Consider the following 56,232-nt stretch of genomic DNA (forward strand, 5'->3'; position numbering starts at 1 on the left):
GCGTGATCGGCGTCCGGCGGACCGGACACATGCGAGTCCCCGGTCAGGGCGTGTTCGACGAGTACCACGTTGCTGCGGTCGGTGGCGAGTTCGCCCCACCGCTGCACCGCGACGGTCACCTGGGGGATTCGAGCGCCGTTCTCGAGATCGAGACCACCGATGTCGATGGTGCCCAACCGCCCGTCCGGAGACGGAAGAACCGCCTCCGGACGAACGCCTGTGTCGCAGCTGTGACTCAAGATGCCGCCGCGCTGAATCCGACCTCGAGATCGGCGATGATGTCGTCGATTCCTTCGATGCCCACGGCGAGACGCACCAGGCCGGGAGTGACGCCCGAGGCCAGCTGCTCCTCCGGAGTCAGCTGGGAATGCGTGGTGGATGCGGGATGAATGACGAGTGAGCGCACGTCTCCGATGTTAGCGACGTGGCTGTGGAGAGTGAGTGCGTTGACGAACTTCTTGCCCGCGTCCACACCACCCTTCAGCTCGAACGCGATGATCGCGCCCTGCCCCTTCGGCAACAATTCCTGCCCGCGCTGGTACCACGGCGACGACTCGAGTCCCGCGTAGTTGATCGAGACGACGTCGTCGCGACCGGCGAGGAAGGCGGCAACCTTCTGTGCGTTCGCCACGTGCCGCTCGATCCGAAGGCTCAACGTTTCCAGACCCTGGCTGATGAGGAAGGCGTTGAACGGCGAGACTGCAGCACCGATGTCACGCAACAGCTGAACGCGTGCCTTCAGTGCGAACGCGGGCGCGCCCAGATCGGCGAACACGACGCCGTGGTAGCTCGGATCCGCGGTGGTGAAATTGGGATGACGGCCCTGCGTCCAATCGAAGGTGCCGCCGTCGACGATGACGCCCGCGATGGCCGTTCCGTGTCCGCCGAGGTACTTCGTCGCGGAGTGCACCACGATGTCGGCACCGTGCTTCAACGGCTGCAGCAGGTACGGCGTCGCCACGGTGTTGTCCACGATCAGTGGAATGCCGTTCTCGTGGGCCACGGCCGAGATCCCTGGGATGTCGAGAATGTCGTTCTTCGGGTTCGAGATCGACTCGCCGTAGAACGCCTTGGTCGACGGAGTGATCGCGGCGCGCCACTGCTCGAGGTCGTCGGGATCGTCGACGAACGAGACGGTGATGCCCAGCTTGGGGAGCGTGTAGTGGAACAGGTTGTACGTGCCGCCGTAGAGCCGCGGGCTCGACACGATGTGGTCGCCCGCCTCCGCGAGGTTGAGAATTGCGAACGTCTCTGCGGCCTGACCCGATGCGAGCAGCAACGCCGCGACTCCACCTTCGAGGGCGGCGATGCGCTGCTCGACGACATCCTGGGTCGGGTTGATGATGCGGGTGTAGATATTGCCGGGCTCGGCCAGTCCGAACAGCGCGGCTGCGTGGTCGGTGTTGTCGAACGTGTACGAGGTGGTCTGGTAGATCGGCAACGCACGAGCCCTGGTGGTGCCGTCCGGGGTCTGACCCGAGTGGATCTGCTTGGTCTCGAAACTCCAGTCGGCCGCGGGATCGGTGAACGGATCCTCGGTGGGAGCTCCGGTGGCGTCGACGACGTCGGGGGTGGAATCGGTCATGGCTGGTGATACTCCGTTTTCTGAGACGAGTCTGTTCGAGACGAATCGAATGTCGAATGAAGCTCGAGAAGTCGAGCGCTACGGGGCGTATCGGTACAGCAACACATGAGAGAACCTCCTGACAGGCTTCGGCCCCTGGGGACCGAAGGTTCAGTGGGTCCGCTTCCTGCGGACCCGCGCTTGTCGATACGGCACTCGCATGCCGGATCGGCCTGGTCGTTCACCCGGGGCACCCCACCGCGGTTGGAGGGTTGCCGGCCAGCAAGCCGGGGCTCGATGCTGGCACTCATGACCTGGCGAAGATCCTAGCCGGTGATGGCCCTCCACCGGAACGAGGGCACGCGCACCGCGCTCGGTTGGAGCTCGAGCAGATGCTCGGGTGAGGACAATCACCGCTCATCGACGCGAAACGAGCTGCCTCGGGGAAGACAATTGATTGGAGCGACGTTGCCTTCTGGGTCGGACCCGGTCGGTCTCCGATCGCAGGCTCGAATCCCGGCCGCTTCTTCTGCCCCCTATTTGCACACGAAGGTTGTACTGCTGTGACTGTCACCGATTCCGCTCTTGCCCGAGTCAGCGCTGTGCGCGGCAAGGTGTCGAGTGGTCTGAGTGTCAGTCATCGACCGCACTCGACCCGCCGCAAGCTCGCGATGCTGGCACTGTCCATCGGCGGCTTCGGGATCGGCACCACGGAGTTCGCGTCGATGGGCTTGCTGCCGGACATCGCGACGACGATGGGGATCTCCGAGCCCTCGGCCGGCCACATGATCTCCGCGTATGCGCTCGGCGTTGTGGTCGGTGCGCCGACCATCGCGGCCCTGGCTGCTCGCGTCCCCCGGCGGATGTTGCTGCTGGCGCTGATGGTGGCCTTCACGCTCGGCAACCTCGGCACGGTGTTCGCGCCCAGCTTCAACGAGCTCGTCGCCTCGCGCTTCGTCGCGGGTCTGCCACACGGTGCGTACTTCGGAGTGGCCGCGCTGGTGGCTGCCCACCTCGCCGAACCGGGTAAGAGAGCCAAGGCCGTCGCGATGGTCATGATGGGACTCTCGGTCGCAAACGTCGTCGGCGTCCCGGTGGCGACGTGGATCGGGCAGGCGCTGGGATGGCGTAGTGCATTCACACTCGTGGCCGTCATCGGTGCCCTCACCGTCGCCGCCCTCGTCCTCTGGATGCCACGACTCGACGCGATGCCGACCACCAGCCCCATCACCGAACTGGGCGCACTGCGCCGCAGCCAGGTGTGGATGACCCTGTTCGTGGGCATCGTCGGATTCGGTGGCATGTTCGCGGTCTACACCTACATCGCGTCGACGCTGACCGACGTCGCCGGTCTCGCCCGCGCGCTCGTTCCGGTCGCCCTGATGATCTACGGACTCGGAATGGTCGTCGGAAACTATGCCGGCGGATGGCTCGCCGACCGCTACCAGCTCAAGGGCACCTTTGTCGGTCTGGCCGCGACGGCCGTGTTCCTTGCCGTGTTCGTCGTGGCCGCACACAATCCGATCACCGCGCTGCTCGTGGTGTTCCTCATCGGCGCGTCCGGCTCCTCGGTGGTGCCGGGCCTGCAGACGAGGTTGATGGACGTGGCCGAGGACGCCCAGACGCTCGCCGCATCGCTCAACCATGCCGCGTTCAATCTGGCCAACGCCATCGGAGCGGCAGTCGGTGGAGCCGTGATCGCCGCGGGCTTCGGCTACACGGCACCCGCCGCCGTCGGCTCGGGCCTGGCGGTGGCCGGTCTCGGTGTACTGGCCACCGCCATGTGGATGGACAAGCGTTCCGCGGCGTAGGAGCGCCCGGGATCAGCCGGTGATCGTTGCCGGCGATCCACCGAGAGCGTCGTCCAGAGCCGGAACCAGCTTGTCGATCACGTACGGCAGGCTCAGCACGCTGGTGAAGTAGATCGCGCCGGCCGTCACACCGTCGGTGAACACGAGGTTGCCGTCCTTCACCGGCTCGAGTGCGTCGTACATCGCCTCCTTCTCCAATTCCGTGCGATCGCCGGGCTCCTCGGTTCCCCAGATCAGCACGTCGGCGGCGTTGAGGACCGACAGATTCTCGAGCGGGATGCTCGCCTGCGCGCTGCCGTCGGCCGGAACGTAGGCGTCGATGTCGTCGGGAATGACGAAGCCCAATTCGGTCAGGAAGTCGGTGCTCAACCCGTCCTGGTACGCGATCGCCTTGCCCTCGTAGAACGCGTTCTGCAAGAAGATCGCCTTCGTGCCGGCAAACTCCGGGTGTGCGGCCGCAGCGTCGGCGAACTTCTGATCGACGCCGTCGATCAGGGCATCGACCTCGGTCTTCTTACCGAGCGCACGTCCGATCTTCTCCGCCTGGACGTCCCAGGGCTCGAAATAGGCGGTCGACGCGTCCGACTGGGCGAGCGTCGGGGCAATGTCACTGAGCGTGTCGTACGTGTCCGCCGTCAGGCCTGCATTGGTGGCGATGATCAGATCGGGCTCGAGTGCGGCGATCTTCTCCGTCTCGAATCCATCGTCGTTCGAGAGCACTTCGGGCTGAGCGTCGCCCAGAGCTGCCTGCGCCCAGGGCCAGGTTGCGTACGGCTGTTCGCCGTACCACTCCGTGACGCCGACGGGTATCACGCCGAGCGCCAAGACGGTGTCCTGCTCGGTGTAACCGGCCACCACGATACGAGTGGGTTCTTCGGGCACAACGGTCTCACCGAACGCGTGCTCGATCGTGACCGGGAAGGCGGCCGAATCGGAGGACGCACCGACCGTCGGTGCCGGCTCGTCGGTGGAGTTCGAGCAGGCAGTCAGCAGTCCCACGGTGGTCAGCGCAATGGCGCACACCGCCCAGGTTCGGTGAAGTGGTCGGATGTGCATCGATACACCTTTCGTAAGGGTTGGCTAACATCGGGAAGGGTAGCCGACCCTAATTTCAGCGTGTCGGTGAGTCCGTCGGTCGCCGCGCCGTGAAACGCCCGGCTCAACCTTCACCGAACCTCCACATTTCCCGACGGGCTCCTCCACGTGCGCCCTCTAGGGTCAGTTCTCATGAGCCGCACAGTTCTCGTCGTCGACGACGAGCCCACGATCTCCGAGGCCGTTGCCGCTCGGCTGCGCGGCGAAGGGTACGAGGTCGTCACTGCCGCCGACGGCCCGTCTGCCGTCGACGCGTGCGCCCGGATCGATCCCGACGTGGTGGTGCTCGATCTGATGCTGCCCGGGTTCGACGGGCTCGAAGTGTGCCGCCGTATCCAGGCGTCCCGTCCGGTCCCGGTGCTGATGTTGACGGCCAAGTCCGACGAGACGGACATGCTCGTCGGCCTGGGCGTCGGCGCAGACGACTACCTGGGAAAGCCGTTCAGCATGCGCGAGTTGGTCGCTCGCGTGCACGCCTTGGTCCGGCGTGCCGAGCGTACGGTGGCCGCCGAACCTCAGGCGGTTCGAGTCGGTGACGTACAGATCGATCACCGGGAACGGCGGGTGACCACTTCCTCCGGTGACATCCACTTGACCAGAACGGAATTCGACATCCTCGCCTATCTGGCTGCTCGGCCGCGCAGTGCCGTGTCGCGAGAGACCCTACTGTCGGAACTGTGGGGCTGGGATGATTCGGCCAGCAGCAGGACGGTCGATTCTCACGTGAAAGCGTTGCGTCGCAAACTCGGTGGCGATCTCATTCGGACCGTCCACGGCGTGGGCTATGCCGTGGAGTCGCCGCGATGACCCGCATGCTGCCGCGCCCGTTGGATCCGTTGCGGTCGTTCAAGCTCAAGGTCTCGCTCGTCGTGGGCATAGTGCTGGTGCTCGCGAGCGTCGTCTTCTGGATCGGAGCGGGCTGGCAATTCCGCTACACCCTCCTCGCAGCGCTCGTCGTGTCCTTGGCCGCAACACAATTGGTCGCCCACGGCATGACGTCACCGCTGCGCGAGATGACCTCGGCCGCCAAAGCGATGGCGCGAGGCGATTATTCGACGCGAGTGCGGGCAACATCGAAGGACGAGGTGGGCGAGCTCGCCACGGCGTTCAACACCATGGCAAGTGATCTCGAAGCCGCGGAGAAGTACCGCCGCGAACTCATCGGCAACGTTTCGCACGAGTTGAAGACGCCCATCGCTGCCCTGCGTGCCGTGCTCGAGAACATGGTCGACGGGGTGACCGACGCGAATCCCGCAACGCTGTCGGTGGCGCTGCGCCAAACCGAGAGACTCGGAGATCTGGTCAGCGAACTGCTCGATCTGTCGCGGGTGGAGGGCGGTGTGCTCACCATTGCCCCGGAGGAGTTCGAGGTCCGGCAATTCCTCGAGGACGCCACCTCCGTTCACAGAGAACGAGTGTCGATCGTCGTCTCGCCCGGCGATGCGACCGTCCTGGCCGACCGGTCGCGTATGACGCAGGTGATCACCAACCTCGTCGACAACGCCGTGCGGCATTCTCCTCATTCGAGCACCGTGACGCTACGCGCCCATCGAATCGGCGGGGCGTACGCATTCGACGTCGTCGACCAGGGACCGGGCATCGCCCCCGCCGACCGCCTTGCGGTGTTCGACCGATTCACTCGCGGCGGATCCACCGACGGCGGAACAGGTCTCGGCCTCGGCATCGCCCGTTGGGCCACCGAACTGCACGGCGGAACCATCGACGTTCTCGACAGCGAATTCGGCTGCCACATCAGAGTGGCCATCCCCGAGCACTGAATTCATCGATCCATCCGAACCGCGACTGCTCGTCCCCGGACTGCAGCCGCCGACCTGTCATGCCCGAAACACAGAAGAGGGAAGAGTCATGAGCACGATCGACATTCCGATTCATCCGAGAACGAAGCACAGGCGCTCTCCCTGGGGGCCGCGCACCTGGCCGGTGCTGCGGTATTCGCAGCCACCTCGTGCGGCGCTGCTCGGGTCCGCTGTTGCCGGACTGATCGGTGCAGTGACGTTGATGGACAACACGTTCGGTGTGCTGATCACCGCCCTGGCCTTCGTGGGTGTTGTGCTCGCAGCCCGCAGTGGCAGGCTCTCGCGGTGGGAGTGGGCCGGCGTGGCAGGAGTGCTGGCATTGGCGAGCGTGTCTGCGCTGCGCGCGGCCGAGTGGATCGTGACGATGTCGACGACGCTCGCCATCGTGGTCGGAGTGGTTGTGCTCTCCCGCGCCTGGACGTGGACGGGAATTGCACTCGGCGCTCTCCTGCCGGTGTTGCTGCCGGTGCGGGTGGCACGGTGGACTCGACGCGGAGCCGGTTCGATCGATCTGGAGGGGCCTCGGCCGGTGCGTATCGGCATGGTGGCCGTCGTGACCGTGGCGCTCTTCGTCGTGTTCGCGGCGTTGTTCGGTGCGGCCGACAAGCGTTTCTCGGATGCCCTGGGCGCGGTGACGCCCGAGTTCGATGCCGCATCGATTCTCGGACGCACCCTCGTCTTCGTGCTCACCGCAGGTGGTGCGCTCGCTGTCTGTTACGTCGCGCTGCATCCGCCTCGGTTCGATCGACTCGCGCCGTCGCCGCGTCGATCGGTGCAGTTGTGGGAGTGGATGGTTCCCCTCGGGGCGGTGGTGGCCCTGTTCGTCGTGTTCGTGGGGTTCCAGGTGCCGACGCTGTTCGGCGGGCAAGGGCACGTGGTGACCACGGAGGGTCTGACCAATGCCGAATACGCCCGGCAGGGCTTCTGGCAATTGCTCGCAGTGACGGTACTGACACTGCTCGTCATCGCGGTCACGGTCACGAAGGCTCGACGCGAGGATCGCCGTGATCGAAGTGCATTGCGGGCCCTGCTCGGTGGGCTGTGCCTGCTGTCGTTGGTGATCGTTGCGTCGGCCCTGCATCGAATGTCGTTGTACGAGCAGCAGTACGGCTACACCACCCTCAGGTTGTTCGTCACGGCCGTCGAGTGGTGGCTGGGTTCGGTCTTCGTTCTGCTTCTGGTCTCGGGCGTGCGGATGTCGGGGCGCCGGCTTCCACGAGCAGTAGGCGTCGGTGCGGTTCTGACCGTGCTCACGCTGGCGGCTCTGAACCCGGATGCGTACATCGCACGGCACAACGTCGATCGCTTCGAGCAGACCGGACGTATCGATACGTCCTACGTGGGTGGGTTGTCGGCCGACGCCGACGCCGAGCTCGAGCGACTGCCCAGCTACGTGCGTCCCTGTGTGCAGGCTCGCGGGCCGGTGTTCGTCGGCGATACCTGGCACCTGTGCACGGACCCCTCGGTATCTGTACCCTGAGCAACGACTCGAATCATCGGGTAGGCGTCGGAACGGGGAGGTGCGCGATGAGATACCAGAGCATGGTCGTCACCTCGCTGCTCCTCGTGGCGCTGTACCTGACGATGCCGACCGCAACCGCGGACGTGGCCCTGATCCTCGTCGCGGCGCTGGTAACGCTGATGCTGCTCGCACACCGTGTGGATGTGCCGGCACTGCTGCGCCTGCTGCCGAATGCCGGCCCCTCCGCAGAGGAACGCCACCTTCGAGGGTCGTTCCGGCGTCAACATCGCCCGGATGCTCCGGGCCGCCCACAGCCACGTGCACCCGGTGCACTGGTGGGGGCTCTGTAGCTCGAAAGTTCCCCCACGCCATCGCAACCCGTTGTCCGCGAGGCTGTCCCAAGGAACCGAAGATGCTCGATTCTCGAACCCCTCACCTGGCGATTCGACGCTACGCCGGGACACTGGTCGGCGTTCTCGCCGTCCTGCTGGTCGTCTTCACCGTCGTCGACGCCCAACCCGCCGCACAGATAGCGATGTTCGGTGCGTTGGTCGCGGCGTCCCTTGTCGTCCTCGGTACGCCGTCCGACCTGGCAGTGATCGCACCGCTGTCGTCGGATTCCGCAGGCGCGGACGGGCGGCGGCTTCGGGGATCGTTCCGCAGGCAACAGCAACCCGATGCGCCCGGTCGCCCCATGCCCAGAGCACCCGGTCCGGTCCGTGGACCGGACCGGTGGCTCCAGTTGATCTGAGCCACTGCGAGATCCGGTCGAGACGCCGACCGACCGACTTCTCTCACAGTGAGGTGCTCCACCATGCTCGATTTCGTCTACTATCCCGTCTCCGCGGTGCTGTGGTTCTGGCACAGAGTCTTCGGGTCCGTGCTCGGCCCCGACAACGGCTTCGCGTGGGCCTTGGCGGTGATATTCCTGGTCTTCACACTGCGTGCGCTGCTGATCAAGCCGTTCGTCGGCCAGATTCGTTCCCAGCTCGCCATGAAGAAACTGAAGCCGCAGCTCGAGGCCGTACAGAAGAAGTACTCCGGGGACCGTGCTCGGCAAGCAACCGAAATGCGGAAGTTGCAGCAGGAACATGGTTTCAACCCCTTGATGGGGTGCCTGCCCCTGCTGGCGCAGGGCCCGGTCTTCATCGGTCTGCTGCACGTGCTGCGTTCGTTCAACCGAACCGGTACCGGATTCGGTCATCTCGGTATGACGGCGCAGGAAAATGCGAACACCGCGAACTACGTCTTCAGCGCTGCCGATGTGCAGTCCTTCCTCGACGCACGACTCTTCGGTGCGCCGATCTCCGCTGCCGTCAACAGCTCTCGGGAGGTGCTCGAGGCATTCGGTCCGTTCGGGGGAGTGCCGTCGGTGTGGAGCATCGCGTTCGTTGCGGTTCCGTTGATGATCGTTGCGGCGGTGGCGACTCATCTGAACTCGCGGGCGTCCGTCGCCCGGCAGGACGCAGCGGCGCTCGCAAACCCGCAGACCGCGATCATGAACAAGCTCGTGCTCTGGGTGTTCCCGGCAGGCGTGCTCGTCGGCGGCCCGGTGTTGCCGGTCGCGGTGTTGCTGTACTGGGTGAGCAACAACATCTGGACCTACGTCCAACAGCACATCGTCTACCGACGCATCGATCGTGAACCGGTGGTGGTGCCGGAGGTGACGTCGGTGGTCACCGCGCCGAAACCCGGGGCGAAGCCGAGGCGTCGATAGCAGGCCGGGCAGGAATGAACCCAGGTAAGCAGCCCGTCCGCGCTCTGTCGGTGGGCTCCGCTACCGTCGTCGGCGTGCCGATCACTGTTTCCACTGTCAACGTCAACGGAATTCGCGCAGCTGTTCGCAAGGGCATGCTGCCGTGGCTCGAGGCCACCGATGCCGACGTCATCTGCCTGCAGGAAACCCGCGCCAACGACGGGGAGCTGACCAAGGCGCTGGCCCCGGCCCTCGATGCGGGCTGGCACCTGGCCTCGGCCGAGCCGTCCGCGAAGGGACGCAACGGGGTGGCCTTGCTGTCGAAGGCGGCTCCCGATGCGATTCGTACCGGCATCGGGGCCGTCGAGTTCGCCGATGCAGGTCGGTACATCGAGGGCGATTTCGGCGATATCACCGTCGCGAGCCTGTATCTGCCATCGGGCGAGGTGGGTACCGAGCGGCAGGACGAGAAGGAACGCTTCATGGCGGCGTTCGCGAAGTATCTGGCCAAGACGGCAAAGGCCGCTAAGTCCGACGATCGGGACGTGGTGGTGTGCGGCGATTGGAACATCGCCCATACCGAGGCCGATCTCAAGGCATGGAAGACCAACCGCAAGAACTCCGGTTTCCTGCCCGAGGAACGCGAGTGGGTGACGCGGTTGCTCGCCGAGAAGGCTCCCTGGACCGACGTCGTACGGGCACTGCACCCGGGCGTCGAAGGTCCGTACAGCTGGTGGTCGTACCGCGGCAAGGCCTTCGACAACGACGCCGGCTGGCGAATCGACTATCAGCTGGCCACGAGTGATCTGGCCGAGCGCGCCAAGGAAGCGAGCACCGAGCGGGCCGAGGCGTACGACCAGCGATGGTCCGATCACGCGCCGGTGACTGTGCGCTACCGCTAGAGCGGAGCCTGCGGAGTGACTCGTGTTCCGGTGCGGAGCCTGCGGAGTGACCCGTGTTGGCTAGGCAGGGAGTTGGCGTCGATGGGGTCGTGAAAAGATTGCGGTATGTCTTCTTCCGACTCCATCGACACTCCGCAGGGTCCGCGTCGGCGGGTGCTCTCCGGCATCCAACCGACTGCCGATTCGTTCCATCTCGGTAACTACCTGGGTGCGGTGCGGAACTGGGTGGAGTTGCAGGACGAGTTCGACGCGTTCTATTTCATCCCGGACCTGCATGCGATCACCGTTCCACAGGACCCGAAGGAACTGCGCCGCCGCACCCGAGTGGCCGCTGCGCAGTTGCTCGCGGTGGGAATCGATCCGGAGAAGTCGACGCTGTTCGTTCAGAGTCAGGTACCCGAGCATGCGCAGTTGGCGTGGGTTCTGAACTGCATCACCGGATTCGGCGAAGCGGCGCGGATGACTCAGTTCAAGGACAAGTCGGCCAAGCAGGGACGCGATCACACCAGCGTCGGACTGTTCACCTACCCGATTCTGCAGGCCGCCGATATCTTGCTCTATCGGCCGAATCTGGTTCCCGTGGGCGAGGATCAGCGGCAACACCTGGAGTTGACTCGTGATCTGGCGCAGCGTTTCAACACGCGGTTCAAGAAGACGTTCGTCGTGCCCGATGCGCACATCATCAAGGGCACCGCGAAGATCTTCGATCTGCAGGATCCCACCGCGAAGATGAGCAAGTCCTCGTCGAATCCGGCGGGCATCGTCAACATTCTCGACGATCCGAAGGTGTCGGCGAAGAAGATTCGTTCGGCAGTGACGGACAACGAACGCGACATCGTGTTCGATCCGGAGAACAAGGCGGGCGTCAGCAATCTTCTGGTGATTCAGTCCGCGCTGTCGGGCGCGAGTATCGACGATCTCGTTGCCGGCTACGCGGGTAAGGGATACGGCGACCTCAAGTCCGACACCGCCGACGTTCTGACCGAGTTCGTCGTTCCACTGCGGGAGCGGATGGACGGGTTCATGGCCGATGTGGCCGAACTCGACCGCATCCTCGCGGCCGGTGCGGATCGAGCCAGGGAAGTGGCGAGTCGAACGCTCGCTCAGGTCTACGACAGGGTGGGTTTCCTGCCGCCGGGTGCATAGCATCTACGGCACACCGAGTTTGGGCGTGCTGCATTTCGGCAAAGAGTAGTTCGAGGCGCAGCACCGTGGCGACACGATCCGACAGCAGGCGACGACAGCGAGAAGGTGAGTGCCATGCCCGATTTCAAGGCGATCCTCGACGACCGGCGCGAACGGTGGCCGTGGCTCGATCACACTGTTGTTGCTGCGCAGCGGTATCAGGGTCAGAAGGGCGACTACTACGCCGCAGGCATGACGTACTTCAGTGTGCTGGCCCTGTTCCCGCTGCTGATGGTCGCGTTCGCGATCGCCGGGTTCGTGCTGGTGAATCAGCCCGAGTGGCTTGCCGAGATCCAGTCGCAGATTGCCGAGAACGTGCCCGGCAGCTTCGGTGAGACCATCAATTCGCTGATTCAGACGGCCATCGAGTCTCGGACGAGCGTCGGCATCATCGGTCTGCTCGGTGCCCTGTATGCCGGTCTCGGTTGGATCGCGAACCTACGCGAGGCACTGACCGCCATGTGGGAGAGCCAGCACGAGCAGGGTGGTTTTCTGGCCACCAAGGCCAAGGATTTCGCCGCGCTGCTCGGGCTGGGGACCGCGCTGGTGCTGTCGTTGGCGTTGTCGGCGCTGGCCGGAGGTGACCTGATGCGCAGCATTCTGGAGTGGGCCAATCTCGATTCCATCCCAGGAGTGGGCGTCGCGCTGCGCGTCTTCTCGATTCTCCTTGCGCTTGCGGGCACCTGGGCATTGTTCACCTGGGTGATCTCGAGGCTGCCGCGCGAGCCGGTGTCGTGGCGCAGCGCAGCCAAAGGTGCGCTGCTCGCTGCCGTCGGGTTCGAGATCTTCAAGCAGCTCGGTGCCCTCTACCTGGCATCGGTGACGAGCGGGCCCGCGGGCGTGGTCTTCGGTCCCATCATCGGCCTGCTGGTGTTCGTGTTCACGACGTCACGGCTGGTGCTGTTCTCCACGTCGTTCGCTGCGACGACACGCGAAAGCTTGGCCGAAGCGCATGTTCCGGCACCGGAGCCGGCAGTGATCAACACGAGGGTCGAGGTCAGCGAAGGACCTGGCGTGACGGGCGGTCTGGCGCTGGTGGGTGCCGGTGCCCTCGCAGCTCTCGGCGTCGCGGGATTGCGCAACCGGCGTCGCTGATCAGCGGTTGCGCGAAAGCCGCCGAGCTCCCCACAGCAGCCCGATCACCACGATCGCACCGATGACACCTATCGCGATGCGAACGACGGTGTCGCCCTGTGCCTGCATCTCGGACTGGCGGGAGCTCGACCCCGACGCCGATGCGGGTGGCTGGGCGAGAGTCGGCGTGGCCTCGGGCGCACGTGTGCTCGTCACCGCGGACGTCGACTGCGGCTCCACGAGCTCGCCCACGCCGCGGCCGGAATCGAGCGCGAACCCGTAGTCCAACAGGCGAGCCGCTTGCTCCCACGGGCGGATCGGTAGCACGTCACCCTTCATGATCGTCACGACGAGACGTCGACCGCCCCGCTCTGCTCCTGCGACGAATGTCTGGCGAGCATCGTCGGTGTACCCGGTCTTGCCTCCGAGTGCGCCCTCGTAGTTGTAGAGCAGCTGATTGTCGTTGGAGAGGGTGAACCCGGGCCGGTCCTGGTCGTCCGGGATCGTGGGGTCCTTCGGGTAGCCGGGAAACTGAACGTTCTCGGTCGAAATCAGTTGTGCGAAGGTCGGATCACGCATGGCCGCGCGGTAGATCAACGCCAAGTCGTAGGCAGAGCTCGCCATGCCAGGACCGTCGAGACCCGACGGCGTGGCGGTGCGCGTATCGAGCGCACCCAGTTCTGCGGCCTTGGCATTCATCTTGTCCACGGTGGCCGCGTCGCCGCCCAACTGCCTGGACAACGCATGCGCTGCATCGTTTCCCGACGCCATCACCAGGCCCTGCATCAATTGGAGATTGGTGTAGACACCGTTCTCTCCGATGCCGACGGCACTGCCCTCTGCATCGGCGTCCTCTGCGGTCGCGGTGATCCGGTCGTTCAAGTTCAGCTCGTCGAGGGCGACGATCGCAAGCAGCACCTTGATCGTGCTCGCCGGCCGATGTCGCCCGTGCGGATCCTTGGCGGCCAGAACGGAGCCGGAGTCCATGTCGGCCACCACGAACCCGGTTGCCGAGATATCCGCAGGTAACGGGGGAGCCCCGTCCGGCAGCACCGCTCCACACTCGGCGAGCCGATCACCGCCGACGGCCTCGGCGGGAATCGGGAGTGGTTGCGGGGCAGTGCTTCCAGGTTCCGGTACCTCGGACAGGTCGATCGCCGGGGGAGGAGACGCGGCGTACGGGCAGCTGTCGGTGTCGGGCGTCGTGAACGGCGGTGTCGTCGTCACCGCCGGTGGCTCGCCGGCGGGTTGCGCCAGAGCCGGTCCACAGCCCATGCCGACGAGAACCATCGACACTGCCGACACGGCCACACACACTCGAATCCTTTTCATCGCGAATCACCATAGGCGCTCAGGGGTCGGGTGACGTGGCGACCCACCGGCGAGGGTCGCCCGAACGACCGCTCCGGATCTTGTCCCGACACCGTCACCGACAACGGCCGAATGTCGATCTCGCGTTGACGCATTCGCCCGTCGCCAGTATGAGAACTCGCTCATGTTGTGCTCCTTCGCTTCTCACGTTCGACAGCGATCGTTGAGTCATCACCGAAACGGTGGCCCACAGAACCCGGATCGAAGGAGCAGCCATGAGAATGCCAGGAAAGTTCATGATCGTCGGTGCAGCAGCCGTTGTCGTCACCCTCGGAAGCGTCGGCGCACTCGCTATCGCCGACGACGGCCCCACCCAGCAGCGGCCGTCCTCGATCTCGGTGGAACAGCCTCTGTCGGAGTCGGTTTCGGCTCCGACCCCGCCGGCAGCTCCCCAGCAGCCCGCACCGACCCAGATCCCGAATGACCGCTACGACGACGACTGGAATGATCGCAACGACGACGACCGGTACGACCGCAACGACGATCTCGACGACCGCAACGACGATCTCGACGACCGCGACGACGACTGGGACGATCTGGACGACGACTGGGACGATCTGGACGACGACAACGACGATCTGGACGACGACAACGACGATCACGACTGGGACGACTGACACTCCAGCAGTGGCGTCGGCACCGGCCGACGCCACTCATGTCTCGGCGAGTCGGTATCCCATTCCGCGGACTGTCTCGATTCGGGCGGCACCGAATTTCGCCCGAAGGTAGCGGACGTAGACGTCGACGACATTGGAGCCCGGGTCGAAGTCGTATCCCCACACCTGCGACAGGAGTTGCTCTCGCGAGAGGACCTGGCCGGGGTGGCGCATGAAGGTCTCGGCCAGGGCGAACTCTCGTGCCGACAGGTCGACGGTGCGGTCTCCCACCACAGCTCGCCGGGTACGCAGGTCGAGGGTGAGGTCGGCGACCGCGAGCTGTGTGGTGTCGACGGTTCGTTTGGTGCCCAGGCGAACTCGGATGCGCGCCAGCAGTTCCTCGAAGCGGAACGGCTTGGCCATGTAGTCGTCGGCACCGGTCTCGAGACCGGACACCACGTCCTGGACGCTGTCGCGTGCGGTCAACACGATCACCGGTATCTCGCACTGCTCTCCGCGCAGTCGCTGCAGTACCTCGAAGCCGTCCATGATCGGCAACCCGATGTCGAGTACCACCAGATCGAAGTCGCCGCTGCGCGCGTGTTCGTACGCGGATCTGCCGTCGGAGACGGTCGTCGTGCTGAAACCGCTCGCTCGCAGTCCCTTGTGCACGAACGAGGCGATGCGAGGTTCGTCTTCGGCGATCAGGATGCGGGCCATGGTCGATCCTTCTGCGGGGGAGGGGAATCGGTCAGTGGAATCGTGATGGTGAACGTGGCCCCGTGTCCCGGTGCGCTGCCGACACTGACCCGTCCACGGTGGGCCTGTGCGATGGCGGTGACGATGGACAAGCCGAGACCTGCGCCCTCGGTGCGTCTGGTTCCGTTGCGACCGCGGGCGAAGCGCTCGAAGATTCGTTCCTGTTCGTCGCGCTCGATTCCAGGGCCCGAGTCGGTAACCCAGAACCGGATGTCGCCGTCGGACAGTTGCGATCCGATGCCGACGCGACTGCCGGGCGTCGTGTGGTGAGTTGCGTTGTCCGCCAGGGCCAGCAACGCCTGAGTCAGTCGTTGTGCGTCGAGCGGTGCGTGGACGGTTGCGCTCGCCTCGAGCACCCACTCCCGGTCGGCGAGGGTGGTCACCTTGTCGAACACGCTTCGGGTGAGCGCGTCGACATCGGTGACCACAGGGGTGACGAAGCTCGTCTGGTCGGCCCGGGTGAGCAGCAACAGGTCGGCTACGAGCCGGTTCATCCGATCGAGTTCGTCGTCGACCAGCGCAACGGTATCGCGAACGTCGGCGGGGTCGTCGTGGTCGAGCACATCGAGATGACCTCGGACGATGGTGATGGGAGTGCGGAGCTCGTGGCCTGCGTCGTCGAGGAATCTGCGCTGACTGGCCGCACCCGACTCGATTCGGTCGAGCATCGAGTTCAGTGTGTCGATCAGGGCTCCGATGTCGTCGCCTCGACCCGTTGTTCTGGCATCGGTGATTCGGCCGGACAGGTCGGTCTCGGTGATCGTTCTGGCGGTGGCGGTGATGTGTCTGATCGGAGACATGATGCGGCCCGCGACCAACCACGCCCCGACCGCCGCCAGCACCGAGGTGACGCCGCCGACGACGAGCATCAGGGTCGCGGTCTCGTCGGCGGACGCGCGTTCCTGGTCGGCGAAGTAGGCGGCGACCACGACCCCGGTCACCGGGTCGCCCGCCAGGGAGACCGGCACCGCGAGGTACACCACTTCACCTGCCGCGCTCGAATACGAACCCTCGACGGGCGCGGTGACGGTACCCACCTCGGCGGTGAAGCCGTTGTCGTCGGACAGTCGCACCGGTGCCTGCTGCCTGCTCTGCACGGCGAACGCCCCGTCCACGTAGCCCAGGAACTTCTCGTTGGGGCGGGCGAGGTTGTAGGTGATCACCACGCGGAGCACGTCGTTGATGTCGTCGAACGGTGCGCCGGTTCCCGGATCGACGCCCGCGTCGGTGAGGGTGGTGAACTCGGCGATCTCGGTGCGCAGCGATTCGCGCATGCGATTGTCGGTCGCGCGAATCATGAGCAGCCAGGTGGTGACGGTGACGGCCGCCAGAGATGCCAGCACCAGCAAGAGCACCCACGAGAAGATGCGGCTCCTGGCGCTCGTCGGGCGTAGGGCGAGCAGTCGCGTCCGCATCACGTGGTCGGTCTCGCAGCAAGGTCAGTCGTCGTCATCGTCATCCCAGTCGTCGTCGAAGTCATCGTCCCAGTCGGCAGGCGGTAGCGGAGGCGGGGGCACGAATCCGTCCGGTGCCACCGGTTGTGGCGCGGGAGTGGGCGTGGGTTCACTCGGTCCAGGTGGAGGGGGAACGGGTTGTGGGGTACCCGGGGCGGATTGCACAGGTGCGGCGGGTGCAACGATGGGTGCGGGCAACGGGGTCTGCTCGCCCGTCGATCGAGTCGTCAGCAATGCCGTGACGAGCACGGCGAGCGTGAGCAGTCCCAGGGCCGAGATGATGATGGTTCGCACACGGCCGAGTCTGACGACGGTGGATTGTGGCCACGTGAATCGGAGATGAGAGTTCTCTCATGTCGTGCGAGGTTCGGTGGTGCACACCCCGGTTCTGTTGTGTGACGAATAATCGTCGAAGATGCGTGACGGGTACCAATCGTTTCTTACAGTGATCAGGTCGGCGGCTCGGATTCGTCGGTGTTCGAGAGCCGGTTGTTGGAAAGGGAAGTGCAATGAGGTTTCGGCAAAGACGCGGGCCGATCGCGGTCGGCGCGGTCTGTGCGGTCGCAGCACTGACTGTCGCGGCCTGTTCGAGCACCGGTGGGGCTCCTCGATCGTCCGACGACGGAAGCAACGCGGGAGTCGCCGACACTCCGTCGGCGACGATCGCGATGATCACGCACGAGGTTCCCGGCGACACCTTCTGGGATCTGGTTCGCAAGGGTGCCGAGGCCGCCGCGGCCAAGGACAACATCGAACTGCGCTACTCCGCAGATCCCGAGGCACCCAACCAGGCCAACCTCGTCCAGAGTGCGATCGACTCGAAGGTCGACGGAATCGCGGTCACTCTGGCCAAGCCCGACGCGATGGCCTCCGCAGTCGAGACGGCAAGCGCCGCAGGCATTCCGGTCGTCGCGTTCAATTCCGGCTACGACTCCTGGAAGGACATGGGAGTCCAGCAGTACTTCGGCCAGGACGAGACCATCGCCGGACAGGCTGCTGGAGCGCGCCTCACCGAGGACGGTGCTCGCAAGACGCTGTGCATCATCCAGGAGCAGGGCGCGGTGGCACTCGAGGCTCGCTGCGCCGGCGTCAGGCAAGGCTTCACCGGAGGCACCACCGAGATCCTCAACGTCAACAGCAAGGACATGCCGTCCGTGGAGTCGACCATCACGGCCAAGCTGCAGCAGGATCCGACGATCGACCACGTCATCGCCCTCGCCGCTCCGATCGCTCTGACTGCGGTGCAGTCCAAGACCAATGCGGGCAGCGACGCCACGATCGTCACGTTCGACACCAACGCAGCACTCGTCGATGCGATCGAGTCCGGCGACGTGGCGTGGGCCATCGATCAGCAGCCGTATCTGCAGGGTTACCTGGCCATCGACTCGTTGTGGCTCTACCTCAACAACGGCAACACGATCGGTGGAGGTACACCGGTGCTGACCGGGCCCGCGTTCATCGATTCGACCAACATCGACGCGGTCGCCGAATACGCCCGTAGCGGCACGCGCTGAGTGCGTCGCTCCGGCGCGGAAGGAAATTCATGTCCACACAGGCCGATCCGGCTCTGTCCGAACACACCGTGATCGCAGACGAGCGGGTCAAGAAGCAGAAACCGTTGCAGCGATTGCTGATTCGACCGGAGGTCGGTGCCCTGTTCGGCGCGGTCGCCATCTTCGTCTTCTTCTGCATCGTGGCACCGCCGTTTCGATCGCCCGAGGCTCTGGCCACCGTGCTGTACGCATCCTCGACCATCGGCATCATGGCGATCGGTGTATCCCTGTTGATGATCGGCGGAGAATTCGACCTCTCCACCGGGGTTGCGGTGACGTTCTCCTCGATCATGGCCTCCATGCTGGCCTACAACCTGCACCTGAACGTCTGGGCGGGCTCTGCATTGGCGCTGGTGTTGGCACTTGCGGTCGGTTTCCTCAACGGATACCTGGTGATGACGACGAAGATTCCGTCGTTCCTGATCACATTGGCGTCGTTCCTGATGCTCACCGGCATCAATCTCGCCGTCACCAAGCTCGTCACCGGCCAGGTCGCCACCCCGTCCATCTCGGACATGGAGGGATTCGACTCGGCCAAGGCCTTCTTCTCGTCCTCGTTCTCGCTGCTGGGTGTCTCGGTCCGCATCACCGTCGTGTGGTGGATCGTGTTCACGCTCGCCGCGACCTGGGTGCTGATGAAGACCCGGACCGGCAACTGGATCTTCGCAGTCGGCGGAAACCAGGAATCGGCGCGTGCGGTCGGCGTCCCGGTCACCCGGGTCAAGATCGGCCTGTTCATGTTCGTCGGCTTCTGCGCCTGGTTCGTCGGCATGCATCTGCTGTTCGCGTTCGACACGGTCCAGTCCGGCCAGGGCGTGGGCAACGAGTTCCTCTACATCATCGCCGCCGTCATCGGTGGATGCCTGCTGACCGGTGGATACGGTACGGCTGTCGGTGCTTTCATCGGAGCGTTCATCTTCGGCATGACCAACCAGGGCATCGTCTATGCCGGCTGGAACCCGGACTGGTTCAAGTTCTTCCTCGGCGCGATGCTGCTGTTCGCAGTGATCGCGAACAGTTCCTTCCGCAACTACGCGGCGAAAAGGTGACCATGACGTCCTCTGCGAACACGCCCCTCATCGAGCTGAAAGGCGTCGGCAAGAGCTACGGCAACATCATCGCGCTGCACGGGATAGACCTCCGCGTCGGTGCCGGAGAGGTCACCTGCGTTCTCGGTGACAACGGCGCAGGCAAGTCCACTCTGATCAAGATCATGTCCGGTCTGCATCGGCAGTCGGAGGGGGAACTGCTCGTCGATGGCAAGGCGACGACGTTCGGTTCGCCGAAGCAGGCGGTGGAACAAGGTATCTCCACGGTCTACCAGGACCTCGCGGTCGTCTCGCTGATGCCGGTGTGGCGCAACTTCTTCCTCGGCCAGGAACTGCGCAAGGGCACGATCTTCAAGACCCTCGACACCCATGCCATGCGCGCGACGACCATCGACGAACTCCGCAAGATGGGTATCGATCTGCCGGACGTCGATGCCCCCATCGGCTCGCTGTCCGGTGGCCAACGTCAGTGCGTGGCCATCGCTCGCGCCATCTTCTTCGGTGCCCGGGTGCTCATTCTCGACGAGCCGACCGCCGCTCTCGGCGTCAAGCAGTCCGGCATGGTTCTCCGGTACATCTCGGCGGCCAGGGAGAAGGGCTTCGGCGTCGTGTTCATCACCCACAATCCGCATCACGCGTACATGGTCGGAGATCACTTCGTTCTCCTCGATCGTGGACGTCAGACGTTGGACTGTGCGCACCACGAGATCTCGCTCGACGACCTCACCAAGGAAATGGCGGGCGGCGACGAACTGGCGACCCTCTCCGACGAACTGCGCCGCTGACCGGCGAAGGCCGCGGTGCATGCGTGAGAATCGGGCGCGGCGGGTAGAAGATCGGTAGCGGTGCCCGATGAGAGGTGCCAGACGAAGGAGCCGAACATGAGCGAGCACGAGCCCCTCGGACCACTGTCGCCGGACTTTCTCGAATCCGATTTCTACGGGTATCAGAGCATGCTCGACGAGGCCGAGACCGAGGTGGTCCTGCGTACCCGCCGGTTCCTGCAGGAGGAGGTCGCGCCGCGGGCGAACGAATTCTGGGAGAAGGCCACCTCGCCGGTGCACCTGATGCCGAAAATCGCCCAGCTCGAGATCGCTGGTCTCGGCTACGCGTTCGACGATCGCAAGGCCTCCCGCAAGCTGCTCACCGGCTGGCTCGAGATGGAGTTCGCGCGGGTCGATCCGTCCACCGGAACGATGTTCAGCGTGCACAGTTCGCTGGCGATGAGCAGTATCTCCATTCTCGGCTCCGAGGAGCAGCGCCAGCGGTGGTTGCCCGCCATGCGCCGGATGGAGACGATCGGCGCGTTCGGACTGTCCGAACCGCACGGTGGCTCCGACGTCGCAGGCGGACTCGAGACCACCGCTCGACTCGACGGAGATCACTGGATCCTCAACGGCAGCAAGCGCTGGATCGGCAACGCTACCTTCGCAGACCTGACCATCGTGTTCGCCAAGGACGAGGCCGATGGCGAGGTCAAGGGCTTTGTGGTCGAAAAGCATTTCGAGGGATTCCGGGCCGAGAAGATCGAGGGCAAGTACTCGCTCCGCGCGGTCGAGAACGCCGACATCCATCTGGAGAACTGCCGAGTCCCGGTCGAGAACAAGCTTGCCGAGGCCAACTCGTTCGCCGACACCGCGAAGGTGCTCCGCTTGACCCGTGGGGGAGTGGCGTTTCAGGCCGTGGGCGTGATGATGGGCGCGTACGAGCGGGCCGTGACGTACGCGCGCGAACGCGAACAGTTCGGATCTCCTATCGCGTCGTTCCAGCTCATCTCCGACCTGATCGCACGCATGACGGCGAACATCACCGCCTCGCTCGGCATGGCGATTCGCGTCTCTCAACTGCAGGACAACGGCGTCCACTACGACGAGCATGCGGCGCTCGCGAAGACGTTCTGTACGACGCGGTTGCGCGAAGTGGTGAGTTGGGCCCGAGAAATTATGGGCGGCAACGGAATTCTGATCGAGCACGACGTCATCAGGTTCTTCGCCGACGCCGAGGCGCTGTATTCCTACGAGGGCACCGCGCAGATCAACAACCTGATCGTCGGCCGTGGTGTGACCGGCTTCAGCGCGTTCGTCTGAGACCGGAAACGGAAAGCGCCCCTTCGCATATGCGAAGGGGCGCTTTCCGTTGTGGATGTGCCTGCTAGCGAGCGAAGAGCAACGCGCGCTTGACTTCCTGAATCGCCTTGGTCACCTGGATGCCGCGGGGGCATGCGTCGGTGCAGTTGAAGGTGGTGCGGCAACGCCACACACCCTCGACGTCGTTGAGGATGTCCAGGCGTTCGGTTGCACCCTCGTCACGGCTGTCGAAGATGAACCGGTGTGCGTTCACGATCGCAGCGGGGCCGAAGTAGCTGCCGTCGCTCCAGAACACGGGGCACGAGGTGGTGCAGCACGCGCACAGGATGCACTTGGTGGTGTCGTCGAACCTGGCGCGGTCCGCTGCGGACTGGATCCGCTCGCGGGTCGGCTCGTTGCCCGTCGTCATGAGGAACGGCTTCACGGCGCGGAACGCGTCGAAGAAGGGCTCCATGTCGACGATGAGGTCCTTCTCCACCGGCAGACCCTTGATGGGCTCGATGGTGATGTTCAGCGTCTTCGACGAGTCCTTGGGGAGCATGTCGCGCATGAGCACCTTGCAGGCGAGACGGTTGACACCGTTGATGCGCATCGCGTCGCTGCCGCAGACACCGTGTGCGCACGAGCGGCGGAACGTCAGTGTGCCGTCCAGGTAGCCCTTCACGTACAGCAGGAGGTTGAGCAGACGGTCGGTGGCCAGGGTGGGGACCTGGAAGGTGTCCCAGCGCTGACCGTCACCGTTCTCGGGGTTGAAGCGCGCGATCTTGAGGTTGACCATCACCGCGCCCTCGGGGACGGGCGGCAGATCGGACTCGTTGGACTTCTTGTCCAGTGTTGGTGCGCTCATATCAGTACTTCCGCTCCATCGGCTCGTAGCGGGTTTGGATTACCGGCTTGTAATCCAAGCGGATATCGGTCAGCAGACCTTCGCCCTCTTTGTAGGCCATGGTGTGCTTCATGTACTCGGCGTCGTTGCGCTCGGGGTAGTCCTCGCGAGCGTGTCCGCCGCGCGATTCCTTCCGGTTGAGTGCGCCGACGACCGTGACCTCCGCCATTTCGAGCAGGAAGCCGAGTTCGATGGCCTCGAGCAGGTCGCTGTTGTAGCGCTTGCCCTTGTCCTCGACGGTGATCTTGTTGTAGCGCTCCTTGAGGGCGCGAACATCCTTGAGCGCCGTCTCGAGACGTTCCTCCGTACGGAACACCGATGCGTTGTTGTCCATCGACTGCTGCATCTCGGTACGGATGTCGGCTGCGCGCTCGTGACCGTGGTCGGACAGGATCAACTCCAGCCAGTCCTGCACCATCTTCGCCGGCTCCTCGGGGAGCGGGGTGAAGTCGACCGAGTTCGCGTACTCGGCCGCCGCGATGCCGGCACGACGTCCGAAGACGTTGATGTCGAGCAGCGAGTTGGTACCGAGACGGTTGGCTCCGTGCACGGAGACGCAGGCACATTCGCCGGCTGCGTACAGGCCGGGGACGATGTCCTCGTTGTTGCGCAGAACCTCGCCACGGATCTTGGTGGGGATACCGCCCATCACGTAGTGGCACGTCGGGTAGACGGGCACCGGTTCCTTGACGGGGTCGACGCCGAGGTACGTGCGGGAGAACTCCATGATGTCCGGGAGCTTCTCGTCCAGAACTTCCTCGGGAATGTGCGTGACGTCGATGTAGACGTAGTCCTTGTTCGGGCCGCCACCGCGTCCTTCGAGCACCTCGAGCACCATCGAGCGCGCGACGATGTCGCGGGGCGCGAGGTCCTTGATGGTCGGTGCGTAGCGCTCCATGAAGCGTTCACCCGACTCGTTGCGCAGGATGCCGCCCTCGCCACGCACGGCCTCGGAGATGAGGATGCCGAGGCCTGCGAGACCTGTCGGGTGGAACTGGTGGAACTCCATGTCCTCCAAGGGAAGACCCTTGCGGAACACGATGCTCATGCCGTCACCGGTGAGGGTGTGGGCATTGGAGGTGGTCTTGTAGATCCGGCCCGAGCCGCCGGTGGCGAAGATGATCGACTTCGCGTGGAAGATGTGCAGCTCGCCGGTGGACAGCTCGTAGGCGATGATTCCGGTCGCGACAGGACCGTCGTCGGTCTCGGTCAGACACAGATCCAGTGCGTAGAACTCGTTGTAGAACTCGACGTCGTGCTTGACGCAGTTCTGGTAGAGCGTCTGCAGGATCATGTGGCCGGTGCGGTCGGCCGCGTAGCACGCACGACGCACAGGAGCTTTGCCGTGATCGCGGGTGTGGCCGCCGAAGCGCCGCTGATCGATCTTGCCCTCGGGCGTCCGGTTGAACGGAAGACCCATCTTCTCAAGGTCGAGAACTGCGTCGATGGCTTCCTTGGCCATGATCTCCACGGCGTCCTGGTCGGCGAGGTAGTCGCCGCCCTTGACGGTGTCGAACGTGTGCCACTCCCAGTTGTCTTCCTCGACGTTGGCCAAAGCGGCACACATGCCGCCCTGAGCCGCGCCCGTGTGCGAGCGCGTGGGGTAGAGCTTGGTCAGTACGGCTGTGCGAGCACGGGGTCCGGCCTCGATCGCAGCACGCATACCGGCACCGCCTGCGCCGACGATCAGTACGTCGTAACGATGTTCCTGCATGTAAGCGTCAGTGTCCTTAGCTCGCCGTGATGTTGGGATCGAACGTGAAGATGACGTAGGTGCCGACGCCCATGATGAGGATCATCGACAGCACCAGCAGCGTGGTCAGCCAGAATCGCGTCGAGTCCTTGCGGGAGTAGTCCGCGATGATCGTCCGCAGGCCGTTGCCGCCGTGCAGCTGCGCCAGCCAGAGCATCGTCAGGTCCCAGAACTGCCAGAACGGGCTGGCCCAGCGACCGGCGACGAACGCGAAGTTGATGCGGTGCACACCGTCGTCGAGCATCAGCATGATGAACATGTGGCCGAGGACGAGCACGACGAGTGCCAGGCCGGAGAAGCGCATGAACAGCCATGCGTAGAGCTCGAAGTTGCCCTTGCTCTGGCGCCGCGGTGAACGCGGGTTGGCCAAGCTGGCCGGACGGTCGTAGTTCGTGCCGAGGACCTTCGCCTCGGGACCCTGCGTCGACATCAGTGACCACCCGCCGTGAACATGTTGTAGAAGATTCGTCCCGCGCCGGGGATCATGACGACGAGCCAGACGACTGCGATCGCCCACAGCATCGGCTTCTGGTACTGCGGTCCCTTGGACCAGAAATCGATCAGCATCACGCGGATGCCGTTCAACGCGTGGTACAGCACTGCCGCGACGAGACCGATTTCCATCAGACCGACGAGCGGGGTCTTGTAGGTCTCGATGATGGCGTCGTACGTCTCGGGGTTGACCCGGACCATCGCCGTGTCGAGGACGTGGACGAACAAGAAGAAGAACGTCAACACGCCAGTGATGCGGTGCAGAACCCAGGACCACATGCCCGGATCCCCGCGGTACAGGGACCGCTTGCGCTCCTTGACCGGAGCGACTTCCGTCGTGCTACTCATCGAGTGCAATGCCTCCAACGTCGTTGGTGGACGCATCGAGCCCCGGTGGTCGGTCTTGCCTGGCTCGATTTGTCGCGATTCGGCCCTAGTGCTGGTTGTACTAGCCGCTTACTCGAAACTGTAAACCCATTCGAAACACGGAACTAATTCGACTCGAGGTTCGTACGGTGCCGAAATCCGGTGTTAGGTTTGCCTTCCCAATTGATGCACGCACTTTCGGGCGGATCTCTGCATCAATTCAGACGCCGTGATTGGATGGTTCACCATGAACGAAATCGACTGGAAGACGTTGCGCGACAATGCTCATGAGGCCATGGGTCGTGCCTATGCCCCGTACTCGAACTTTCCGGTCGGTGCAGCAGCTCTGGTGGACGACAATCGGATAGTCACCGGGTGCAATGTGGAAAATGTCTCATACGGTTTGGGGCTGTGCGCGGAGTGCGGGTTGGTGTCGAACTTGCACTCGACCGGCGGCGGCAGACTCGTGGCCTTTTCGTGCTGCGATTCCAGGCGTGAAATTCTGATGCCGTGCGGGCGATGCCGACAGCTGCTGTACGAGTTCGGCGGCCCGGATCTGCTCGTCGACACCGTCTCGGGACCGGCTCGACTGGCAGAGTTGCTCCCGAACGCTTTCGGCCCCGACAACCTCGACGAAGGACGCGTGAACAACCATGCCTGACGCCGTATCCATCATCAGTGCCAAGCGCGACGGACGCGTTCTCGACGACGAGCAGATCGAATGGGTGATCGCCGAGTTCACCCGCGGATCCGTCGCGCCGGAACAGATGTCGGCTCTCGCGATGGCCGTTCTGTGGCGCGGATTGTCGCGTCGCGAGCTCGGTACGTGGACGAACGCGATGATCGCGTCGGGCACACGAATGGACTTCTCGGCGCTGCCGCTGCCCACCGTCGACAAGCACTCGACCGGTGGTGTCGGAGACAAGATCACGCTGCCGCTGGCTCCGCTCGTCGCCGCCTGCGGGGCCGCTGTGCCGCAGCTGTCGGGTCGAGGACTCGGGCACACCGGCGGAACACTCGACAAGCTCGAGTCCATCCCCGGATGGCGAGCGGATCTGAGCGGCGAGGAGATGCATCGCATTCTGGCCGATCCGGCGATCGGTGCCGTCGTATGTGCTGCCGGTGCCGATCTGGCTCCGGCCGACAAGAAGCTCTATGCACTGCGCGACGTGACCGGAACGGTCGAGTCGATACCGCTGATCGCCAGCTCGATCATGAGCAAGAAGATCGCCGAGGGCACCGGGGCACTCGTGTTGGATGTGAAGGTCGGTGCCGGTGCGTTCATGAAGAACGTCGACGACGCACGTGAACTGGCCACCGCGATGGTCGAACTCGGAACCGATGCGGGCGTACGCACTCTGGCGGTCCTCACTGCGATGGACACCCCCCTCGGGCTGACCGCAGGCAACGCGCTGGAGGTTCAGGAATCGGTCGAGGTCCTTGCCGGAGGTGGCCCGGCCGACATCGTCGAGCTGACGATCACGCTGGCGCGCACGATGCTCGCCGCTGCCGGGATCGAGGGGATCGATCCGGCCGACAAGCTCGCCGACGGTTCGGCCATGGATCGGTGGCGAACGATGATCGCCGCGCAGGGCGGCGATCCCGATGCCGCACTACCCGTCGCCCGCGAGAGCCAGGAATTCACGGCTGCGCACGACGGCGTCGTGACCGGACTGGACGCGATGGGCGTCGGACTGGCGGCGTGGCGGCTGGGGGCAGGCCGAGAACGTCAGGGTGAGCCGGTGCAGAGCGCAGCCGGGGTGCGGCTGCACGCCAAGCCTGGCGATCGGGTGCGGGCCGGGGATCGGCTCGCAACCCTCTACACCGACACCCCCGAGCGTTTCGAGTACGCGCAACAGGCACTCGAATCCAGCTGGGAGATAGGGGCCACGGCCACGCAGCCGAGGCCCCTCGTGATCGACCGCATCGGGCTGTAGCGAGACCGGTCAGATCAGGTTGCCCGCCTCGGTCAGCACGCTGCGCAGGATCTGCTCCATCTCGTCGAACTCCTTCTGACCGCAGATCAGCGGCGGAGCCAGCTGCACCACCGGGTCACCACGGTCGTCGGCGCGGCAGTACAGGCCTGCGTCGAACAGGGCCGTGGACAGGAAGCCGCGAAGGATGCGTTCTGCTTCGGCGTCGCTGAACGTCTCCTTCGTGGTCTTGTCCTTGACCAACTCGATGCCGTAGAAGAATCCCTCGCCGCGCACGTCTCCGACGATCGGCAGGTCGTGCAGCTTCTCGAGCGTTGCACGGAACGCCGGTGCGTTGTCTGCGACGTGCGCGTTGATGCCCTCGCGCTCGAAGATGTCGAGATTGGCCATGGCAACGGCGGCGGAGACGGGGTGGCCGCCGAAGGTGTATCCGTGCGCGAAGCTCGAGGTGCCGTCGTCGAACGGCTCGAAGAGCTTGTCGGAGGCGATCATTGCGCCGATGGGCGAGTAGCCCGAGGTCATTCCCTTCGCGCAGGTGATGATGTCGGGTACGTAGCCGAAGTCGCTGCAGGCGAACATCGACCCGATGCGGCCGAACGCGCAGATGACTTCGTCGGACACGAGCAGAACGTCGTAGCGGTCGCAGATCTCACGGACGCGCTCGAAGTATCCGGGCGGGGGAGGAAAGCACCCGCCGGCATTCTGAACCGGCTCGAGGAACACCGCGGCAACCGTGTCGGGGCCTTCGAACTCGATGGCCTCGGCGATGCGATCCGCAGCCCAGATTCCGAACGCCTTCGGATCGGTGTCCAGGGGAGCAGGGGCGCGGTAGATGTTGGTGTTCGGCACCCGGAACGCACCCGGCGTCAACGGCTCGAACGGCTCCTTGAGCGCCGGAATTCCGGTGATGGCGAGTGCGCCCTGCGGGGTGCCGTGGTAGGCGATGGACCGCGAGATCACCTTGTGCTTGCCGGGCTTGCCGACCTTCTTGAAGTACTGCTTGGCGAGCTTCCATGCGCTCTCGACGGCCTCGCCTCCGCCGGTGGTGAAGAAGACGCGATTGAGATCGCCCGGGGCGTACCCGGCGAGCCGCTCGGCGAGCTCGATCGCAGGTTCGGTGACGTACGACCACAGGGGGAAGAACGCCAACTCCTTGGCCTGCTTGGCGGCAGCCTCGGCCAGTTCCTCGCGTCCGTGGCCCACCTGCACCACGAACAGTCCCGAGAGACCGTCGATGTAGCTCTTGCCGTTCGAGTCCCAGATGGTCGAGCCCTCACCGCGGGTGATGATCGGGGGTGTGACCCCTGCGCCGTGGCGGGTGAAGTGGCCCCACAGATGCTTGGCTGCGGAAGCGTCGAGTTCGGATGTCGTTCGCGTCATCGTGTTCCCCAATTGTATTGCTGCTTGACGAGTTTGAGATAGACCAGCGTTTCGGTGCTGGTGACACCGTCCAGGCTGCGGATCTGTTTGTTCAGGATCTGCAGGAGTTGTTCGTCGTCCTCGCACACCACTTCCACGACGACGTCGAACGACCCTGCGGTGAGGACGACGTAGTCGATCGCATCGATCGCCGACAGTTCCTCGGACAGTGCATGACTGTCACCGGTGCATTTGATGCCGATCATGGCCTGCCGCTTGAACCCGACCTGCACCGGATCGGTCACCGCGACGATCTGCATGACGCCGGAGTCCGTCAGGCGCTGAACTCGTTGACGCACAGCCGCTTCCGAGAGTCCGACGGCTTTGCCGATGGCAGCGTACGAGCGACGCCCGTCCTCCTGGAGTTGCTCGATGATCGCCTTGGAGACGTCGTCGAGTGCGATGGGTGGTTGCTCGGGCATGGATCGATCTTGTCACTGTCGTGGCCGTGAACACAACCCGTCGACGATGAAAAGCGTGTCAATTGTGGATTCAGACGACAGAATCAGTTGTCGAAAGGCTGGAAACAGAGAGAATCCGTGGGTCCGACGGTACTCTGCAGGCATGGCGAACATTCCTGGTTGTTGGATCGACGGACGCGCGGTCGACGGTAGTGGTGATCGGTACGAGGTCGACGATCCCGCGACCGGAGCTGTCGTCGCCGAGGTCGGTCTGGCGACCGCCGAAGACGTCGATTCGGCTCTCGCGCATGCCCGATCGGCCTTTCCCTCGTGGTCCAGCGCCACCCCCGCACACCGCAGCGCTGTGTTGCTGGAACTGGCGCGTCTCGTTGCGGCCGACGCGGAGAACTTCGTGTCCGAGGAGGTGGCGCAGACCGGTAAATCGACAAGGTTGGCAACGGAATTCGACGTTCCGGGGAGCGTGGACAACATCGAGTTCTTCGCCGGAGCTGCGCGGCACCTGGACGGTAAGGCTGCTGCGGAGTACTCGGGTGAGCACACCTCCGCCATTCGGCGTGACGCCATCGGAGTGGTCGGTTCGATCACGCCGTGGAACTATCCGCTGCAGATGGCGGTGTGGAAGGCGATACCGGCGTTGGCGGCCGGGTGTTCCATCGTGCTCAAGCCCAGTGAACTCACGCCACTGACCACGTTGCGGTTGGCGCGGTTGGCCACCGAGGCAGGCGTGCCCGACGGGGTGTTCAACGTCGTCACCGGAACCGGTCTCGACGCCGGAGTCGCGCTGTCCTCCCATGCAGGACTGGACCTGATGACCTTCACCGGCTCCACTCCCGTCGGCAGGCGCGTCATGGCGCAGGCCGCCGCGCACGGAACTCGGGTGCAGCTCGAGCTCGGCGGCAAGGCACCGCTGGTGGTCTTCGACGACGCGGATCTCGATGCCGCTGTGCACGGTGCCGTCGCCGGATCGTTGATCAACGGCGGCCAGGACTGCACGGCAGCCACGCGCGCCATCGTCGCCGAATCCCTGTACGAGGACTTCGTCGCCGGGGTCGCCGAGTTGATGGGTCGCGTCGTCGTGGGAGACCCAACGGATCCGGCAACCGACATGGGTTCGTTGATCTCCGTCGCGCATCGAGATCGTGTGGCGGCGATGGTGGATCGAGCTCGCGACGCGGGGGCCAGGGTGGTGACCGGAGGCCGTGTCCCGGAGGGCCGGGGTGCGTTCTATCCGCCGACCCTGATCGCCGATGTCGGTGAGCAGGACGAGATCTATCGCGACGAGGTGTTCGGTCCGGTGCTCACGGTGTCCAAGCATCACGGCGACGACGATGCGATCCGGCGAGCCAACGACACTGCGTTCGGACTCGCCGCATCCGCGTGGACCCGAGACCTGTACCGCGGGGGCCGAGCGACGCGGGAGATCGCCGCCGGCTGTGTGTGGATCAACGACCACATCCCGATCATCAGCGAGATGCCACACGGCGGATTCGGGGCCTCGGGCTTCGGAAAGGACATGTCCAGCTACTCGCTCGACGAGTACCTCACCGTCAAGCACGTCATGACCGACATCACCGGTGTGGCTCGAAAGCCTTGGCACCGAACGGTATTTGCCTCGACCGGCCCCGAAGCGCAGGAGGACGCCCGATGAGCGCATCATGGGCAACCGAACCCACCGACCGCGGCGTGGCGATGGTGGCGGGCGCGGCACCGGAGTCCTACTGGCTCGATCGTCCCGAACGCCCGGCACCGCGGACACGGCACACCGGTTCGGCTGCAGCGGATCTGGTGATCATCGGCGGCGGATTCACCGGACTGTGGGCGGCTCTGCAGGCGGCAGAAGAGAACCCGAACCGATCGATCGTGCTGCTCGAAGGCGACCGCATCGCCGAGGGCGCAACCGGACGCAACGGCGGCTTCTGTGCGGCCAGCCTGACGCACGGACTGGGCAACGGACTCGACCGCTACGCCGACGAACTACCCGAGCTGCTGCGGATGGGCACCGAGACGCTCGACGCGATCTGCGCGACGGCGGACAAGTACGGGATCGACGCCGACATCGAGCGCACTGGCGAGCTCGACATCGCCAATTTCGACTGGCAGGTGAACGACCTGCGGGAGCTCGGTGAGGAGGGTGCACGCCTGTCGCAGCCGATGGAATACCTCGACGCCGCTGCAGTGCAGTCCAGGATCACCTCACCGATGGCGCGCGGTGCACTGTTCGACCCCGATGTCGCGATGATCGACCCCGCCAAACTCGCCTGGGGCCTGGCCGACGCGGCCGAATCGCTCGGCGTTCGCATTCACGAGAACACTCGGGCGCTGTCGATCGACAAGTCCGGCAACGGTATTCGAGTGAAGACGGGCTACGGCACCATCGAGGCCGGCAAGGTGTTGCTGGCCACGTCGGCGTCGAAATCGTTGCGCCGCAAACTCCGTCACTGGATCGTCCCGGTGTGGGACTACGTGATCATGACCGAACCACTGACGTCGGCGCAGCTCGCCGACATCGGCTGGTCCGGCCGCGAAGGATTGGCGGACTCCGGCAACCGATTCCACTACTTCCGGTTGACGGCGGACAACCGCATCCTGTTCGGCGGGTGGGATGCGCACTACTTCTACGGTAGCGACACCGACCCACGCCGAACCCAACATCCCGAAGAGTTCGCATTGCTCGCCGAACACCTGCTGCAGATGTTCCCGAGCCTCGAAGGAATTCGCGCCACCCATGCCTGGGGCGGATCGATCGACACGTGCTCGCGGTTCAGCGCCTTCTGGGATCTCGGCATGAACGGACGGGTGGCCTCGGTCGCCGGGTTCACCGGACTCGGCGTCGGCGCGTCGCACTTCGGGGCACGCACCGCGCTCGATCTTCTCGACGGCAAGGACACCGAACGAACACGCCTGAAGATGGTGCGCAGCATGCCGCTTCCGTTCCCGCCCGAGCCCCTCAAGTCGATCGGAATCAACATCACCCGCGCGGCATTCGCCCGAGCCGACCGCAACGGCGGAAAACGCGGCCTGTGGCTCAAGGGCATGGACGCGCTCGGTCTCGGCTTCGACAGCTGAGGTGCCAAAGGCAGTGGTGCGGTCGAGTGCTACCCGGGGCACTCGACCGCACCACTGCCGTGGCACTAATCGTGCGGAACGACGACCACCGGCACCGGGGCAGCACGCAGAATCTTGGCCGCGCTCGAACCGAGGAACACCCGCTTCGGAGTCGCCAATCGACTCGAGCCGAGGAACAGCACGTCGCCCGGCTTCCAGTCGAGGTTGCCCATCGCCTCGTCGAGCGTCGACCCGTCGGCGACGACCGACTCCAGACCGTCGATGTCGGGGAGTGTGCGCACCGCCTGGTCGAGATTGTCCTGCGCGGCAGCGACCTGTCGTCGACGGGTGTCCAGCGACGTCTCGTCGCTCGGTGCCCCGGTCGGCTCGAGCGAGACCAGCGACACCAAGCGGACCGGCACGTGCGCCGCGCTGGCAATGGTGATCGCGAAGGGCAGCGGATTCGGGGCCGATGCCCGGGTGGGGACGGCGACGGTCAGGTCGGTGATCGGTGCGTTCGAGAGCCGATAGCCCCGAGGGGCAAGTGCCAGCGGCACTTCCGAGGCATGCAGCAGTTGACTGGCGACCGACCCGATCGAGTGCCGGTTCAGCAGGCCGTCACCCGCACCGCCGACGACGATCATGTCGGCATCGGTGTTCACCGCGAAGTCGATCAACGCGCGGGCGAACGACTCGTGGGAGAGAACGTGTGTGGTCACCTCGATGCCCGACGGCACCTGAGCGGCCGCGTCGTCCACCCAGCCGCGCGCCTTGGCCTCGAGAACTTTGCGATACGGTCCGCTGCCTTCCATGACCGGTTCGTCGACGGCCATGACCAGCACGATGTCGATGGACGCGTCGAGGGCGCGGGCGAGGGCGGTGGCCAGGGCTACGCCGTCGTCGCCGCTGGGGGTGGCGAGGTAGCCGACGGTGATCTTCATGAGTTTCGGTCCTTCTCTTCTAGTAAGTGTCCGGAACCTTGACTTCGGTGGACGCGGTGAGTGTCTTGCCCTGGAAGAAGTCCCTGTTGCCCACGAAGCACAGCAGCATGAGCGGGATTCCGAGTACCAGCATGCCGACGCCGAGGACGAACACACCGCCGATCGGACCGTAGACGGTGTAACCGTAGTCGGGCTTGATCATGTCGATTGCGCTCTGCACGAACGCCCACGTCATCGACAATCCACCGAGGAACGGGAAGATGCCGCGCATGAACAGGTTTCGCACGGACGTCAGCAGCGTCCGGCGGAAGTACCACGTGCACGCATACGCGGTGATGCCGTAGTAGAACGCGACCGCGAGCCCGAGCGAGGCCACCGAATCCTGCAATGCGTTGGCGCTGACGAAGGTGAGCACCAGGTAGAACAGCAGGGCTGCGGCACCCATCACGAGCGTGCCGAAGCCGGGCGTCATGTACTTGGGGTGCACGCTGGCGAACCGCTTGGGGATTGCCTCGTACACGGCCATCGACAGTGTTCCGCGGGCCGTGGGCAGGATGGTCGTCTGCGTCGAGGACAGCGCCGAGATGGAGACCGTCAGCAACAGCAAGGACGCGACGATCGACCCGGCGACCGGATCGCCGAGAATGGTGAGCACATCGTCGACGTTGTCCGGGTTGTTCAAGCCGATGCCGGTATCGCCGAAACCGGCGAACGACTGCACGGCGTATCCGACGAGAACATACGTAGCAACGAGGATCAGCGTCGTGATCACTGCGGCCCGTCCCGGCGTCTTCTCCGAGTCCTTCGTTTCTTCGCCGACGGCAAGGCAGGCATCCCATCCCCAGTAGATGAAGATGCACAGGATGATGGCCTGGGCCGCGTCGGACATCGTCACTCCGGTGGGCACCAACCAACTCCACTGGGGCGTGATGGCCTGCGGTCCTGCGGTTCCGGTACCCACCTTCACCAGTGCCGTCACCGAGACTCCGATGAGCACTCCGAACTGCACGACCAGCAGCACGTTCTGCATGCGTTCGCTGATGAGGATGCCGCGGAAGCTGACGTAGGTCATCGAGACGATGAAGAACGAACCGAGAGCGACCTTGGCCGCGGTCGACTCCGCCAACCCCGACAGGCCCAGGAACTCGAACAGATAGATGGCTGCGATCTCGGCGACGTTGGCCAGCACGATGATCGCCGACACGGCCAGCCCCCACCCGGCCATCCAACCGACCCAGGGCCCGAAGGCCTTGGTGCCCCAGGTGAACGAGGTTCCGCAGTCCGGTGTGTCGCGACCGAGTTCGCGGTATGCGAAGGCAGTGAGCAGCATCGGAACGAAGGCGATGAGAAACATGGAGGGTGCTTTGTCGCCGACGGCCAGAACCACGTAACCGAGGGTGGCGGCGAGGCTGTAGGCCGGGGCTACCGCCGACAAGCCGATGACGATGTTGCCGACCAGCCCGAGAGCGCCGGTGTTGAGCCCTTTACCCGGAATGGTGTTCGGCGGTTCCACAGTGGACATAGGTCTCTCCGAGGTTCGAGTCGACCGAGGACGTCGGAGGGGACCCGACGGAATCGGCTGCGCGTGTGTGCTGAACACTACGATTTCCGTCGCCGATCCGCTGTGTATCGACGGAATTGTTTTCATCGGAGTAACAATGCAACGAAATGGGTCGCGGAAGGGGCGGACGTCGGGGGAATCCGCGGACTCGCCGAGTGGCGATGACAGGCGCGCGTGCGCGGGAGCCGCACGCTACCGTCGACACATGAGCACCGCGGAGAACACTCAGTCCTCGATCGGTGGCAGTGCGCCACTCGATCTCGCGTCGATCAGGACAGCTCCCAAGGCATTGCTGCACGATCACCTCGACGGCGGACTCCGCCCGCAGACCGTGTTGGAGCTGGCCGACGAATGCGGTTACGGCGATCTTCCGGCCACCGACGGCGCGGCGCTGGGCGAGTGGTTCCGCGACGCCGCGGACAGTGGCTCGCTGGTTCGGTACCTCGAGACGTTCGCGCACACCGTCGCCGTGATGCAGACCCCCGAAGGGCTGTTCCGAGTGGCGCGCGAATGCGCCGAGGATCTGGCCGACGACGGCGTCGTGTACGCCGAGGTGCGCTTCGCACCGGAACAGCACCTCGAGCGCGGACTGACTCTCGACGAGGTCGTCACCCATACGCTCGCCGGCTTCGAAGCGGGGATCTCCGCGGCCAAGGTGCGGGGCAAGAACATCACGATCGGCACCTTGCTCACCGCGATGCGGCACGCGGCGCGTTCGCGGGAGATCGCCGAACTGACGGTCCGGTTCCGCGACCGTGGCGTCGTGGGCTTCGACATCGCCGGTGCCGAAGCGGGCTTTCCTCCCAGTCGCCACCTCGACGCCTTCGAGTACATGCGAGCGAGCAACGCGCACTTCACCATTCACGCGGGAGAGGCGTTCGGTCTGCCGTCGATCCAGGAAGCGGTGGCATTCTGCGGCACCGACAGGCTCGGTCACGGGGTCCGGATCACCGACGACATCACCACCGGTGCCGATGGCACACCCGAACTCGGTCTGCTCGCCGCGTACGTCCGCGACACGAGAATGCCCCTCGAACTGTGCCCGAGCTCCAACGTCCAGACCGGAGCCGTCGAATCGTTGGCGACGCACCCGTTCGATCTGCTCGCCCGATTGCGATTCCGAGTCACCGTCAACACCGACAACCGGTTGATGAGCGATACCTCGATGAGTCGCGAGATGGCCAAGCTCGTCGAGACCTTCGGCTACGGCTGGAGCGATCTCGAGCGCTTCACCATCAACGCGATGAAGTCGGCGTTCCTGCCGTTCGACGAGCGGCTGGCGCTCATCGACGACGTCATCAAGCCCGGTTACGCAGTTCTGATCGGCTGATCGACCAGACCCGGCGGCCGACTACTTCTTGCGCAGTCGGCTCTCGAACTCACGCTCGAGGGCGCGCCATGCTTCGGCCTCGACGTCGAACGGTGCGCTCGGAGCGAGCCGGTCGGGACTGGGCTCGAGGGCGTACGAGACGTACCAACCCAGCGGGGTGGACGTGGCGAGAGCCTCGTCGACCGAATCGTCACCGGCGAAATCGGCGGCGTCGGTGAACAATTCGACGGCCAGGTCGAGTTGTTCGACGTCGACTGCGGTTGGCCCGTCTGCGAGGTCGTCGGCGAGGCCGGGCAGCACGTACACGTTGTCGTCGGTGATCGTGATGTCGAGGGAGCCGTCGATGGCGGCGGTCTGAACATCGGAGTAGGTGCTGACCTGCGCCAAATCGTGATCGTGGTCGTCGGCCAGATACCGGGCCAGCGAACGCTCGGAACCGAAGACGCTGATGGCGCCGCCGCGGCCGAGGAACACCGGCTTGTCGCCGAGGTAGCACCGCAGGGTGTAGAGCGTGTCGTCCGAGGTGATGATGCGAATAGGGTCGATGCCGACCGTGGTCCAGAACGTTTCTTCGGCTGCGGCAGCGGCGATCGGATCGCGGTCCACCTCGGCGGAGTCGTCTTCGTCGTCGTCGTCGTCGTCGTCCGAGTCCGAATCGGAGTCGATGTCGTCCGTGACGTCATCGGCGTCGACGGCGTTCTCGGCGGCTGCGGTGATCTCGGCTTCGGCGACGGCTACGGCTGCGGAGTCGACAGCGGGGGAGGTGACGATGGAGTCGACTGCGTCGAGCACGTCGTCCCAGTGTTTGGCGACCGCTGCACCGATGCGGTCCCACAGTTCACCGCCCTCGCGACCGAGGAAGTTCTCGACGCCTCCGCCGACGGCACCGACGAAAGGGTTGGAGCCGAAAAAGCTTGTGACAGGTCGCAATTCGCAGACATCGCCGATGGAGGAAACGATGTCGAAGGTGGCTTGCAGTTCGGCGAGAACGTCGGCCTCGGGATCGGAGGCCACCAACTCCGGCACCGCCACCAGATCGAAGCGGTGCAGATCATCGGGCTCGAGCTCGTGTGCGGCGAGTGCGGAGACCACCGTCCACGACGGATGATCGACGAGATCGTTGTCGTCGTCGGATCTGACGAATGCCGCGAGCTCTGCGACGGTCGAGAATCCGTACAGGTCTTCCTCGTGTCCGAGGAATGCCTCCCACTCGTCGTCGCCTTCTCGCCACTCCGGTGCCCACAGTGTCGAGAAGTCACCGGCGGTGAGACCGAGTTCGATCGGGATGATGTCTCCAGCCATGGCGCGAAGCCTATCTCAGGAGTCTGTGAACGAACCCTGCAGACTTTGCAGGATCGCCTCGCGCTGGTCGAGCGCCGCACGTGCAGCGTCGGCAGCCACTGCGGTGATCGTCGACGCGAGTGCGTGAGCGGCAATCGATCCGAGGTTCTCGGCTAGTTCGAGCTCGACCAGGGCTCCTGATCCATCGGCGACGACGGTCACCAGGTTGTCCGGCGAGGTGAGTCGAATTCTGATGCGGTCCAGTCGCTCGTGCGTTTCGCGGAGTGCATCCAGCCGGTGCTGGGCGCTGCCGACCAGAGCGTCGAGTTCGGTGGTGTGGGCGTGGGTCATACCTGCTTCAACCAACTCGTGGGTGCGGGGTCCTCTGCGAGATCGGCGTTCGCTTCGGCGGCGACTCGGGCACGGGTGGGCAAGCCGAGACGATCGAGAACCTCGGTGGGAACGCCGTCCTCGGCGAGGAGGGTGCGGCGCTGGGCTCGTGCTGCGGCACTCGCCCGTACACAGTGCTCGAGAATTGCCGACGCCAATGCGCCTCCGCCGTAACGCAGTTCGCGTTCGTCGATCGCGATCCCGATCGGCAGTCCGTGTTCGGTGGCACGCACGGTCACCGATCCCGATCGCGTACCCGATACCGCGCTGACGACGGTGATGTCCGAGTCCGTCACTGGTCGGCCCTTCATTCGGTCGGACGGTAGAAGCCCTTGAAGCCCATACCGCTGTTGGTCGTTCTGATCGGTCCCACCTGTACGGGGTCGCCTGCCTCGACGAGCTGACCGTTGCCGATGACCATGGCCACGTGCCCGTCCCAGACTGCGAGGTCACCGGGCATCACCTCACCCGGTGCCACGGCGGAGCCGATGTCCTGTTCCTGTGCCAGACGCGGGATCTCGACGCCCTGCTGTGCGTACGCCCACTGGGTCAGCCCGCTGCAGTCGAGCCCGCTGCCCGGCGTGGTGCCGCCCCACGCGTAGGGCACACCCTGTTGGGTCAGCGCGCTGCGGACGGCACCCGCGGCTTCGGCATTGGGTGCGGTGACGGTGCTGCCGTCGGGTAGTCGTATCTCGACTCCCCGGCCGGTGCTGTCCGGGGTCGGGGAGGGATCGGTGCCCGGATTGCCCAGGTAGTTCTGTGCGCCGCCGCTGCTCGGCGACTCGGCTCCGGCGGCAGGGGAGGAGACGGACTGCGCGAACGTCTTCGCCAACTTCTCGCCTGCCTCGATCACCTGTGATGTCGCGGGCGAGGTCATGAGATTCGAGGGGGAGCCGGGGGTCGGTGTCGGTCCGCCGCCCACGGGGGCGGGAACTGTCGGGGGAGCGGCCAGTTCACCGACTTCCGCGGTGTGGACGGCCAATTCGCCCCGAACGCGCGCCACCACCACGAGAGCTCGCTCGAGGTGTTCGATGGCCGCCGTGATCAGCATGGTCTGGCCGGCCGGGGTGGCGATGATCGGCCCGGCAGACAGTGCGATTCCTACGAACGATCGGACGATCGACTGCAGTTCCAGGAAGCCTTGATAGGTGTCGCGGCAGGCCTGATCGACGACGGCAGCGATGTCGTCGGCGTGGTCGGCGAGGGCGATGGCGCTCCTATGAGCGTTCTCGGCGTACCGAATGGCCGCGTCGGCGGCGTCACCGTTCCAGTTCGCAGCGAGCTCGGTGATCGCGACCCTGCCGATTCCCTGCGCCGCCTCGATCGCTGCCGAGGACACACGTAGCACGTCGGCCGGACCGCCGGTGGGGAGCTCACCGTTGCCGAAGGCTCCGAGCAGATCGACGATGGGACGGGCCAGCAGATCGATCATCGGCGTTTACCTCGCGTCCTGCGCGACACCGGCGGCCGAGGCCGCGACGGTTGCGCCGGTGCCTGCATCGGTGAGGGCGTACGACACCGCGGATGCGGTGGCCGCGGAACCGATGCTCGCCACCGTGCCCGCCAGGCGCACCACGGCGTCGGTGTGCGCCAGATGGGTGCCGGTGACCGCACCGAGAAATTCTTGTCCGATCAGACCGAAGACCGGAGCCAACACAGCGGGGCCGCATGCGGCGGCAGCAGCACCTGCCGCGGCGATCTGTTCGGCCATGGTCGACGCCACCGCACCGTATGCGAGGACCCCCTCGGTTTCGACGACGAGCTCGGCCATCGGTGCCCCCTGAGAATGCGATCGATCGACGGTCGCCGAGTGCGACGCCCAACTGGTTCGACGCGGGTACTTGCCATTCGGTTCCCCCGAGTTGCCGTTCGCGTCCTGCCACCGAAGTCCTATCCTTGTCGGCATGGAAACACACGTGGTCGATCACCCACTGGCCGCAGCCCTGCTCACCACGATGCGGGACGAGCGCAGCGACAACGCCACGTTCCGGTCGGCTCTGCGCCAGCTCACCCACATGCTGGTCTACGAGGCCACCCGCGATGCTGCGATCGACACCTTCGAGGTACGTACACCCGTCGCAGTCACCGAGGGCACCAGGCTGGCACGACCGCCGTTGCTGGTCCCGGTCCTGCGCGCAGGCCTCGGCATGGTCGAGAAGGCCAGCAGCCTCATCCCGCAGTCTCGCGTCGGTTTTGTCGGAATGGCCCGAGACGAAGAAACTCACCAGCCCGTGCCGTACATGGAATCTCTGCCCGACGACCTGTCGCAGACGCCCGTCTACGTACTGGACCCGATGCTCGCCACCGGCGGATCCATGGTCCACACCATCGAACTGCTCGTCGGCCGTGGCGCGGCGGACGTGACCGCCATCTGCGTCGTTGCCGCTCCCGAAGGAGTTGCCGCCCTCGAAGCCTCGGGTCTGCCGGTGCGACTGGTGGCAGCGAGCATCGACGACGGTCTCAACGACAACGCCTTCATCGTTCCCGGCCTCGGTGACGCGGGCGATCGCCAGTTCGGTCCGCGCTGACTCCCTCTGTCGCAGGTCGATTGGTTCTCGGCGTCTCCTGGCCCTCGGAGGCAGCACCTGCACCGCGCCCGAGATTGCGGGTGCTCGACGTCGACACCGAGCAGATCGAGTTCCACGAACTGGTCGGCTGCAGGCTCGGCTTCCGCGCGCCGGGTGCGTCGACCGATCGGTACTGCACCGGGCGCATGGCATTTCGGGCCGACGGCCCGCCGCGCTACGTGCCGTGCCCCGGCCGGGAGCGGGCCGTCGCGTCGGGGCAGTGCGCGACGTGCGCCGACAAGGACAGCTTTCGATTCGTGCACACCGTGCATCGCAGCGGATTCGTCTCGCGTGATCTGGAAAAGCATGTCATGCAACCGCATTGGCTGTATCTGGCGGCGTTCGCGAACGGCACCTTCAAGATCGGGACGGCGGCGGACACGCGCAAATGGGGCCGGCTCGCCGAGCAAGGTGCCATCTGCGCGCAGTACGTCGCCCATGCCGACGACGGAAAGGCCGTCCGGGTTGCCGAGGATCTCGTGACCGAATCGATGGGGCTACGGCAGGCGGTGAGGTCCGCGGCGAAAGCCGCCTCGCTGTGTCTGCCGATCGACGTGGACAGGCTCGATGCCGCCACCACTGCCCGGGCCCAGCAGGTCCGCGAGATGCTGACCGAGGCAGGCATTGCCGGATGCACCGCAATAGACGAACCATGGGCTCCGCCCGCAGGCCGGGAGGCGTTGAGCGAGAACGTCAGCCGCGTCGCCTACCCCGCCGATGTCGCAACCGGCTCGCACGGACTCGAGATCAGGACATGCGTCGGGCAGGCGGTGATCGCGACGGTCGACGACGAGACCTACGTCGTGGATCTTGCGGCACTGAAGGGTCGCCGAATAGAACTCGGGGCCTTCACGTCCGATCTGCCCGCGGTGCAGTCGGCGCTGTTCTGAGGTTCGGGTCGTCGACGCCTAGAGGTGCTGGGCGAAGTCGGTCAGTTCGGCCAGAACTCCGGCTGCTGCCGCCCGCGCTCTCGGCAGGTCCTCGGGGCCGTCGACCGGCTCGATCACCTCGAGGTAGGCCTTGAGTTTGGGTTCGGTGCCGGAGGGCCGCACGATCACCCGCAGGCCCGATCCGCTGATCTCGACTGCGTCGGTCCGTAATTCGTCGTCGCGCTGGGCGTAGTCGAGCACGGTGACGGCCCGCCCGGCCAGTTCCGTCGGCGATGCGCTGCGCAACCGGTGCATCATGTTCCCGATCTCGGCGAGGTCGTCGACCCGCCGCGAGACCTGCGCACCCAGGTGAACCCCGAACTCGACCGCGAGGTCGTCGAGCACGTCGAGCAGGGTGCGACGATCCTGCTTCAGGCCGGCGGCCAGATCTGCGAGCACCACCGCGGCCGAGATACCGTCCTTGTCTCGCACCACGTTCGGATCGACGCAGTGCCCGATGGCTTCCTCGTAGGCGTACACGAGGCCCTCGCCCGCGCGGACGAGCCATTTGAATCCGGTCAGGGTGCGGGCATAGCGCGCGCCGCGCGCCGGAGCGAGCGCCGAGAGCAGTTGCGACGAGACGATCGTGTTGGCCACCAGTGAGTCGGCGGGCGCATCGGCGAGGAGATGGTTCGCGAGCAGGGCCCCGGTCTCGTCGCCGGTCAGCATGCGCCACCCGCTGTCCGTGGGCACCCCGACCGCACAGCGATCGGCATCGGGGTCGAGGGCAATCGCTATATCGGCGTCGATGTCCGCCGCCAACGCGAGCACGGCGTCGGCAGCTCCGGGCTCCTCGGGGTTGGGAAACGTGACGGTCGGAAACGCTGGATCGGGCTCGAACTGCTCCTCGACCACCTGGATGTCGCGGAACCCCGCACCGCGTAGTGCTGCCATCGCGAGCTCACCGCCGACGCCGTGCAGTGGGGTGAGTGCGATTCGGATGTCTCGACGCGTCGAATGTGGCAGTGCAACAACCGAATCGAGATATCGAGCCGCGATGTCGGAGCCGCCGGGCTGGACGATCGCGCGCGGAACCTCGATCGCGTCGGGAGTGGCCGCGATGAGCGCTTCGATCTGGGCGTCGCTCGGCGGGATCAGTTGCGAGCCGCCGCGAAGATACACCTTGTACCCGTTGTCCGCGGTGGGATTGTGCGACGCGGTGATCTGCACGCCGAGCTCGGCATCGAGTGCCCGTACCGCGAAGGCGACGACGGGGGTCGGTAGCGGCCGAGGCAGCATCACCACGGAAAAGCCCTGGGCGGAGAAGGTTTCGGCGGCCGCGAATGCGAACTGTTCGGAGCCGTTCCTGGCGTCGCGACCGACCACGACCGTGGACCCGCCCAGACCGTTCTCGATCAACCAGGCCGCGATGCCGGCCGAGGTCTTCGTCACCACCGCCACGTTCATTCCGTTGGGTCCCGCGCGCACCGGGCCACGAAGACCTGCGGTACCGAACGTCAGGGGACCGCTGAACCTCTCGGCGAGTTCGGCATCGGGCAGACCGTCGAGTTCCTCGCGAGCAGCGGGGTCGGGATCGCCTGCGATCCATCGTTGTACTCGCTCGGTGAGATCCTCGGTCACAGGCGGGAGACCAATTCGTGCAGGAGCGCTCCCATGCGGGCAGCGGACTCCTTGCCTGCAGCGAGTACTTCGGTGTGGTTCAGGTGCTCTCCGGTCATGCCGGCCGCGAGATTGGTCACCAGCGAGATGCCCAGGACGCGTGCGCCTTTCGCTCGTGCGGCAATCGTCTCGTGCACCGTCGACATACCCACGAGGTCTGCGCCGAGCGTGCGCAGCATCCTGATCTCGGCGGGCGTCTCGTAGTGCGGACCGGGCAGGCCTGCATAGACGCCGTCCTCGAGCGACGGATCGATCTCGGCCGCGAGGGCCCGGAGTTCGGGGGAGTACGCGTCGACCAGATCGACGAACTCGGCCCCGACGAGGGGCGAGCGAGCCGTCAGGTTGAGGTGGTCCGAGATCAGCACGGGCTGTCCGACGCTCATGCCGTCTCGGATACCGCCTGCAGCGTTGGTGAGCACGACGGTCGTGGCACCTGCCGCGATCGCGGTACGCACGGGATGCACGACGCGTCGCAGGTCGTGCCCCTCGTAGGCATGCGTGCGTCCCTGCAGCAGCAGGGTGTGGGTGCCGCCGACGTCCACCGAGGTGATGGTGCCGGAGTGGCCGGACGCCGACGGTGGCGCGAAACCGGGCAGGTCGGCCATGCGCACGGTTGCGGTGGGGGAGCCGAAGACGTCGGCTGCCGCCTGCCATCCGGAACCGAGAACGATGGCCACGGTGTGGGTGTCGACTCCGGTTGCCGCGGCGAGTGCGTCGGCGGCGGTGCGCGCGGCACCCTCGGGATCGGTCACGGGGTCGGTCGCATGTGCGTCGGTTGTTGCCACGATGAACAACAGTAGGAGATCGACGCCACGGATGTGCGACCGGCGGAAGTTACCGTTGGGTAGTATCCGCTGCATGCCTTATCTCGAACGCGACGGCGACGTCCACATCCTGTTCCTCGGTGCCCAGAACGGGGCGGACAATCCCGAGAATCGGTTCCATCCGGACTGGATCGACGCCACCCATGCGTTGCTCGACGAGGTCGAGGCCTCGACCGGTCCGGCCGCGCTGGTCACCACGTCGGCGGGCAAGTTCTACAGCAACGGCCTCGACACCGACTGGCTGTTCGCCAACCTGGACAAGATCACCTGGTACCTCGACCGCGTCCACACTCTCTACACCCGGCTCCTGGCGTTTCCGATGGCCACCGTCGCCGCGGTGCAGGGGCACGCATTCGGCGCGGGCGCGATGTTCGCCACCTCCCACGACTTCCGCATCCAACGCGTCGATCGCGGCTTCTACTGCCTGCCCGAGGTGAACCTGAACATGCCGTTCACCGTCGGAATGTCAGCTCTGATCAACTCCCGGCTGCCCAAGCAGACCGCCGTCGAGGCCATGACGACCGGTCGCCGTTACGGCGGTGCCGACGCCGTGGCCGCCGGAATCGTCGAGGCAACGGCAGCGGAGGAGTCGTTGGTGTCCGACGCAGTCGCGAAGGCGGCGGCGTTGACGAGCACCCGAGGTGCGAACCTGGCCGGGATCAAGAGCCGTATGCACGTGGATCTGCTCGCCGCGCTGAACACCGCGACCGACTACAGCAACTTCAGCTTCGGGAAGTAGCAGGACCGACTTCACCCACGACTGAAGCACAGCTGTTCCGACACTCGGTCGCGCTAGTGACACACTGTCTCTCGTGATCGACGAATCGAACAGTGCTGCCGTGGGCGAGGCGATGGACCGCGCCCTGGCCACCGCCACCGACGAAGTGGTCGCGCTCTCGCACTCGATCCACGCGGAACCGGAGCTGGCGTTCGCCGAACATCGCAGCGTCGCCAAGATCCTCTATACGCTCCGAGCCCACGATTTCGAGGTCGAGACGGCCGTCGCAGGCATGGACACCGCGTTCACCGCGTCGTTCGGCAGCGGCGATCTGGTGATCGGTATCTGCGCGGAGTACGACGCTCTGCCCGAGATCGGTCATGCGTGCGGGCACAACATCATCGCGGCCTCGGCTGTGGGTGCCGCGCTCGCGCTCGCGCCGGTCGCCGACGCTCTCGGCATCACCGTGCGAGTGCTCGGCACCCCGGCCGAGGAGACCGGCGGCGGCAAGGTGTTGATGCTCGAGCGAGGAGTGTTCGACGGCGTCGGCGCGGCGTTGATGGTCCATCCCGGCCCCTTCGACATCGTTGGTGCGACCTCGCTGGCGCTGGCGGACATCGCCGTGAAGTTCACCGGCCGTGCCGCGCACGCCTCGGCAGCTCCCGAATGGGGAATCAACGCGGGTGATGCGGTGACCATCAGTCAGGTGGCACTCGGGCTGCTGCGGCAGCACCTCTCGCCGGGTCAGCAGTTGCACGGCATCGTCAGCGACGGGGGTGTGGCACCGAACATCGTGCCCGGCCACGCCGAGTTGCTCTACTACCTGCGCGCGAACACCACCGAATCGCTGCACGCTCTGACGGCGAAGACGTACGCGTGTTTCGAGGCAGGAGCGATCGCCACGGGGTGTACTCATGAGATCCGCACGGTGTCGCCCACCTATGCGGCGTTGACACCCGATTCGTGGCTGGTCGCAGCTTTTCGGCAGGAGATCGAAGCGTTGGGCCGGTCGCCCCTGGCTCCGGATTTGGAAGGATTTCGCCCGTTGGGCAGCACAGACATGGGAAACGTGACGAATGTTCTACCCGGTATTCATCCCGTTGTCGGACTCGATGCAGGAGGGGCGGTGACGCATCAGCCGGAGTTCGCCGCGGCGTGTGTCACCGAGTCGGCCGATCGAGCGTTGCTCGACGGAGCTCTCGGTCTCGCCAGAACTGCTGCGCGTGCCGCAGCCGATCCCGGTACTCGCGCCCGTCTGCTCGACGGCGTGATCGCTCGCTCGGCGGCGCAGTCGTGAGTACCCGCGAAGACGCGATCGATCGGTGGATCAACGCGCATACTTCCGATCTGTCTCAGTGGCGTCGGCACATTCACGCCAATCCGGAACTCGCTCGACGCGAATTCGCCACCACTGCGTTCGTGATGGAGCATCTCGAAGCAGCGGGTCTGTCGCCCAAGCCGCTCCCCGGCGGAACGGGGTTGATCTGCGATATCGGACCCGACGGTCCCCGGGTGGCGTTGCGGGCGGACATGGACGCCTTGCCGCTGCAGGAGAACACCGGCGCGGTGTACTCGTCGACCGTGCCTGGGGTATCGCACGCCTGTGGGCACGACGCGCACACCACGGTGCTGCTCGCGACCGGGCTGGCGCTGGCGTCATTGCCGGACCTGCAGTACGGGGTGCGCCTGATCTTTCAGCCCGCCGAGGAGGTCATGCCTGGCGGTGCCCTCGACGCGGTGGCTGCGGGCGCGCTCGACGGCGTCACCAAGATCTTTGCGCTGCACTGTGATCCGCGACTCGAGGTGGGGCAGGTCGGCCTGCGCCTCGGTGCGATCACCTCTGCGGCCGATACCGTCGAGCTTCGGCTGGATTCACCCGGCGGACACACCTCTCGGCCGCACCTGACCACCGATCTCATCTACGCACTGGGCACCGTCATCACCGGTCTGCCCGGGATGTTGAGCAGGCGAATCGACCCGCGGACCAGCACGGTCATGGTGTGGGGAGCGGTGGTCGCGGGCCAGGCCCCCAATGCCATACCGCAGACCGGCATGCTGACCGGTACCGTCCGCACCGGCGACCACGAGACCTGGGCATTGCTGGAACCGTTGGTCCGCGAGATCGTCACCGGCTTGCTGGCACCCACCGGGGTGCAGTTCGAGTTGCACTACCGTCGCGGCGTGCCTCCCGTGGTGAACGATGCGGCCTCCACGCACACGTTCGAGAAGGCGATCGGCCGGGTCGGACCCGACGCGTTGGCCGACACCGCGCAGTCCGGCGGTGGCGAGGATTTCTCGTGGTACCTCGAACGAGTACCGGGCGCGATGGCTCGACTCGGTGTGTGGCCGGGCACCGGACCGCAACTCGACATCCACCAACCCACCTTCGATCTCGACGAACGAGCACTGGCCGTGGGCGTGAAGGTGATGGCCGGAATCGCGCTGGATCCGAACTAGGGACAGGTAACGAGATGGCATTCGAAGTGTCGCCGATCGGAATCGTTCGATCGGACCGTGCCGAGGTGGTGGACGACGACTGGGGATCGGTCGAGTCCGTCATCGAACTCCACGACGCTGTCCTCGACGCCGACGCGACCCTCGGTCTCGCCGAGTTCTCCCACCTCGAAGTGGTCTACGGCTTCCACCTGTGCGATCCGGCCGCGACGACGACCGGTTCGCGGCACCCCCGCGGTGACACGACGCTTCCTCGGATGGGCGTCCTCGCTCAACGGGTCAAGGACCGGCCGAATCATCTCGGGGTGTCGCGGTGCGAGATCGTCGACGTGGACGGACTGCGCATCCGAGTTCGAGGTCTCGACGCGATCGACGGCACACCGGTGTTCGATGTCAAGCCGTTCCTGCAGTCGATGGTTCCCGAGCGTGAGGACGTGAAGGAACCGACGTGGGTGGCGTCGGTCATGAAGAACTACTTCTGATCCGTCTCTCGAGCTACGAGGCGGTACCGGGACCGACGTTGCGGCTGTTGCGGGTTCGTAGGTCTCGTACGTATTCGGCTGGGGCACCGGCAATTTCGGCTGCCTCTGCCATGACGCCGAGGTAGCGCGCCGACGGCAGGCCGCCCTCGTAGGCGTCGAGTACGTACATCCAGGCGAGCACCGGCTCCCGGCCGGTCTCGATGCGCAGCCGGATCTTCCGGTGAATACCGAGTTCCGAGCCCTCCCAGCGATCCAGGCTCTCCTCGTCCTCCTCGGATACGTCGTAGAGCACGACGAAGACCTGGGAGTCGGGATCCTCCACGACCGTGGCCAGTGCGCCTTCCCAACCGATGTCGCCACCGCCGAAGGTCAACCGCCATCCGTGCAGCCACCCGGTTCCCGACAGGGGCGAGTGAGGGCATCGCTGCAACATCTGCTCCGGATGCATGTTGGATCCGTAGGCGGCATAAATTGGCACGTCGGCCAGCCTAAACCGTATCGGTACCCACTGACGCCTCGTGGTCGTGTTTCGGTGCGTCGCCCCAGGTCCGCCCTCCTGCGGGGCGAGGCAGGCCAGCCCTGAAGACGCGGGAGGGCAGCCTCTGGAATACCGTTGACGCGACACGACGAGAGATTTCGAGCATGCGAGAAGAGGATCAATGACCCGGATTGTGATCATCGGTGGTGGTCCGGCAGGGTACGAAGCAGCGTTGGTTGCCGCACAGCACGGCGGAGAGGTGACGCTCGTCGATTCCGACGGTATCGGCGGTGCCTGCGTTCTCTGGGACTGCGTGCCGTCGAAGACGTTCATCGCCTCGACCGGCATTCGCACCGAGATGCGTCGAGCCAGCGACCTCGGCATCTCCCTCGATCCGTCGCAGGCCGCCGTCGCGTTGCCGAAGATTCACGACCGCGTGAAGAGCCTCGCGCAGGCGCAGTCCTCCGACATCGCCCACCGCGTCACCTCCGTCGGCGTGCAACTGCTGGCCGGACGCGCCGAGATGATAGACACCCATGTCGGGATGGCCTCGCACCAGATCAAGGCAGTGCTCGCCGACGGTGAAGAGCGCATCCTCGACGCCGACGTGGTGCTCATCGCGACCGGAGCCCGGCCCCGCGTGGTCAAGGGAGCCGAACCCGACGGCGAACGAATCCTCAACTGGCGTCAGCTCTACGACCTCGAGGCCCTCCCCGAGCACCTGGTTGTCGTCGGATCCGGCGTGACCGGTGCCGAGTTCGTCTCCGCCTACACCGAGATGGGCGTCAAGGTCACCGCGGTCTCGAGCCGCGACCGCGTCCTTCCGCACGAGGACGAGGATGCCGCGCTGGTGCTCGAGGACGCGTTCAACGAACGTGGCGTCACCCTCGTCAAGCACGCCCGCGCCGATTCCGTGGTCCGCACCGACAACGGTGTTCTCGTCACGCTCTCGGACGGCCGCACCGTCGAGGGCAGTCACGCGCTGATGACCGTCGGATCGGTGCCCAACACCTCCGGTCTGGGACTCGAGAACGTCGGCATCGAACTCGACAAGGGCGGGTACCTGCGGGTGGATCGCGTCTCGCGTACTGCCGTCGCGGGCATCTATGCAGCCGGTGACTGCACCGGTCTGCTTCCGCTGGCCTCGGTCGCGGCGATGCAGGGACGCATTGCGATGTATCACGCACTGGGACAGGCCGTCAGCCCGATCAAGCTCAAGACCGTGGCCTCGGCGGTGTTCACTCGGCCCGAGATCGCGTCGGTCGGCGTCGCGCAGTCCAAGATCGACGCCGGTGAAGTACCGGCGCGCGTGGTGATGCTGCCACTGACCACAAATCCGCGAGCGAAGATGAGTGGACTCAAGCGTGGTTTCGTGAAGATCTTCTGCCGCCCGGCCACCGGCGTCGTCATCGGTGGCGTCGTGGTCGCCCCGAGTGCGTCGGAGCTGATTCTGCCGATCGCGATGGCCGTGCAGAACAACCTCTCGGTCAACGACCTGGCCAACACGTTCTCGGTGTACCCGTCGCTGTCCGGTTCGGTCATCGAGGCCGCGCGTCAGCTGATGGCGCACGACGATCTGGACTGATCTCACAATGTGAGAGCTGCGTTTCATATTTCGGTAGCACGTGAGACAGTCGGAAGGAGCGGACACACCCGTCCGCTCCTTCTTCGACTCAGCGGATCCGCGGGCCGTTCTCCCATTCCTGCTGCCCCGGAGTTCCTCTCATGTCCACTACGTACCGTTCCGCCGGCCTGGCCAGGCGTACCGATTCACTCACCAGCTCGGCCATCCGTGATCTTCTCGCTCTCACTGCACGCGACGATGTGATCAGCCTCGCCGGTGGTCTACCGGCCACCGACTTGATCCCGGTCGACCGCATCGCCGCAGCAGCGGAGGCTGTGCTTCGCCGCCCCGACGCGGTGCAGTACTGCGAGACATCCGGCCACCGCACTCTGCGTGGCGTCATTGCGGCCAGGGAATCGCTCGTGCGCGGGGGAGTGTCCGTTCCGGTCGGGTCCGTCATCGTGACACACGGTTCGCAACAGGCCCTGACGTTACTCGCGCAGGCTCTGATCGACCCGGGTGCTGTCGTCGTGGTCGACGAACCCGCGTATACCGTTGCGCTGCAGGTCTTCTCGATCGCCGAGGCGAGTATCGAGTCCATCCCCATCACCGATACCGGAATGGATACCGACGAACTCGAACGCAGACTGACGGCGGGGCTGGGTCCCGTGGTGGTCCACACCGTCGCCAACTTTCACAATCCTCGCGGAGTCACGATGAGCGAGCAGCGTCGACGCCACCTCGCGGCGCTCGCGGATCGCTACGGATTCTGGGTGATCGAGGACGACCCGTACGGTGAGATATATTTCGACACAACGGAATTCGGAGTCGGCGCTCTGCCGCCGATCGCGTGTCACAGCGACCGCGTCATTCGACTCTCGAGTGCGTCGAAGATCCTGGCTCCGACGCTTCGTGTCGGCTGGTTCGTCGCCCCGCCCAGCGTCTGTGGGGCGGTGGAGCTGCTCAAGCAGGGCGCAGATCTGTGTGGATCCTCGATGACCCAGTCGATGGCAGCGGAGATGCTCGCCGACACTCCGTGGCTCGATGCGCATCTGGACGTTCTGCGACGCGAGTACACCTGCCGTGCAACGGCATTGACTTCTGCTCTCGTCGCCGAGTTCGGTGATCGCCTCAGCGTCTCGCGCCCTGCGGGTGGGATGTTCGCCTGGGCCACCTTCCTGGACGGAACCGACACCGGCGAGTTGCTCGACGCGGCTCTCGATCACGGAGTTGCCTTCGTGCCGGGCACGGCGTTCGCTACGGGTGCGCAGTACCGGCACTCGCTCCGGTTGAGCTTCGCCGGATCGACCCCGACCGTGCTGGCAGAAGCAGTGCGGCGATTGGGTAGCGCGCACTCGGCGTCGACCCGAGCGACCTGACCCGAGTGCCCCCACCACGGCAGGTTCTGCGCTCGAAGGACCTGGGGCGGTAGCCTGACGTGCAAGCAATGCGGGGATTTTCGATGGAGAGGGAGCGTTCGAGATGAGCAACCGATCGAATACGAAGTTCCTCGGACCCGACCAGCGGGTGGAGGCGTGGGACCAGCTCGGAACCGAGCAGTTCGACGTGGTGGTGATCGGGGGTGGCGTCGTCGGCTCCGGAGCCGCACTCGACGCGGCGACGCGGGGACTGAAGGTGGCCCTGGTCGAGGCGCGAGATTACGCGTCGGGAACGTCGTCTCGCTCGTCCAAGATGTTCCACGGCGGGCTTCGATACCTCGAGCAGCTCGAGTTCGGGCTGGTCCGTGAGGCCCTGCACGAACGCGAACTCTCCCTGTCCACGCTCGCACCGCACTTGGTCAAGCCGCTGAAGTTCCTCTTCCCGCTCACCCATCGGTTGTGGGAGCGTCCGTACATCGCCGCGGGTATTTTTCTGTACGACCGTATGGGTGGGGCCAAATCGGTGCCGCAGCAGAAGCACCTGACTCGATCCGGTGCGCTGCGTATGTCGCCCGGTATCAAACGCAAGTCGTTGATCGGCGGGATTCGGTACTACGACACGGTCGTGGACGACGCCCGGCACACCATGACTGTCGCCAGGACGGCCGCTCACTACGGCGCAGTGGTGCGAACCTCCACGCAGGTCGTCGGTTTCCTGCGTGAGGCCGACCGGGTATCCGGTGTGCGCGTGCGTGATTCGGAGACCGGTGCCACCACCGAGGTGCGTGCACACGTGGTGATCAATGCCACCGGCGTGTGGACCGACGAGATCCAGTCGCTGTCCAACATGCGCGGACGGTTCCGGGTACGCGCCTCGAAGGGCGTGCACATCGTGGTGCCGCGCGATCGAATCGTCAGCGAGGCCGCGATCATTCTGCGCACCGAGAAGTCGGTGCTGTTCATCATTCCGTGGGGTGCGCACTGGATCATCGGGACCACCGACACCGACTGGAACCTCGATCTGGCACACCCGGCCGCCACCAAAGCCGACATCGACTACATCCTGGGCGAGGTCAACTCGGTGCTCGTCACGCCACTCACCCACGAGGACATCGACGGTGTCTACGCGGGCTTGCGGCCACTGCTCGCCGGTGAGAGCGACGAAACCTCCAAGCTGTCCCGGGAACACGCGGTTGCCCGGGTTGCACCCGGACTCGTTGCGATCGCGGGCGGCAAGTACACGACCTACCGCGTGATGGCCGAGGACGCAGTCGATCTGGCGGCCGAGGACATCCCGGTGCGAGTGGCGTCCTCGATCACCGAGAAGGTGCCCCTCGTCGGTGCCGACGGTTACTTCGCCCTGGTCAATCAGGCACCGCATCTGGGCGAAATGTACAACTTGCATCCACATCGGGTGACGCACCTGCTGGACCGATACGGCTCGCTGATCGACGAGGTGTTGGCGATGGCGGACGGCAAACCCGAACTGCTGCAACCACTCACCGATGCGCCGGCATACCTTCAGGTGGAGGTGGTGTACGCCGCGGCAGCGGAAGGCGCACTGCATCTGGAGGACGTGCTCTCGCGTCGCACCCGAATCTCGATCGAGTACTCGCATCGCGGAATGAACTGCGCGGGTCAGGTTGCGGCGTTGATCGCACCGGTCCTGGGTTGGGACGAGGCCACGGTCGACCGTGAGGTCGAGACGTACCGCGCCCGAGTGGAGGCCGAGATCGAGTCGCAGCGTCAGCCCGACGACGCATCGGCGGACGCCCTACGAGTCGTCGCTCCCGAGGCTCGCCAGGAAATACTCGAACCCGTTCGCACGATCTAGCGCAATCGAACCAGCGTCCGGGGTGCGCGCGCCGCCATCGCGCCGGAAACGGCCATGATCAGCAGGGTGAACATCGCAAGTGTCAGCATGCGATCCATGGTGATCGGCGAAGCTGTGAACAGCCTTGGTCGCACCTGACAGGGAGCTTTCAGGGTTCTTCGTGTCGTCGCCGAGCAGGGTGGGAGGACGACTCGAGTTGCGCTCGGAGAAACGCCTTCTCGGCCGGCGACGGGGCGAGAGCGAGCGCAGTCGTTCGTGCACTTCTGGCCTCCTCCGCGCGGTCCAGGCGATCGAGCATCACAGCTCGACAGGCATGCCACAGGTAGTGGCCGCTGAGAGAATCGATCGCGTCGAGTGCATCGAGCCCGGCGGCAGGCCCCTGGCTTTCTCCCACGGCGACACCACGGTTGAGTGCCACGATCGGTGTGTTCTCCACAACCACGAGCGCGTCGTACAACATGACGATCCGTGACCAATCGGTGTCGGCGTACGTCGCTGCGCCGGCGTGACATGCTGCGATGGCGGCCTGGATGGTGTACCGACTGTGCCAAGAGTCGCTGCGACGCAGTGCACTGTTCATCGATCGAGCACCCTCCTCGATCGCCTCTCGATCCCACCGAGATCTGTCCTGATCCTCCAGCCTGACCAGGCCGCCCGATTGGTCGGTCCTGGTCGCCCGGCGCGAGTCGGTGAACAGCATGAGGGCCAGTAGCCCCTGAAGTGACGGCTCGTCCGGCATGAGGTCGATCAGCAAGCGGGCCAACCGAATTGCCTCGTCACACAGTCGAGGACGCACCAGCGTATCGCCGCCGTGATGGCCGGCGGTGAACATCAGATACACCGTGGTGGCCACCGCGTCGAGTCGTTGCGGTAGCTCCGCCGACTCCGGTACTCGGTACGCAATGTTGGCTGCGGCGATCTTCTTCTTCGCGCGTGTGAGCCGTTTGGCCATGGTTGCCTCCGGCACCAGCATCAGGTGAGCAACATCGGCAGTGGCCAGCCCGCAGAGGGTGCGCAGACTCAGCGCCACCTGCGCCTCGACGGAGAGCGCCGGGTGGCAGCAGGTGAAGACCAACCGCAACAGATCGTCGGCGATCGCGGACTCATCACCCTCGCTCCAATTCCGATTCAGCAGGGCGAGATCGGCCGCCTCTCGTTCCTTCGCGGAGCGCCCGGCCTCTCGTCTGATGATGTCGAGCGCCTTGTTGCGAGCCACGGTCGTGAGCCAGGCTCGCGGATTGTCGGGCACACCCGATCTGGGCCAGTGAGCAAGTGCGGTCACCACAGCCTCGGAGACTGCGTCCTCGGCGACGGCAAAACTGCCGGTAGTGCGAACGAGGGTCGCCAGGACCCGGCGACCCTCGTCACGGACCACGGCCGACAGGTGCTCGGCCGGCGTATTCATCGAGTCATCGGAATGACCGGCCGGACTTCGATTGCTCCGTTCCACGCCGCTGGGATCTGTGCGGCCAGTGCGATCGCGGCGTCGAGGTCCTGCGCCTCGAGGAGGAAGAACCCCGCAAGCACCTCTGTGGCCTCGGCGAAGGGACCGTCCGTTGTCAGGACGTCACCTCCCTTCCCTCCCGACACGCGCACCGTGGTGGCGGTCGAGGTGGGGTGGAGGACCGCTCCGCCGGTGATCGCGGATCCTGCCGCGGCACTGAATGCACCGTATTCGGCCATCTCGTCCGCAACTTCGGGCGAGGTCCAGTCGGCGTCGTGGGTGTAGACGATGGCTGCGTACGTGGTCATGAAGGCTCCTTCGAATCGTCGTGGTCGACGCCGTTCGTCGACCTACACACGAAGGACGAACAGGGTTCGTCGAAAAGGACACCATGGACCGGACGATCTCGCCAGATCTCAGTTCTGACAGTGCGGGCAGTGGTAGATCTGCCGTTCCTCGAGTGGGTTGTCACCGATGAGCCCGAATTCGATGGTTGTTCCGCACCGTCGGCACGGCTTGTTCTCGCGCCCGTACACCCAGAAGTGTCGGCCCGGGCGCCGATCCCCGGTAGTGACGCGTTGGTTGCGATCCTTGTTGGCCATGATCAATCGATAGGACAGGTCGATCGTCTTCTTCAGGTCACCGGCTTCGGCGACCGGCGTGCGCGGGTCGATGCCACGGAGAAAGCAGATCTCGTTGCGATAGACGTTGCCGAGCCCGGCGATGTTGCGCTGATCGAGTAGAGCGAGTCCGACGGGACGAGCCGGATCCGACTCCAGATTGGTCAGGGCGGCTTTCGGGTCCCAGTCGGGACCCAGCAGATCCGGTCCGAGATAGCCGACGACCTCGTCCTCGTCCTCGACGATGTCGAGGACTCCGAGCTCGAACCCGATGGCCTGCGCGTCGGCGGTGTTCAAGATGATCCGCGCCTGGAAGGCCGGGCGACGCCACCTCGCACCGGGTGCATAGACGTGCCAGGTGCCCTCCATCTTCAGATGCGAATGAATGACGTGGCCGCCGACTCGAATCAGCAGATGCTTACCGCGTGAGGCGACGGAATCGACGGTCTCTCCGGTGAAGTCGACTGTGGCGTAACGGGGTACGCGAATGTCGCAGGTGGTGAGCTGCCTACCCTCGAGTGCTGCGCGCAGGGTGTTGGCGGCGCGCCAGACGGTATCGCCCTCGGGCATCGTTGTCGGTGTCCTCTCTGGTGGTCTCGCAGGTCGTGGGTAATTCAGCGACGCAGGCGAAGGCCGCGTGGGGTGGCCGAGAAACCTGCTTCGGTCAAGGTCTTGGCGAAGTCGGTGCCGTGAATGTCGTGACCGTTGATCCGCTCGACGAGTAGCTTGTCGACACCGCCGCGTCGAACGGTGGCGGCCAATGCGGTTGCTGCAGCGCCGATGTCGTCGGTGTTCTCACCGAACGTCAGCACCGACTTCCCACCGCGTTCGACGAACATGGTCAATTCGCCCCGGACGAGGACGACCAGTGCACCGGCTTTGCGACCCGGCCGATGCTTCGTCGTCTCGTCCGGCTTCTCCCCGACACCGGCCTCGCCGCTGCCGGCTTTCGGCCAGGGCAGTGCTCCGCCGTAGGGGTTGGCCGGATCGCAGGACGCGAGCACGACGGCGGTGGCGTTCTTCTTCGGTTCGTCGTAGCTGCGCAACCGGTCCACCACGTCGGAGGTGGAGAACTGCGCCCCACCGAGGGAATCGACGAAGTAGCCGCGACGGCAGCGACCGGAATCCTCGAATCCGGTGAGCACCTTGTACATCGTGGCGAACCCGCCGGGCACGCCCTCGTTCATCACCGAACCGCGGGTCACCACGCCGTAGCGTTCGAGCAGCACGTCGGCGGTCGCATGGGCGCGGACGGTCAGGTCGGGCTCGAGCTCGGGCAACCTCGACCACCGTCCACCCGCCGTCGGCGGACCGGTGCGAGTCGGAAGAGCGGGGCGCTCGAACTGCCGGTACGAGCGCAACCGCGGTGTGCGACGTGGTGCTCGGTGACTCGGGGCCGAGCGGGTGGTCGTGGAGTTCAACAGGGCGCGCAGCGGGGCGAACGTGTCGTTGCTCAGACGGCCCCCCCACACCAGCTCCCACAGAGCAGCCTGCAGTGCGGTGTCGTCGGTACTGCCGACGGTGTCGGAGAGTTGGCGGAAGAAGTACGCGCCGCCGCCCGCGACAGCGTCCTGAATGCGAATCTGCAACTCCGACAGGTCGGATTCGGCCGCGGCCACGAGGGTCAGCGGAGCGGTATCGGCCATGTGCAGGCTCACCCAGCCGTCCTTCGACGAGATCGCACCGTGCCCCGCCCACAACACCTCGCCGGTGGAGGTGAGCTCGTCGAGCATCGCCGGGCTGTAGTCCGTCACACGCGACGAGAGCACGAGAGATTCCCAGGCCGAGGCCGGAACAGGAACGCCGGCAAGCTGTTCGATGACGGTCGCGACGCCGTCGATTCCGCTCAGGCGTCGGCTGTCCACGTGCTGCCACGCCGGCAGGAAGCGGCCGAGGGTGGCGGTGGAGACGGGTTCGACTTCCTGCCGGGCCGCAGCGAGCGACCGCCGCCGCAAACGCCGGAGGACCTCGGCCTCGCACCATTCGCTGCCTGTGGCACCGGGCCGGAATTCGCCCTCGACAAC

The 56,232-nt window shown here is 65.3% G+C and carries 56 protein-coding genes and 1 riboswitch (2 of these 57 only partly in view); of the genes, 29 read left to right on the forward strand and 27 right to left on the reverse strand.

Annotated elements, in window-relative coordinates:
• Both metX and CH302_RS21925 read right to left on the reverse strand, forming a co-directional pair.
• Positions 1-242, reverse strand: partial view of a homoserine O-acetyltransferase MetX gene (gene metX, locus CH302_RS21920; protein WP_371828423.1) — the beginning only. It extends 907 nt beyond the left edge of the window; 242 of the gene's 1,149 nt are visible here — the first part of the coding sequence; the start codon lies at positions 240-242; its stop codon lies off the left edge, out of view.
• The gene (locus CH302_RS21925) at positions 236-1,585 is read right to left on the reverse strand and encodes a bifunctional o-acetylhomoserine/o-acetylserine sulfhydrylase (RefSeq protein ID WP_082323496.1); all 1,350 of its coding nucleotides are present in this window, start codon (positions 1,583-1,585) and stop codon (positions 236-238) included. The genes metX and CH302_RS21925 overlap by 7 nt, the downstream gene beginning before the upstream one ends.
• Positions 1,586-1,756: 171 nt before the next feature.
• Positions 1,757-1,879, reverse strand: a riboswitch (SAM riboswitch).
• Positions 1,880-2,235: 356 nt separating this feature from the next.
• Here CH302_RS21925 and CH302_RS21930 point away from each other — a divergent pair.
• Complete coding sequence (locus CH302_RS21930; RefSeq protein ID WP_037188972.1) at positions 2,236-3,375, forward strand: MFS transporter; 1,140 nt, start codon at positions 2,236-2,238, stop codon at positions 3,373-3,375.
• A gap of 12 nt (positions 3,376-3,387) precedes the next feature.
• On the opposite strand, the gene CH302_RS21935 is transcribed toward CH302_RS21930, so the two are convergent.
• Positions 3,388-4,431: an ABC transporter substrate-binding protein gene (locus CH302_RS21935; protein WP_082323495.1), complete on the reverse strand. Its 1,044-nt coding sequence runs from the start codon at positions 4,429-4,431 to the stop codon at positions 3,388-3,390.
• 171 nt (positions 4,432-4,602) lie between these two features.
• Between CH302_RS21935 and CH302_RS21940 the strand changes: the two genes are divergently transcribed.
• The 9 genes from CH302_RS21940 to yhjD all read left to right on the forward strand — a co-directional run bounded on the left by CH302_RS21940 (position 4,603) and on the right by yhjD (position 12,627).
• On the forward strand, positions 4,603-5,277 hold the full coding sequence (locus CH302_RS21940; protein ID WP_037188173.1) for a response regulator transcription factor: 675 nt from the start codon (positions 4,603-4,605) through the stop codon (positions 5,275-5,277).
• Positions 5,274-6,248 carry a HAMP domain-containing sensor histidine kinase gene (locus CH302_RS21945; protein WP_037188170.1) on the forward strand — a complete coding sequence of 325 codons (975 nt, stop codon included), beginning with the start codon at positions 5,274-5,276 and terminating at the stop codon, positions 6,246-6,248. The genes CH302_RS21940 and CH302_RS21945 overlap by 4 nt, the downstream gene beginning before the upstream one ends.
• An 88-nt stretch (positions 6,249-6,336) precedes the next feature.
• The gene (locus CH302_RS21950; RefSeq protein ID WP_082323494.1) at positions 6,337-7,767 is read left to right on the forward strand and encodes a DUF4153 domain-containing protein; all 1,431 of its coding nucleotides are present in this window, start codon (positions 6,337-6,339) and stop codon (positions 7,765-7,767) included.
• A 47-nt stretch (positions 7,768-7,814) separates the two neighbouring features.
• The gene (locus CH302_RS21955; RefSeq protein ID WP_037188168.1) at positions 7,815-8,099 is read left to right on the forward strand and encodes a DUF6412 domain-containing protein; all 285 of its coding nucleotides are present in this window, start codon (positions 7,815-7,817) and stop codon (positions 8,097-8,099) included.
• Between the two features lie 62 nt (positions 8,100-8,161).
• A complete protein-coding gene (locus tag CH302_RS21960; protein WP_037188166.1) occupies positions 8,162-8,500 on the forward strand; it encodes a DUF6412 domain-containing protein in 339 nt (112 codons plus the stop codon).
• A 63-nt stretch (positions 8,501-8,563) separates the two neighbouring features.
• Positions 8,564-9,466 carry a membrane protein insertase YidC gene (gene yidC / locus CH302_RS21965; protein WP_037188165.1) on the forward strand — a complete coding sequence of 301 codons (903 nt, stop codon included), beginning with the start codon at positions 8,564-8,566 and terminating at the stop codon, positions 9,464-9,466.
• A 74-nt stretch (positions 9,467-9,540) separates the two neighbouring features.
• Positions 9,541-10,347 carry an exodeoxyribonuclease III gene (locus CH302_RS21970; protein WP_082323543.1) on the forward strand — a complete coding sequence of 269 codons (807 nt, stop codon included), beginning with the start codon at positions 9,541-9,543 and terminating at the stop codon, positions 10,345-10,347.
• Positions 10,348-10,452: 105 nt separating this feature from the next.
• Entirely contained in the window at positions 10,453-11,493 is a 1,041-nt protein-coding gene (trpS, locus tag CH302_RS21975) for a tryptophan--tRNA ligase (RefSeq protein ID WP_032397468.1), read from the forward strand.
• Between the two features lie 114 nt (positions 11,494-11,607).
• A complete protein-coding gene (yhjD, locus tag CH302_RS21980) occupies positions 11,608-12,627 on the forward strand; it encodes an inner membrane protein YhjD (protein WP_037188162.1) in 1,020 nt (339 codons plus the stop codon).
• On the opposite strand, the gene CH302_RS21985 is transcribed toward yhjD, so the two are convergent.
• Positions 12,628-13,923 (reverse strand): D-alanyl-D-alanine carboxypeptidase family protein, encoded by a 1,296-nt coding sequence (locus tag CH302_RS21985; RefSeq protein ID WP_371828422.1) that lies wholly within the window; start codon positions 13,921-13,923, stop codon positions 12,628-12,630.
• 269 nt (positions 13,924-14,192) lie between these two features.
• Here CH302_RS21985 and CH302_RS21990 point away from each other — a divergent pair, with 269 nt between their 5' ends.
• Complete coding sequence (locus CH302_RS21990) at positions 14,193-14,594, forward strand: hypothetical protein (RefSeq protein WP_082323493.1); 402 nt, start codon at positions 14,193-14,195, stop codon at positions 14,592-14,594.
• A 36-nt stretch (positions 14,595-14,630) separates the two neighbouring features.
• On the opposite strand, the gene CH302_RS21995 is transcribed toward CH302_RS21990, so the two are convergent.
• From CH302_RS21995 to CH302_RS22005, 3 genes are read right to left on the reverse strand one after another with little or no spacing between them, the layout of a single operon-like run.
• Positions 14,631-15,293 (reverse strand): response regulator transcription factor, encoded by a 663-nt coding sequence (locus CH302_RS21995; RefSeq protein WP_037188159.1) that lies wholly within the window; start codon positions 15,291-15,293, stop codon positions 14,631-14,633.
• Positions 15,278-16,747, reverse strand: coding sequence for a sensor histidine kinase (locus CH302_RS22000; RefSeq protein ID WP_082323492.1), 1,470 nt, complete (start codon positions 16,745-16,747; stop codon positions 15,278-15,280). The genes CH302_RS21995 and CH302_RS22000 overlap by 16 nt, the downstream gene beginning before the upstream one ends.
• A gap of 24 nt (positions 16,748-16,771) precedes the next feature.
• A complete protein-coding gene (locus CH302_RS22005; RefSeq protein ID WP_037188157.1) occupies positions 16,772-17,080 on the reverse strand; it encodes a hypothetical protein in 309 nt (102 codons plus the stop codon).
• Positions 17,081-17,295: 215 nt separating this feature from the next.
• Between CH302_RS22005 and CH302_RS22010 the strand changes: the two genes are divergently transcribed.
• The 4 genes from CH302_RS22010 to CH302_RS22025 all read left to right on the forward strand — a co-directional run bounded on the left by CH302_RS22010 (position 17,296) and on the right by CH302_RS22025 (position 21,475).
• Entirely contained in the window at positions 17,296-18,300 is a 1,005-nt protein-coding gene (locus CH302_RS22010) for a substrate-binding domain-containing protein (RefSeq protein ID WP_037188154.1), read from the forward strand.
• A 29-nt stretch (positions 18,301-18,329) separates the two neighbouring features.
• Entirely contained in the window at positions 18,330-19,388 is a 1,059-nt protein-coding gene (locus CH302_RS22015; protein WP_037188152.1) for an ABC transporter permease, read from the forward strand.
• Positions 19,389-19,390: 2 nt separating this feature from the next.
• Positions 19,391-20,173, forward strand: a complete 783-nt coding sequence (locus tag CH302_RS22020; protein ID WP_037188966.1) for an ATP-binding cassette domain-containing protein — start codon at positions 19,391-19,393, stop codon at positions 20,171-20,173.
• Between the two features lie 96 nt (positions 20,174-20,269).
• Entirely contained in the window at positions 20,270-21,475 is a 1,206-nt protein-coding gene (locus tag CH302_RS22025) for an acyl-CoA dehydrogenase family protein (RefSeq protein ID WP_052047364.1), read from the forward strand.
• A 64-nt stretch (positions 21,476-21,539) separates the two neighbouring features.
• Here CH302_RS22025 and CH302_RS22030 read toward each other — a convergent pair whose 3' ends face one another.
• Genes CH302_RS22030 through sdhC form a run of 4 tightly spaced genes read right to left on the reverse strand, consistent with a single transcriptional unit; the run spans position 21,540 to position 24,954 of the window.
• Positions 21,540-22,322, reverse strand: a complete 783-nt coding sequence (locus CH302_RS22030; RefSeq protein WP_037188150.1) for a succinate dehydrogenase iron-sulfur subunit — start codon at positions 22,320-22,322, stop codon at positions 21,540-21,542.
• A 1-nt stretch (position 22,323) separates the two neighbouring features.
• Positions 22,324-24,075, reverse strand: a complete 1,752-nt coding sequence (sdhA, locus tag CH302_RS22035; RefSeq protein ID WP_037188148.1) for a succinate dehydrogenase flavoprotein subunit — start codon at positions 24,073-24,075, stop codon at positions 22,324-22,326.
• A 16-nt stretch (positions 24,076-24,091) separates the two neighbouring features.
• Positions 24,092-24,544, reverse strand: a complete 453-nt coding sequence (locus CH302_RS22040; RefSeq protein WP_032397462.1) for a succinate dehydrogenase hydrophobic membrane anchor subunit — start codon at positions 24,542-24,544, stop codon at positions 24,092-24,094.
• Entirely contained in the window at positions 24,544-24,954 is a 411-nt protein-coding gene (gene sdhC, locus CH302_RS22045; protein WP_082073728.1) for a succinate dehydrogenase, cytochrome b556 subunit, read from the reverse strand. The genes CH302_RS22040 and sdhC overlap by 1 nt, the downstream gene beginning before the upstream one ends.
• A gap of 265 nt (positions 24,955-25,219) precedes the next feature.
• Between sdhC and CH302_RS22050 the strand changes: the two genes are divergently transcribed.
• Positions 25,220-25,633 (forward strand): cytidine deaminase, encoded by a 414-nt coding sequence (locus tag CH302_RS22050; RefSeq protein WP_037188964.1) that lies wholly within the window; start codon positions 25,220-25,222, stop codon positions 25,631-25,633.
• A complete protein-coding gene (locus CH302_RS22055) occupies positions 25,626-26,909 on the forward strand; it encodes a thymidine phosphorylase (RefSeq protein WP_037188146.1) in 1,284 nt (427 codons plus the stop codon). The genes CH302_RS22050 and CH302_RS22055 overlap by 8 nt, the downstream gene beginning before the upstream one ends.
• Before the next feature lie 9 nt (positions 26,910-26,918).
• On the opposite strand, the gene CH302_RS22060 is transcribed toward CH302_RS22055, so the two are convergent.
• Positions 26,919-28,286: an aspartate aminotransferase family protein gene (locus tag CH302_RS22060; RefSeq protein WP_037188144.1), complete on the reverse strand. Its 1,368-nt coding sequence runs from the start codon at positions 28,284-28,286 to the stop codon at positions 26,919-26,921.
• Positions 28,283-28,747, reverse strand: a complete 465-nt coding sequence (locus CH302_RS22065) for an Lrp/AsnC family transcriptional regulator (RefSeq protein WP_037188142.1) — start codon at positions 28,745-28,747, stop codon at positions 28,283-28,285. The genes CH302_RS22060 and CH302_RS22065 overlap by 4 nt, the downstream gene beginning before the upstream one ends.
• Positions 28,748-28,889: 142 nt before the next feature.
• Between CH302_RS22065 and CH302_RS22070 the strand changes: the two genes are divergently transcribed.
• Together CH302_RS22070 and CH302_RS22075 are read left to right on the forward strand one after the other, a co-directional pair.
• Positions 28,890-30,395 (forward strand): gamma-aminobutyraldehyde dehydrogenase, encoded by a 1,506-nt coding sequence (locus CH302_RS22070; protein ID WP_037188140.1) that lies wholly within the window; start codon positions 28,890-28,892, stop codon positions 30,393-30,395.
• A complete protein-coding gene (locus CH302_RS22075; protein WP_037188139.1) occupies positions 30,392-31,813 on the forward strand; it encodes an NAD(P)/FAD-dependent oxidoreductase in 1,422 nt (473 codons plus the stop codon). The genes CH302_RS22070 and CH302_RS22075 overlap by 4 nt, the downstream gene beginning before the upstream one ends.
• A 65-nt stretch (positions 31,814-31,878) precedes the next feature.
• On the opposite strand, the gene CH302_RS22080 is transcribed toward CH302_RS22075, so the two are convergent.
• Both CH302_RS22080 and CH302_RS22085 read right to left on the reverse strand, forming a co-directional pair.
• Positions 31,879-32,733 (reverse strand): universal stress protein, encoded by an 855-nt coding sequence (locus tag CH302_RS22080; protein ID WP_037188138.1) that lies wholly within the window; start codon positions 32,731-32,733, stop codon positions 31,879-31,881.
• Between the two features lie 19 nt (positions 32,734-32,752).
• Complete coding sequence (locus tag CH302_RS22085; RefSeq protein ID WP_037188136.1) at positions 32,753-34,255, reverse strand: APC family permease; 1,503 nt, start codon at positions 34,253-34,255, stop codon at positions 32,753-32,755.
• Between the two features lie 244 nt (positions 34,256-34,499).
• Between CH302_RS22085 and CH302_RS22090 the strand changes: the two genes are divergently transcribed.
• Positions 34,500-35,624 (forward strand): adenosine deaminase, encoded by a 1,125-nt coding sequence (locus CH302_RS22090; protein WP_052047363.1) that lies wholly within the window; start codon positions 34,500-34,502, stop codon positions 35,622-35,624.
• Between the two features lie 21 nt (positions 35,625-35,645).
• Here CH302_RS22090 and CH302_RS22095 read toward each other — a convergent pair whose 3' ends face one another.
• The 5 genes from CH302_RS22095 to CH302_RS22110 are packed head-to-tail and all read right to left on the reverse strand — an operon-like array spanning position 35,646 to position 39,066.
• Entirely contained in the window at positions 35,646-36,926 is a 1,281-nt protein-coding gene (locus CH302_RS22095; RefSeq protein ID WP_037188134.1) for a hypothetical protein, read from the reverse strand.
• 15 nt (positions 36,927-36,941) lie between these two features.
• Entirely contained in the window at positions 36,942-37,256 is a 315-nt protein-coding gene (locus tag CH302_RS30245; RefSeq protein WP_052047362.1) for a YbaB/EbfC family nucleoid-associated protein, read from the reverse strand.
• On the reverse strand, positions 37,253-37,606 hold the full coding sequence (locus CH302_RS22100; protein WP_052047361.1) for a hypothetical protein: 354 nt from the start codon (positions 37,604-37,606) through the stop codon (positions 37,253-37,255). Before CH302_RS22100 ends, CH302_RS30245 begins: the two co-directional genes overlap by 4 nt.
• Positions 37,603-38,727 (reverse strand): C40 family peptidase, encoded by a 1,125-nt coding sequence (locus CH302_RS22105; protein WP_037188130.1) that lies wholly within the window; start codon positions 38,725-38,727, stop codon positions 37,603-37,605. The genes CH302_RS22100 and CH302_RS22105 overlap by 4 nt, the downstream gene beginning before the upstream one ends.
• 6 nt (positions 38,728-38,733) lie before the next feature.
• Complete coding sequence (locus tag CH302_RS22110) at positions 38,734-39,066, reverse strand: type VII secretion target (protein WP_037188961.1); 333 nt, start codon at positions 39,064-39,066, stop codon at positions 38,734-38,736.
• A gap of 133 nt (positions 39,067-39,199) precedes the next feature.
• On the opposite strand from CH302_RS22110, the gene upp reads away from it, so the two are divergent.
• Positions 39,200-39,823 carry a uracil phosphoribosyltransferase gene (upp, locus tag CH302_RS22115; protein WP_037188128.1) on the forward strand — a complete coding sequence of 208 codons (624 nt, stop codon included), beginning with the start codon at positions 39,200-39,202 and terminating at the stop codon, positions 39,821-39,823.
• 80 nt (positions 39,824-39,903) lie between these two features.
• Entirely contained in the window at positions 39,904-40,752 is an 849-nt protein-coding gene (locus CH302_RS22120) for a DUF2797 domain-containing protein (protein ID WP_230596159.1), read from the forward strand.
• Positions 40,753-40,770: 18 nt separating this feature from the next.
• On the opposite strand, the gene CH302_RS22125 is transcribed toward CH302_RS22120, so the two are convergent.
• Positions 40,771-42,372, reverse strand: coding sequence for a phospho-sugar mutase (locus tag CH302_RS22125; protein WP_037188127.1), 1,602 nt, complete (start codon positions 42,370-42,372; stop codon positions 40,771-40,773).
• Positions 42,369-43,271 carry a purine-nucleoside phosphorylase gene (locus tag CH302_RS22130; protein WP_371828415.1) on the reverse strand — a complete coding sequence of 301 codons (903 nt, stop codon included), beginning with the start codon at positions 43,269-43,271 and terminating at the stop codon, positions 42,369-42,371. The genes CH302_RS22125 and CH302_RS22130 overlap by 4 nt, the downstream gene beginning before the upstream one ends.
• Here CH302_RS22130 and CH302_RS22135 point away from each other — a divergent pair.
• The 4 genes from CH302_RS22135 to CH302_RS22150 all read left to right on the forward strand — a co-directional run bounded on the left by CH302_RS22135 (position 43,270) and on the right by CH302_RS22150 (position 46,889).
• Positions 43,270-43,974 (forward strand): enoyl-CoA hydratase/isomerase family protein, encoded by a 705-nt coding sequence (locus CH302_RS22135; RefSeq protein ID WP_037188126.1) that lies wholly within the window; start codon positions 43,270-43,272, stop codon positions 43,972-43,974. The genes CH302_RS22130 and CH302_RS22135 overlap by 2 nt on opposite strands.
• A 112-nt stretch (positions 43,975-44,086) precedes the next feature.
• Positions 44,087-45,250: a M20 family metallopeptidase gene (locus CH302_RS22140; RefSeq protein WP_037188957.1), complete on the forward strand. Its 1,164-nt coding sequence runs from the start codon at positions 44,087-44,089 to the stop codon at positions 45,248-45,250.
• Positions 45,247-46,410, forward strand: a complete 1,164-nt coding sequence (locus tag CH302_RS22145; protein WP_037188125.1) for a M20 family metallopeptidase — start codon at positions 45,247-45,249, stop codon at positions 46,408-46,410. Before CH302_RS22140 ends, CH302_RS22145 begins: the two co-directional genes overlap by 4 nt.
• Before the next feature lie 14 nt (positions 46,411-46,424).
• The gene (locus CH302_RS22150) at positions 46,425-46,889 is read left to right on the forward strand and encodes an SAM-dependent methyltransferase (protein WP_037188124.1); all 465 of its coding nucleotides are present in this window, start codon (positions 46,425-46,427) and stop codon (positions 46,887-46,889) included.
• Positions 46,890-46,902: 13 nt separating this feature from the next.
• Here the strand turns inward: CH302_RS22150 and CH302_RS22155 are convergent, their stop codons facing one another.
• Positions 46,903-47,367, reverse strand: coding sequence for a gamma-glutamylcyclotransferase (locus CH302_RS22155; RefSeq protein WP_037188123.1), 465 nt, complete (start codon positions 47,365-47,367; stop codon positions 46,903-46,905).
• A gap of 181 nt (positions 47,368-47,548) precedes the next feature.
• On the opposite strand from CH302_RS22155, the gene CH302_RS22160 reads away from it, so the two are divergent.
• From CH302_RS22160 to glpD, 3 genes are all read left to right on the forward strand, one after another.
• Positions 47,549-48,952, forward strand: a complete 1,404-nt coding sequence (locus CH302_RS22160) for an NAD(P)H-quinone dehydrogenase (RefSeq protein ID WP_037188122.1) — start codon at positions 47,549-47,551, stop codon at positions 48,950-48,952.
• Between the two features lie 140 nt (positions 48,953-49,092).
• Entirely contained in the window at positions 49,093-50,310 is a 1,218-nt protein-coding gene (locus tag CH302_RS22165; RefSeq protein ID WP_037188120.1) for an aminotransferase-like domain-containing protein, read from the forward strand.
• A gap of 103 nt (positions 50,311-50,413) precedes the next feature.
• Positions 50,414-52,144, forward strand: coding sequence for a glycerol-3-phosphate dehydrogenase (glpD, locus tag CH302_RS22170; RefSeq protein WP_037188117.1), 1,731 nt, complete (start codon positions 50,414-50,416; stop codon positions 52,142-52,144).
• Positions 52,145-52,292: 148 nt separating this feature from the next.
• Here glpD and CH302_RS22175 read toward each other — a convergent pair whose 3' ends face one another.
• From CH302_RS22175 to CH302_RS22190, 4 genes are all read right to left on the reverse strand, one after another.
• Positions 52,293-53,549 (reverse strand): RNA polymerase sigma factor, encoded by a 1,257-nt coding sequence (locus CH302_RS22175; RefSeq protein ID WP_052047360.1) that lies wholly within the window; start codon positions 53,547-53,549, stop codon positions 52,293-52,295.
• On the reverse strand, positions 53,546-53,896 hold the full coding sequence (locus CH302_RS22180) for a YciI family protein (protein ID WP_037188115.1): 351 nt from the start codon (positions 53,894-53,896) through the stop codon (positions 53,546-53,548). Before CH302_RS22180 ends, CH302_RS22175 begins: the two co-directional genes overlap by 4 nt.
• A 108-nt stretch (positions 53,897-54,004) precedes the next feature.
• Positions 54,005-54,778, reverse strand: coding sequence for a DNA-formamidopyrimidine glycosylase family protein (locus tag CH302_RS22185; protein ID WP_037188112.1), 774 nt, complete (start codon positions 54,776-54,778; stop codon positions 54,005-54,007).
• Between the two features lie 44 nt (positions 54,779-54,822).
• Positions 54,823-56,232 carry the end of an ATP-dependent helicase gene (locus tag CH302_RS22190; protein ID WP_052047359.1) on the reverse strand. Its footprint extends 3,168 nt past the window's final position, so 1,410 of the gene's 4,578 nt are visible here — the last part of the coding sequence; the start codon falls outside the window, past its right edge — the gene reads right to left on this strand; its stop codon occupies positions 54,823-54,825.

Source organism: Rhodococcus sp. 15-2388-1-1a, from assembly GCF_002259145.1.
GTDB lineage: Bacteria > Actinomycetota > Actinomycetes > Mycobacteriales > Mycobacteriaceae > Rhodococcoides.

Excerpts from the sequence above, each read along its gene's own strand:
- CH302_RS21955 (WP_037188168.1), top strand. The coding sequence starts at position 7,815 with ATGAGATACCAGAGCATGGTCGTCACCTCGCTGCTCCTCGTGGCGCTG.
- sdhA (WP_037188148.1), bottom strand. The coding sequence starts at position 24,075 with ATGCAGGAACATCGTTACGACGTACTGATCGTCGGCGCAGGCGGTGCC.
- glpD (WP_037188117.1), top strand. The coding sequence starts at position 50,414 with ATGAGCAACCGATCGAATACGAAGTTCCTCGGACCCGACCAGCGGGTG.
- yhjD (WP_037188162.1), top strand. The coding sequence starts at position 11,608 with ATGCCCGATTTCAAGGCGATCCTCGACGACCGGCGCGAACGGTGGCCG.
- CH302_RS21950 (WP_082323494.1), top strand. The coding sequence starts at position 6,337 with ATGAGCACGATCGACATTCCGATTCATCCGAGAACGAAGCACAGGCGC.
- CH302_RS22110 (WP_037188961.1), bottom strand. The coding sequence starts at position 39,066 with ATGGCCGAGCTCGTCGTCGAAACCGAGGGGGTCCTCGCATACGGTGCG.
- CH302_RS22070 (WP_037188140.1), top strand. The coding sequence starts at position 28,890 with ATGGCGAACATTCCTGGTTGTTGGATCGACGGACGCGCGGTCGACGGT.
- CH302_RS22095 (WP_037188134.1), bottom strand. The coding sequence starts at position 36,926 with ATGGCTGGAGACATCATCCCGATCGAACTCGGTCTCACCGCCGGTGAC.
- CH302_RS22085 (WP_037188136.1), bottom strand. The coding sequence starts at position 34,255 with ATGTCCACTGTGGAACCGCCGAACACCATTCCGGGTAAAGGGCTCAAC.
- CH302_RS22140 (WP_037188957.1), top strand. The coding sequence starts at position 44,087 with ATGGACCGCGCCCTGGCCACCGCCACCGACGAAGTGGTCGCGCTCTCG.
- CH302_RS30245 (WP_052047362.1), bottom strand. The coding sequence starts at position 37,256 with ATGACCCACGCCCACACCACCGAACTCGACGCTCTGGTCGGCAGCGCC.
- CH302_RS22040 (WP_032397462.1), bottom strand. The coding sequence starts at position 24,544 with ATGTCGACGCAGGGTCCCGAGGCGAAGGTCCTCGGCACGAACTACGAC.
- CH302_RS22180 (WP_037188115.1), bottom strand. The coding sequence starts at position 53,896 with ATGACCACGTACGCAGCCATCGTCTACACCCACGACGCCGACTGGACC.
- CH302_RS21960 (WP_037188166.1), top strand. The coding sequence starts at position 8,162 with ATGCTCGATTCTCGAACCCCTCACCTGGCGATTCGACGCTACGCCGGG.
- CH302_RS21990 (WP_082323493.1), top strand. The coding sequence starts at position 14,193 with ATGAGAATGCCAGGAAAGTTCATGATCGTCGGTGCAGCAGCCGTTGTC.
- CH302_RS22165 (WP_037188120.1), top strand. The coding sequence starts at position 49,093 with ATGTCCACTACGTACCGTTCCGCCGGCCTGGCCAGGCGTACCGATTCA.
- CH302_RS21930 (WP_037188972.1), top strand. The coding sequence starts at position 2,236 with ATGCTGGCACTGTCCATCGGCGGCTTCGGGATCGGCACCACGGAGTTC.
- upp (WP_037188128.1), top strand. The coding sequence starts at position 39,200 with ATGGAAACACACGTGGTCGATCACCCACTGGCCGCAGCCCTGCTCACC.
- CH302_RS22055 (WP_037188146.1), top strand. The coding sequence starts at position 25,626 with ATGCCTGACGCCGTATCCATCATCAGTGCCAAGCGCGACGGACGCGTT.
- CH302_RS22130 (WP_371828415.1), bottom strand. The coding sequence starts at position 43,271 with ATGCAGCGGATACTACCCAACGGTAACTTCCGCCGGTCGCACATCCGT.
- sdhC (WP_082073728.1), bottom strand. The coding sequence starts at position 24,954 with ATGAGTAGCACGACGGAAGTCGCTCCGGTCAAGGAGCGCAAGCGGTCC.
- CH302_RS22185 (WP_037188112.1), bottom strand. The coding sequence starts at position 54,778 with ATGCCCGAGGGCGATACCGTCTGGCGCGCCGCCAACACCCTGCGCGCA.
- CH302_RS21925 (WP_082323496.1), bottom strand. The coding sequence starts at position 1,585 with ATGACCGATTCCACCCCCGACGTCGTCGACGCCACCGGAGCTCCCACC.
- CH302_RS21945 (WP_037188170.1), top strand. The coding sequence starts at position 5,274 with ATGACCCGCATGCTGCCGCGCCCGTTGGATCCGTTGCGGTCGTTCAAG.
- CH302_RS22000 (WP_082323492.1), bottom strand. The coding sequence starts at position 16,747 with ATGCGGACGCGACTGCTCGCCCTACGCCCGACGAGCGCCAGGAGCCGC.
- CH302_RS21995 (WP_037188159.1), bottom strand. The coding sequence starts at position 15,293 with ATGGCCCGCATCCTGATCGCCGAAGACGAACCTCGCATCGCCTCGTTC.
- CH302_RS22080 (WP_037188138.1), bottom strand. The coding sequence starts at position 32,733 with ATGAAGATCACCGTCGGCTACCTCGCCACCCCCAGCGGCGACGACGGC.
- CH302_RS21940 (WP_037188173.1), top strand. The coding sequence starts at position 4,603 with ATGAGCCGCACAGTTCTCGTCGTCGACGACGAGCCCACGATCTCCGAG.
- CH302_RS22050 (WP_037188964.1), top strand. The coding sequence starts at position 25,220 with ATGAACGAAATCGACTGGAAGACGTTGCGCGACAATGCTCATGAGGCC.
- CH302_RS22065 (WP_037188142.1), bottom strand. The coding sequence starts at position 28,747 with ATGCCCGAGCAACCACCCATCGCACTCGACGACGTCTCCAAGGCGATC.
- CH302_RS22135 (WP_037188126.1), top strand. The coding sequence starts at position 43,270 with ATGCCTTATCTCGAACGCGACGGCGACGTCCACATCCTGTTCCTCGGT.
- CH302_RS22090 (WP_052047363.1), top strand. The coding sequence starts at position 34,500 with ATGAGCACCGCGGAGAACACTCAGTCCTCGATCGGTGGCAGTGCGCCA.
- CH302_RS22020 (WP_037188966.1), top strand. The coding sequence starts at position 19,391 with ATGACGTCCTCTGCGAACACGCCCCTCATCGAGCTGAAAGGCGTCGGC.
- CH302_RS22100 (WP_052047361.1), bottom strand. The coding sequence starts at position 37,606 with ATGAAGGGCCGACCAGTGACGGACTCGGACATCACCGTCGTCAGCGCG.
- CH302_RS22160 (WP_037188122.1), top strand. The coding sequence starts at position 47,549 with ATGACCCGGATTGTGATCATCGGTGGTGGTCCGGCAGGGTACGAAGCA.
- CH302_RS21935 (WP_082323495.1), bottom strand. The coding sequence starts at position 4,431 with ATGCACATCCGACCACTTCACCGAACCTGGGCGGTGTGCGCCATTGCG.
- CH302_RS22015 (WP_037188152.1), top strand. The coding sequence starts at position 18,330 with ATGTCCACACAGGCCGATCCGGCTCTGTCCGAACACACCGTGATCGCA.
- CH302_RS22075 (WP_037188139.1), top strand. The coding sequence starts at position 30,392 with ATGAGCGCATCATGGGCAACCGAACCCACCGACCGCGGCGTGGCGATG.
- CH302_RS22025 (WP_052047364.1), top strand. The coding sequence starts at position 20,270 with ATGAGCGAGCACGAGCCCCTCGGACCACTGTCGCCGGACTTTCTCGAA.
- CH302_RS22060 (WP_037188144.1), bottom strand. The coding sequence starts at position 28,286 with ATGACGCGAACGACATCCGAACTCGACGCTTCCGCAGCCAAGCATCTG.
- yidC (WP_037188165.1), top strand. The coding sequence starts at position 8,564 with ATGCTCGATTTCGTCTACTATCCCGTCTCCGCGGTGCTGTGGTTCTGG.
- CH302_RS22030 (WP_037188150.1), bottom strand. The coding sequence starts at position 22,322 with ATGAGCGCACCAACACTGGACAAGAAGTCCAACGAGTCCGATCTGCCG.
- trpS (WP_032397468.1), top strand. The coding sequence starts at position 10,453 with ATGTCTTCTTCCGACTCCATCGACACTCCGCAGGGTCCGCGTCGGCGG.
- CH302_RS22150 (WP_037188124.1), top strand. The coding sequence starts at position 46,425 with ATGGCATTCGAAGTGTCGCCGATCGGAATCGTTCGATCGGACCGTGCC.
- CH302_RS22175 (WP_052047360.1), bottom strand. The coding sequence starts at position 53,549 with ATGAATACGCCGGCCGAGCACCTGTCGGCCGTGGTCCGTGACGAGGGT.
- CH302_RS22010 (WP_037188154.1), top strand. The coding sequence starts at position 17,296 with ATGAGGTTTCGGCAAAGACGCGGGCCGATCGCGGTCGGCGCGGTCTGT.
- CH302_RS22105 (WP_037188130.1), bottom strand. The coding sequence starts at position 38,727 with ATGATCGATCTGCTGGCCCGTCCCATCGTCGATCTGCTCGGAGCCTTC.